At 43.4% G+C, this 57,671-nt stretch carries 59 protein-coding genes (1 of these 59 running past the window's edge); 47 read left to right on the top strand and 12 right to left on the bottom strand.

Going from position 1 to position 57,671, the window contains the following annotated elements; translation table 11 throughout:
* The 44 genes from rpsC to ftsZ form a co-directional block, all read left to right on the top strand.
* Positions 1–365: the 3' portion of a 30S ribosomal protein S3 gene (gene rpsC, locus OD355_RS07775; RefSeq protein WP_263037899.1), read on the top strand. 409 nt of this gene lie to the left of the window's left edge; only the last 365 of its 774 coding nucleotides appear in the window; its start codon lies off the left edge, out of view; the stop codon is at positions 363–365.
* Positions 366–434: 69 nt separating this feature from the next.
* Complete coding sequence (gene rplP, locus OD355_RS07770) at positions 435–857, top strand: 50S ribosomal protein L16 (RefSeq protein WP_263037898.1); 423 nt, start codon at positions 435–437, stop codon at positions 855–857.
* Between the two features lie 15 nt (positions 858–872).
* Positions 873–1,076, top strand: coding sequence for a 50S ribosomal protein L29 (rpmC, locus tag OD355_RS07765; RefSeq protein ID WP_263037897.1), 204 nt, complete (start codon positions 873–875; stop codon positions 1,074–1,076).
* A 48-nt stretch (positions 1,077–1,124) separates the two neighbouring features.
* Positions 1,125–1,382 carry a 30S ribosomal protein S17 gene (rpsQ, locus tag OD355_RS07760; protein WP_263037896.1) on the top strand — a complete coding sequence of 86 codons (258 nt, stop codon included), beginning with the start codon at positions 1,125–1,127 and terminating at the stop codon, positions 1,380–1,382.
* Positions 1,383–1,464: 82 nt separating this feature from the next.
* Positions 1,465–1,833 carry a 50S ribosomal protein L14 gene (rplN, locus tag OD355_RS07755; RefSeq protein WP_263037895.1) on the top strand — a complete coding sequence of 123 codons (369 nt, stop codon included), beginning with the start codon at positions 1,465–1,467 and terminating at the stop codon, positions 1,831–1,833.
* A 55-nt stretch (positions 1,834–1,888) separates the two neighbouring features.
* Positions 1,889–2,227: a 50S ribosomal protein L24 gene (gene rplX, locus OD355_RS07750; RefSeq protein ID WP_263037894.1), complete on the top strand. Its 339-nt coding sequence runs from the start codon at positions 1,889–1,891 to the stop codon at positions 2,225–2,227.
* Positions 2,227–2,805, top strand: coding sequence for a 50S ribosomal protein L5 (gene rplE, locus OD355_RS07745; RefSeq protein WP_263037893.1), 579 nt, complete (start codon positions 2,227–2,229; stop codon positions 2,803–2,805). Before rplX ends, rplE begins: the two co-directional genes overlap by 1 nt.
* A gap of 21 nt (positions 2,806–2,826) precedes the next feature.
* Complete coding sequence (gene rpsN, locus OD355_RS07740; RefSeq protein ID WP_263037892.1) at positions 2,827–3,096, top strand: 30S ribosomal protein S14; 270 nt, start codon at positions 2,827–2,829, stop codon at positions 3,094–3,096.
* Positions 3,097–3,164: 68 nt separating this feature from the next.
* The gene (gene rpsH / locus OD355_RS07735; protein ID WP_263037891.1) at positions 3,165–3,563 is read left to right on the top strand and encodes a 30S ribosomal protein S8; all 399 of its coding nucleotides are present in this window, start codon (positions 3,165–3,167) and stop codon (positions 3,561–3,563) included.
* A gap of 92 nt (positions 3,564–3,655) precedes the next feature.
* Positions 3,656–4,210 (top strand): 50S ribosomal protein L6, encoded by a 555-nt coding sequence (rplF, locus tag OD355_RS07730; protein ID WP_263037890.1) that lies wholly within the window; start codon positions 3,656–3,658, stop codon positions 4,208–4,210.
* A 53-nt stretch (positions 4,211–4,263) separates the two neighbouring features.
* Positions 4,264–4,614: a 50S ribosomal protein L18 gene (gene rplR / locus OD355_RS07725; protein ID WP_263037889.1), complete on the top strand. Its 351-nt coding sequence runs from the start codon at positions 4,264–4,266 to the stop codon at positions 4,612–4,614.
* Between the two features lie 45 nt (positions 4,615–4,659).
* A complete protein-coding gene (rpsE, locus tag OD355_RS07720; RefSeq protein WP_263037888.1) occupies positions 4,660–5,181 on the top strand; it encodes a 30S ribosomal protein S5 in 522 nt (173 codons plus the stop codon).
* Positions 5,182–5,257: 76 nt separating this feature from the next.
* Positions 5,258–5,443, top strand: a complete 186-nt coding sequence (gene rpmD, locus OD355_RS07715) for a 50S ribosomal protein L30 (RefSeq protein WP_263037887.1) — start codon at positions 5,258–5,260, stop codon at positions 5,441–5,443.
* Positions 5,444–5,510: 67 nt separating this feature from the next.
* Positions 5,511–5,960, top strand: a complete 450-nt coding sequence (gene rplO, locus OD355_RS07710; protein ID WP_263037886.1) for a 50S ribosomal protein L15 — start codon at positions 5,511–5,513, stop codon at positions 5,958–5,960.
* Positions 5,961–6,188: 228 nt separating this feature from the next.
* Positions 6,189–7,529 (top strand): preprotein translocase subunit SecY, encoded by a 1,341-nt coding sequence (gene secY / locus OD355_RS07705; RefSeq protein WP_263037885.1) that lies wholly within the window; start codon positions 6,189–6,191, stop codon positions 7,527–7,529.
* Between the two features lie 299 nt (positions 7,530–7,828).
* Positions 7,829–8,227: an HYC_CC_PP family protein gene (locus OD355_RS07700; RefSeq protein WP_263037884.1), complete on the top strand. Its 399-nt coding sequence runs from the start codon at positions 7,829–7,831 to the stop codon at positions 8,225–8,227.
* Positions 8,228–8,319: 92 nt separating this feature from the next.
* Positions 8,320–8,856, top strand: coding sequence for a DUF3347 domain-containing protein (locus tag OD355_RS07695; protein ID WP_263037883.1), 537 nt, complete (start codon positions 8,320–8,322; stop codon positions 8,854–8,856).
* A gap of 84 nt (positions 8,857–8,940) precedes the next feature.
* Positions 8,941–9,528, top strand: a complete 588-nt coding sequence (locus tag OD355_RS07690; RefSeq protein ID WP_263037882.1) for a DUF3347 domain-containing protein — start codon at positions 8,941–8,943, stop codon at positions 9,526–9,528.
* A 6-nt stretch (positions 9,529–9,534) separates the two neighbouring features.
* A complete protein-coding gene (locus OD355_RS07685) occupies positions 9,535–10,830 on the top strand; it encodes an efflux RND transporter permease subunit (RefSeq protein WP_263037881.1) in 1,296 nt (431 codons plus the stop codon).
* Positions 10,831–10,849: 19 nt separating this feature from the next.
* Positions 10,850–12,778: an efflux RND transporter permease subunit gene (locus OD355_RS07680; protein ID WP_263037880.1), complete on the top strand. Its 1,929-nt coding sequence runs from the start codon at positions 10,850–10,852 to the stop codon at positions 12,776–12,778.
* Between the two features lie 13 nt (positions 12,779–12,791).
* Positions 12,792–14,039, top strand: a complete 1,248-nt coding sequence (locus OD355_RS07675; RefSeq protein ID WP_263037879.1) for a TolC family protein — start codon at positions 12,792–12,794, stop codon at positions 14,037–14,039.
* Between the two features lie 2 nt (positions 14,040–14,041).
* Positions 14,042–15,289, top strand: coding sequence for an efflux RND transporter periplasmic adaptor subunit (locus tag OD355_RS07670; protein ID WP_263037878.1), 1,248 nt, complete (start codon positions 14,042–14,044; stop codon positions 15,287–15,289).
* A 6-nt stretch (positions 15,290–15,295) separates the two neighbouring features.
* Positions 15,296–16,516, top strand: coding sequence for an efflux RND transporter periplasmic adaptor subunit (locus tag OD355_RS07665; protein ID WP_263037877.1), 1,221 nt, complete (start codon positions 15,296–15,298; stop codon positions 16,514–16,516).
* 3 nt (positions 16,517–16,519) lie between these two features.
* Positions 16,520–16,966: a heme-binding domain-containing protein gene (locus tag OD355_RS07660; protein WP_263037876.1), complete on the top strand. Its 447-nt coding sequence runs from the start codon at positions 16,520–16,522 to the stop codon at positions 16,964–16,966.
* 138 nt (positions 16,967–17,104) lie between these two features.
* Entirely contained in the window at positions 17,105–18,163 is a 1,059-nt protein-coding gene (locus OD355_RS07655) for a class I fructose-bisphosphate aldolase (protein ID WP_263037875.1), read from the top strand.
* 54 nt (positions 18,164–18,217) lie between these two features.
* On the top strand, positions 18,218–18,661 hold the full coding sequence (locus OD355_RS07650) for a heme-binding domain-containing protein (RefSeq protein ID WP_263037874.1): 444 nt from the start codon (positions 18,218–18,220) through the stop codon (positions 18,659–18,661).
* Positions 18,662–18,671: 10 nt separating this feature from the next.
* Entirely contained in the window at positions 18,672–19,211 is a 540-nt protein-coding gene (locus OD355_RS07645; protein WP_263037873.1) for a DUF305 domain-containing protein, read from the top strand.
* A gap of 70 nt (positions 19,212–19,281) precedes the next feature.
* Positions 19,282–19,491 (top strand): GDCCVxC domain-containing (seleno)protein, encoded by a 210-nt coding sequence (locus OD355_RS13900; RefSeq protein ID WP_317619112.1) that lies wholly within the window; start codon positions 19,282–19,284, stop codon positions 19,489–19,491.
* 12 nt (positions 19,492–19,503) lie between these two features.
* Positions 19,504–21,642: a heavy metal translocating P-type ATPase gene (locus OD355_RS07640; RefSeq protein WP_263037872.1), complete on the top strand. Its 2,139-nt coding sequence runs from the start codon at positions 19,504–19,506 to the stop codon at positions 21,640–21,642.
* Between the two features lie 3 nt (positions 21,643–21,645).
* Entirely contained in the window at positions 21,646–24,327 is a 2,682-nt protein-coding gene (locus tag OD355_RS07635; RefSeq protein ID WP_263037871.1) for a multicopper oxidase domain-containing protein, read from the top strand.
* 358 nt (positions 24,328–24,685) lie between these two features.
* Positions 24,686–24,898, top strand: a complete 213-nt coding sequence (locus OD355_RS07630) for a hypothetical protein (protein WP_263037870.1) — start codon at positions 24,686–24,688, stop codon at positions 24,896–24,898.
* Positions 24,899–25,534: 636 nt separating this feature from the next.
* The gene (mraZ, locus tag OD355_RS07625) at positions 25,535–25,981 is read left to right on the top strand and encodes a division/cell wall cluster transcriptional repressor MraZ (protein ID WP_263037869.1); all 447 of its coding nucleotides are present in this window, start codon (positions 25,535–25,537) and stop codon (positions 25,979–25,981) included.
* A gap of 17 nt (positions 25,982–25,998) precedes the next feature.
* Positions 25,999–26,907, top strand: a complete 909-nt coding sequence (rsmH, locus tag OD355_RS07620; RefSeq protein ID WP_263037868.1) for a 16S rRNA (cytosine(1402)-N(4))-methyltransferase RsmH — start codon at positions 25,999–26,001, stop codon at positions 26,905–26,907.
* Between the two features lie 22 nt (positions 26,908–26,929).
* Positions 26,930–27,265 carry an FtsL-like putative cell division protein gene (locus tag OD355_RS07615; protein ID WP_263037867.1) on the top strand — a complete coding sequence of 112 codons (336 nt, stop codon included), beginning with the start codon at positions 26,930–26,932 and terminating at the stop codon, positions 27,263–27,265.
* A 10-nt stretch (positions 27,266–27,275) separates the two neighbouring features.
* Positions 27,276–29,399, top strand: coding sequence for a penicillin-binding protein (locus OD355_RS07610; RefSeq protein WP_263037866.1), 2,124 nt, complete (start codon positions 27,276–27,278; stop codon positions 29,397–29,399).
* A 3-nt stretch (positions 29,400–29,402) separates the two neighbouring features.
* Positions 29,403–30,866, top strand: a complete 1,464-nt coding sequence (locus OD355_RS07605; protein WP_263037865.1) for a UDP-N-acetylmuramoyl-L-alanyl-D-glutamate--2,6-diaminopimelate ligase — start codon at positions 29,403–29,405, stop codon at positions 30,864–30,866.
* Between the two features lie 19 nt (positions 30,867–30,885).
* Positions 30,886–32,184, top strand: coding sequence for a phospho-N-acetylmuramoyl-pentapeptide-transferase (gene mraY, locus OD355_RS07600; protein WP_263037864.1), 1,299 nt, complete (start codon positions 30,886–30,888; stop codon positions 32,182–32,184).
* Positions 32,184–33,533, top strand: coding sequence for a UDP-N-acetylmuramoyl-L-alanine--D-glutamate ligase (gene murD, locus OD355_RS07595; RefSeq protein ID WP_263037863.1), 1,350 nt, complete (start codon positions 32,184–32,186; stop codon positions 33,531–33,533). Before mraY ends, murD begins: the two co-directional genes overlap by 1 nt.
* 2 nt (positions 33,534–33,535) lie before the next feature.
* A complete protein-coding gene (locus OD355_RS07590) occupies positions 33,536–34,846 on the top strand; it encodes an FtsW/RodA/SpoVE family cell cycle protein (RefSeq protein WP_263037862.1) in 1,311 nt (436 codons plus the stop codon).
* 14 nt (positions 34,847–34,860) lie between these two features.
* Positions 34,861–35,967, top strand: a complete 1,107-nt coding sequence (gene murG / locus OD355_RS07585) for an undecaprenyldiphospho-muramoylpentapeptide beta-N-acetylglucosaminyltransferase (protein ID WP_263037861.1) — start codon at positions 34,861–34,863, stop codon at positions 35,965–35,967.
* A gap of 2 nt (positions 35,968–35,969) precedes the next feature.
* Positions 35,970–37,358 (top strand): UDP-N-acetylmuramate--L-alanine ligase, encoded by a 1,389-nt coding sequence (murC, locus tag OD355_RS07580; RefSeq protein WP_263037860.1) that lies wholly within the window; start codon positions 35,970–35,972, stop codon positions 37,356–37,358.
* Positions 37,359–38,339: a cell division protein FtsQ/DivIB gene (locus tag OD355_RS07575; protein ID WP_263037859.1), complete on the top strand. Its 981-nt coding sequence runs from the start codon at positions 37,359–37,361 to the stop codon at positions 38,337–38,339. It begins immediately after the preceding gene.
* An 18-nt stretch (positions 38,340–38,357) separates the two neighbouring features.
* Positions 38,358–39,794 carry a cell division protein FtsA gene (gene ftsA / locus OD355_RS07570; protein ID WP_263037858.1) on the top strand — a complete coding sequence of 479 codons (1,437 nt, stop codon included), beginning with the start codon at positions 38,358–38,360 and terminating at the stop codon, positions 39,792–39,794.
* 96 nt (positions 39,795–39,890) lie between these two features.
* Entirely contained in the window at positions 39,891–41,678 is a 1,788-nt protein-coding gene (ftsZ, locus tag OD355_RS07565) for a cell division protein FtsZ (protein ID WP_263037857.1), read from the top strand.
* A gap of 74 nt (positions 41,679–41,752) precedes the next feature.
* Here the strand turns inward: ftsZ and OD355_RS07560 are convergent, their stop codons facing one another.
* The 8 genes from OD355_RS07560 to lipB all read right to left on the bottom strand — a co-directional run bounded on the left by OD355_RS07560 (position 41,753) and on the right by lipB (position 50,281).
* On the bottom strand, positions 41,753–42,235 hold the full coding sequence (locus OD355_RS07560; protein WP_263037856.1) for a hypothetical protein: 483 nt from the start codon (positions 42,233–42,235) through the stop codon (positions 41,753–41,755).
* Positions 42,236–42,248: 13 nt separating this feature from the next.
* Entirely contained in the window at positions 42,249–42,821 is a 573-nt protein-coding gene (locus tag OD355_RS07555; protein WP_263037855.1) for a PepSY-associated TM helix domain-containing protein, read from the bottom strand.
* Complete coding sequence (locus OD355_RS07550) at positions 42,821–43,756, bottom strand: sirohydrochlorin chelatase (RefSeq protein WP_263037854.1); 936 nt, start codon at positions 43,754–43,756, stop codon at positions 42,821–42,823. Before OD355_RS07550 ends, OD355_RS07555 begins: the two co-directional genes overlap by 1 nt.
* A 3-nt stretch (positions 43,757–43,759) precedes the next feature.
* Entirely contained in the window at positions 43,760–45,733 is a 1,974-nt protein-coding gene (locus OD355_RS07545) for a TonB-dependent receptor (RefSeq protein WP_263037853.1), read from the bottom strand.
* Between the two features lie 2 nt (positions 45,734–45,735).
* Positions 45,736–46,350: an HmuY family protein gene (locus OD355_RS07540; RefSeq protein WP_263037852.1), complete on the bottom strand. Its 615-nt coding sequence runs from the start codon at positions 46,348–46,350 to the stop codon at positions 45,736–45,738.
* Positions 46,351–46,507: 157 nt separating this feature from the next.
* A complete protein-coding gene (locus tag OD355_RS07535; RefSeq protein WP_263037851.1) occupies positions 46,508–47,131 on the bottom strand; it encodes a hypothetical protein in 624 nt (207 codons plus the stop codon).
* An 18-nt stretch (positions 47,132–47,149) separates the two neighbouring features.
* Positions 47,150–49,558, bottom strand: a complete 2,409-nt coding sequence (locus tag OD355_RS07530) for a TonB-dependent receptor (protein WP_263037850.1) — start codon at positions 49,556–49,558, stop codon at positions 47,150–47,152.
* A gap of 42 nt (positions 49,559–49,600) precedes the next feature.
* Positions 49,601–50,281, bottom strand: coding sequence for a lipoyl(octanoyl) transferase LipB (lipB, locus tag OD355_RS07525; protein ID WP_263037849.1), 681 nt, complete (start codon positions 50,279–50,281; stop codon positions 49,601–49,603).
* A 313-nt stretch (positions 50,282–50,594) separates the two neighbouring features.
* On the opposite strand from lipB, the gene thrA reads away from it, so the two are divergent.
* From thrA to OD355_RS07510, 3 genes are all read left to right on the top strand, one after another.
* Positions 50,595–53,033 carry a bifunctional aspartate kinase/homoserine dehydrogenase I gene (gene thrA, locus OD355_RS07520; protein ID WP_263037848.1) on the top strand — a complete coding sequence of 813 codons (2,439 nt, stop codon included), beginning with the start codon at positions 50,595–50,597 and terminating at the stop codon, positions 53,031–53,033.
* Between the two features lie 294 nt (positions 53,034–53,327).
* Positions 53,328–54,017, top strand: a complete 690-nt coding sequence (gene trmD / locus OD355_RS07515) for a tRNA (guanosine(37)-N1)-methyltransferase TrmD (RefSeq protein ID WP_263037847.1) — start codon at positions 53,328–53,330, stop codon at positions 54,015–54,017.
* A gap of 181 nt (positions 54,018–54,198) precedes the next feature.
* A complete protein-coding gene (locus tag OD355_RS07510) occupies positions 54,199–54,513 on the top strand; it encodes an RNA recognition motif domain-containing protein (RefSeq protein ID WP_263037846.1) in 315 nt (104 codons plus the stop codon).
* A 171-nt stretch (positions 54,514–54,684) separates the two neighbouring features.
* On the opposite strand, the gene tsf is transcribed toward OD355_RS07510, so the two are convergent.
* From tsf to rplM, 4 genes are all read right to left on the bottom strand, one after another.
* Positions 54,685–55,515 (bottom strand): translation elongation factor Ts, encoded by an 831-nt coding sequence (tsf, locus tag OD355_RS07505; RefSeq protein WP_263037845.1) that lies wholly within the window; start codon positions 55,513–55,515, stop codon positions 54,685–54,687.
* A gap of 96 nt (positions 55,516–55,611) precedes the next feature.
* Positions 55,612–56,505 (bottom strand): 30S ribosomal protein S2, encoded by an 894-nt coding sequence (gene rpsB, locus OD355_RS07500; protein ID WP_263037844.1) that lies wholly within the window; start codon positions 56,503–56,505, stop codon positions 55,612–55,614.
* 117 nt (positions 56,506–56,622) lie between these two features.
* Positions 56,623–57,012: a 30S ribosomal protein S9 gene (gene rpsI / locus OD355_RS07495; RefSeq protein WP_263037843.1), complete on the bottom strand. Its 390-nt coding sequence runs from the start codon at positions 57,010–57,012 to the stop codon at positions 56,623–56,625.
* Positions 57,013–57,038: 26 nt separating this feature from the next.
* The gene (rplM, locus tag OD355_RS07490; RefSeq protein WP_263037842.1) at positions 57,039–57,482 is read right to left on the bottom strand and encodes a 50S ribosomal protein L13; all 444 of its coding nucleotides are present in this window, start codon (positions 57,480–57,482) and stop codon (positions 57,039–57,041) included.
* Between the last annotated feature and the right edge of the window lie 189 nt (positions 57,483–57,671).

Raw genomic sequence — 57,671 nt, 5'->3', positions numbered from 1 at the left:
TGGCTATTGCTTCCACACTCAGAATGGGTGCAGAAGGTATCAAGATCAAAGCCAGCGGACGTTTGGGCGGTGCAGAGATCGCACGTTCGGAGGAATTTAAGCAGGGCCGCGTGCCGTTGCACACTTTCCGTATGGATATTGACTATGCAAGCGTATTTGCACAGACTGTTTACGGTAAAATAGGATTGAAAATATGGATCTGTAAAGGTGAAGTTTTAGGCAAAAGAGACCTGAACCCTAATTTCATCAGCGGAGCCAAAGAAGGTGCACAGCACGGTGGCGGACACCACGACAGGCGCAACGACAGGGGAGACAGAAGAGGTGGAAATGACAGAAGAGGTGGCGGAAGAGACAGGAGAGGATAGTAGTAAATTTATTTTGAAACAATAATTCGAAAATAATTCATCTTAACAAATAAGATGTAAGGAGGTAAAATGTTACAGCCGAAAAGATCAAAACACAGGAAAGCCCAGAAAGGGAGAATAAGAAACGTAGCAAAAAGAGGTACAACCATCTCTTTCGGTTCCTATGCACTTAAAGCAGTTGAACCCATCTGGCTAAACAACCGCCAGATAGAAGCTGCACGCCAGGCAATGACCCGTGCCATGAAACGTGAAGGTAACGTGTGGATACGTGTATTCCCCGATAAACCTGTCACCAAAAAACCCGCCGAAGTACGTATGGGTAAAGGTAAAGGTAACCCCGAATACTGGGCAGCAGTTGTTGAACCCGGACGTATCATTTTCGAATGCGATGGCGTGCCTGTGGAAATAGCAAAAAGAGCTATGGAATTAGCCGCTCAGAAACTGCCCATCAAAACAAGATTTGTAGTTCGCAGAGATTTAGTAGCATCATAAACAAAAAATAAAAAAATGGCGAAGGCATCAGAATTTAATAAAGCTATCAAAGAATTATCAGTCGATGATCTGAAAGCACGCATTCAGGAAGACGAACAGCGTTTGAAAAAAGTAGAGTTTGCACATGCAATCTCTCCGCTGGAAAATCCGATGACTATCCGTAGCATCAGAAGAGACCTGGCTCGTTTAAAAACCGAATTAAATTCAAGAAAAGCGTAAAAATTTGCAGCGAATACCAAAAGTATTCAAAGCCCAAAATAAATAACAATGGTTCAAAGAAATTTGCGTAAAACAAGAATAGGCGTAGTAAGCAGCGACAAAATGGCTAAAACCATCACAGTGGGCGTACTAAGAAAAGTTAAACACCCTATTTACGGAAAGTTCGTAAAGAAAACAACCAAGTTCCATGCCCATGACGAGAAAGAAGAAGCGGGTGTAGGCGATGTTGTGAAAATTATGGAAACCCGTCCTTTGAGTAAAACAAAACGTTGGAGATTAGTAGAGATCGTTGAAAAAGCGAAATAAGCTGTCCCGGCGCAAGGAATAAAAGAAACAAATTGAATTCAGGCAAAACCTGGTAAGTAAACAAAGCTAAAGCTATTAAACAATGATCCAGCAAGAAAGTAGGCTATCAGTAGCAGACAACAGCGGTGCAAAAGAAGTACTTTGTATAAGAGTACTGGGCAACTCCGGTCAGGATTACGCTAAGATAGGAGATAAAATAGTTGTTACGGTAAAAAGCGCTATCCCTGCGGGTGGAGTAAAGAAAGGAACTGTGTCTAAAGCAGTGATCGTGCGCACTACCAACAAATTGCGCCGCAAAGACGGTTCATACATTCGCTTCGACGATAACGCGGTGGTGTTATTAAACAACTCTGATGAGCCAAGAGGTACACGTATCTTCGGCCCCGTAGCACGCGAACTGCGTGACAAAGGATATATGAAAATCATTTCCCTGGCGCCCGAAGTTCTTTAAAAATAAAATTATCAGACAAGCTTAGGCCAAAGCCAAAAGCGTTAAGTATAAAAATATGAGTAACAGATTTAAACCTAAATACAACATCAAAAAAGGCGATCAGGTAGTCATCATCGCCGGAGATGATAAGGATTTAAAGAAACCACGCACCGTGTTGGAAGTGATCCTCGACAAAGGACGCGTAGTGGTAGAAGGCGCAAACCTCGTGAGCAAACACACCAAGCCTTCTGCACAAAACACAAAAGGCGGCATCATTAAAACAGAAGCGTCTATAGCTATCTCCAACGTAATGTTGTGGGATGCCAAAAAAAGCGCTCCTACCAAAGTAAGCCGCTCTCGCGAAGATGGAAAATTAGTTCGTATTTCAAAAAAATCAGGGGAGGCAATTAAATAATGAGTACAGTTAAATATACCCCAAGACTGGCAGACAAATACACAAAAGATGTAGTGCCTGCCTTAGTAAAAAAGTTTGCATACAAAACACCCATGCAGGCTCCAAAGCTGGAAAAAATATGCCTTAACAGAGGCGTTAACGGCGCCGTAGCCGATAAAAAACTGGTAGATATAGCTGTGGATGAATTGACGCAGATAAGCGGGCAGAAAGCTATTGCTACTTACTCTAAGAAAGATATCTCTAACTTTAAATTGCGTAAAGGCATGCCGATAGGCGCAAGAGTAACGTTGAGGGGAACTAAAATGTATGAGTTCCTGGATCGCCTCATCGCAGTATCCCTGCCACGCGTGCGCGACTTTAAAGGCGTAAGCGATAAATCATTCGACGGAAGAGGCAACTACACACTCGGCGTTACCGAACAGATCATCTTCCCCGAAATTGATATCGATAAGGTAAACAAAATCACCGGCCTGGATATCACTTTCGTAACCAGCGCCAATACCAACGAGGAAGCGTACGAACTGCTGAAAGAACTGGGTGTGCCTTTTAAGAATGCGAAAAAAGAAGAAAATAACTAATAATAAATTTTAGTACAAATTATGGCTAAAGAATCAATAAAAGCAAGACAAAGAAAACGCGAAGCAACTGTAGCACGTTTTGCCGAAAAACGCAAAGCTTTGAAAGAAGCAGGTGAATACGAAGCGCTGGATAAACTTCCACGCAACGCGTCTCCGGTAAGGTTGAAAAACCGTTGTCAGCTTACAGGACGTCCCAGGGGCTACATCAGGTACTTCGGTATGTCAAGAGTGATCTTCCGCGATATGGCATTAGACGGAAAAATTCCGGGAGTGAAAAAGGCAAGCTGGTAAGCATCACCCTGCCTGCCATATAGCAGGCAAGTAAACAATTTTGAAAAGCATTTAATTAAAAATAAAAAATGGTAACAGATCCAATTGCAGACTTTTTGACAAGAGTACGTAATGCTCAAATGGCCGGCCACAGAATCGTAGAGATTCCTGCTTCAAATTTGAAAAAACGTATCACAGAAATCTTATACGATCAGGGATATATTCTGAAATATAAATTTGAAGAAGATAACAAGCAAGGCGTTATCAAAATCGCATTGAAGTACGATGCTGAAACCAAACAGCCTGCCATCCGCTCCCTGGAGCGCGTGAGCAGACCCGGTTTGCGCCAGTACTCCAAACCTGCAGACTTCAAAAGAGTTATCAATGGTTTAGGCGTGGCGATCATCAGCACTTCAAGAGGTGTAATGACAGACAAGCAGGCTAAAGCTGAAAATGTTGGCGGCGAAGTGCTTTGCCACATTTATTAATCGTTCTGATATTTACTTTCCAGATACATTAAGCCGGAGCATACCAGGCTGACCGGTCGGAAAGCATTCAATAAAATAAAAAATTACAAAGTATGTCTCGTATAGGAAAACAACCGATCACAATACCTGCCGGCGTTACAGTTTCAGTGGGCAATGATAATGTGGTGACTGCCAAAGGCAGCAAAGGCGAATTGAAACAGCCGATTGACCGTGAAATTAAAGTGGAAGTGAAAGAAGGTGAAATCGTTCTTACCCGCCCTACAGACCAGATCCGCCACAGGGCTATCCACGGGCTTTCCCGTGCGTTGCTGGCCAACCTGGTAAAAGGCGCTCATGAAGGATTCAAAAAAGACCTGGAATTGGTAGGTGTGGGCTTCAAGGCTGCCAGCCAGGGCAATACGCTTGACCTTTCTCTGGGCTATTCTCACAACATTATCTTTGAAATACCTAAAGAACTGAAAGTAACTACCGTAACAGAAAAAGGTAAAAACCCGCTGGTAATCCTGGAAGGCTCAGATAAACAGTTGCTCGGACAGGTGGCAGCAAAGATCCGCAGCCTGCGCAAACCTGAACCATACAAAGGAAAAGGTGTTAAATACGTTGGAGAATACATCCGTCGCAAGTCAGGTAAAGCTGCTGGTAAATAAACTATTGTGTAATATCATCTTCCGGCAGCATCGGAAGATTTAAAAATAAAAAAATGGACTTAAAGTTAAAAAAACAAAAGATTCGCTACAGGATTCGCAAGAAAGTTTCAGGTACAGCCGAAAAGCCGCGTTTGTCTGTATTTCGCAGCAATACCGATCTTTACCTGCAACTGATCAACGATCAAGACGGCGTTACCATCTCTTCTGCTTCTACAAAAGATAAAGATATCGCAGCACAAAGCGGTACCAAAACAGAGAAATCAAAACTTGCAGGAGCAGCTATTGCCCGCAAAGCAGTGGATCTCGGTATAAAAAAAGTAGTATTCGACCGTGGCGGTAATCTTTACCACGGGCGTATCAAAGCAGCAGCCGAAGGTGCAAGAGAGAACGGTTTGGAATTTTAATGCTGTCTGAAAAATTATTTGAACAAACACAGAAAACAGATATAAATGTCTAAAGTAACTGAAAATAAAGTAAAGCCAACCGGCGATTCGGAATTTAAAGAAAGAGTGGTTTCCATCAACCGTGTAGTGAAAACTACCAAAGGCGGACGTACTTTCAGCTTCTCTGCATTAGTGGTGGTAGGAAATGAAAACGGCCTCGTAGGCCAGGGCCTGGGTAAAGCAAAAGAAGTACAGGAAGCTATTACAAAAGGTATTGAAGATGCCAAAAAGAACCTGGTAAGGGTTCCTTTGCGCAATGGTACCATCCCTCACGAGCAGGCTGGTAAATCAGGTGCAGCTAAGGTATTGATCAAGCCGGCATCTACTGGTACGGGCGTTATCGCAGGAGGCAGCATGCGCGCTGTGCTGGAAAGCGCTGGCCTGACAGACGTATTGTCTAAGAGCCTGGGATCTGCCAACCCACACAACGTGGTTAAAGCTACTGTAAATGCATTAACGCTTTTAAGAGAGCCGTTGGTGGTAGCAAAAGACCGCAACATTAAATTAAACAAAGTATTTAACGGATAAATTTTCACGTTATCACGCAAAAAACTTACAGGTACAATTTACCGTGTAAAAAGTACCTCGTAAAAACGTAATCATTATGGCAAAGATTAAAATCACCAAGGTAAAAAGCTGTATCGACAGACCTCAAAAGCAAAAAGATACACTTTTGGCGCTCGGTCTTAGAAAATTAAACGCTAGCAAAGAAGTAGAAGCTACTCCACAGGTATTGGGCATGGTAGAAAAAGTAGCTCACCTGGTTGTAGTAGAAGAAGTAAAAGAATAAGTTTAAAAAATAGCCCGCAAGGGCCTGCGAGGGAAGATTTTTCCCGCTGAGTTAAAAATCAATAAAAATGAAATTACACAATTTAAAACCGGCAGAAGGTTCGGTACACAAACAAAAACGCCTTGGCCGCGGTGAGGCTTCAGGTAAAGGCGGCACATCTACAAAAGGTAATAAAGGACAGCAAAGCCGCAGAGGATACCAGATGAAACTGGGCCACGAAGGCGGACAGATGCCAATACAGAGACGCACTCCTAAACGCGGATTTAAAAACAACAACCGTACAGAATATAAAGTATTCAATCTTGCTCAGATAGAATTGCTGATAGCCAAATACGGTTTCACTGAGTTTTCAGTTGACAACCTTTATATGAATTCACTGATCAACAGAACTGATAAAGTTAAGATCCTGGGTAACGGCGAGCTGGCTACCAAACTAAACTTTAAAGTAAATGCCATTAGCGAAAAAGCTAAAGCAGCCATTGAGGGTTTGGGCGGCACCATTGAAATTTTGAAATAATTATACAGCTGAGACGTATCTCACGATACGTCTTTTTAGCTTTTAAGTTCTTTATCTTTTTCTTAATAAATATTAGGAAAGTATATTAAAATAAGTATTTTTACAAACCGTTTTACCATTGTGGTAAAGCGGTATAACTTGTAAAAATATAAATGAAATGAGTCATCCGGGGTTGTTTACATCTCTATGACGCGTTCCATGTGGCATAAAAGCAGTGATACATTACACATGAAAAAATTTATTCAGACCCTTAAGCATATTTGGGAAATAGAAGAATTGCGCAATAAAATAATACTTACTTTATTGCTTGTTTTCGTTTACAGATTTGGTACGCACATTGTTTTGCCGGGCCTTGACCCGGTGGTTTTGCAGGAGTCAGCCAAGAATGCAGCCAATACCGGTTTATTAGGTTTGTTTGATACGTTTGCCGGCGGCGCCTTTTCACAGGCTTCTTTCCTGGCATTGGGTGTAATGCCTTATATCTCTGCATCCATCTTCATGCAATTGATGACGGTATTGGTACCCCAGTTACAGAAAGTACAGAAAGAAGGGCCAAGCGGGCAGAAAAAAATATCCCAGTGGACACGCTATCTTACTGTGATCGTTACCATCTTACAGGGAAGCGCCTATGTTTCTTACCTGAAAAGCCCTGCCTATGCAGCGGCTATGATACCATCTTACGAGCCTTACTTCTTTATTTCTACCATCATTTGCCTTACCGCAGGTACTTTATTTGTAATGTGGCTGGGCGAAAAGATCCAGGACAAAGGATTGGGCAATGGCATCTCTATCCTCATTATGGTGGGTATCCTCGCACGATTACCACAATCACTTATCCAGGAGTTTGAGGCCAAAAGCACAAGAGGCGGCGGCGGCTTGTTGATATTCCTCATAGAAATTGCAGCTTTCGTATTGATCGTAATGGCAATCATTGTACTGGTGCAGGGAGTGCGTAAGTTGCAGGTAAACTATGCTAAACAGGTTGTCGGCAACAGGACCGTTGGCGGCGCCAGGCAGTTCTTACCTTTAAAGGTCAACGCTGCAGGTGTAATGCCTATTATCTTTGCACAAGCTATCATGTTCCTGCCTACACTCATCTCTTTTACCAACATTGAATCTGCCAGCAGCATCGCGCAGATGTTCAGCGACCATACCAACTTGTGGTACATGCTCATCTATTCGTTCATGGTGATAGCATTTACATTCCTGTACACGGCTTTGATCTTTAACCCCAAACAAATGGGCGAAGACCTTAAGAGGAACAATGGTTTTATTCCCGGCGTACAACCCGGTAAACCCACATCCGACTTTATTGGCACCATCATGGACAGGATCACTTTGCCGGGCGCTATCTTCCTGGCAATAGTAGGTATTCTGCCGGGCTTTGCCCAGTTGATGGGCGTAACTCAGGGCTTCAGCTATTTCTTCGGCGGTACTTCACTGCTGATCATGGTAGCAGTAGTACTGGATACTTTGCAGCAGATAGAAACCCACCTCTTAATGCGTTCTTACGACGGATTGATGGGCAGCGGGCAGCGCATACAAGGCCGATCTGGTATTGGTGTATAGAGTTATTTTAAAAACAATAATTATAAAAAGAGGTTGTCTCCCAGAGTGGGGTCTACTTCCCCTTTTTTTGAAATACAAATTTTTTTAAAGGTTGCTAATTAAAAAAACTGCCCTCTGAAAGTAATCCTTCCGCAAAAGAGGAATTAATATTAGGTTGCGAATGTCAACAAAAGTCAAGCAGAGATGCGGCTTGAAAAAGAGGTTTCACACTTACAAATCAGAATTTAACATTGGAGAAATAAAAAAATTGCACTATTGAAAATAAATGCCTTAATTTTGTTTTCGATAAGTTCGTTCTTGTGAAAAAATTTATTGCATCCATATTAGCTTTTCTCTTCCTCTCCTCCTCAACGGGGATGACGGTGCACATGCACTATTGTATGGATAAGCTCATAGAAACTGATTTGTGGCAAACCGCTATGCAGGATGCTGCGTGCAGCAATTGCGGCATGAAAACCAAAGATACACAAGGCTGCTGCAAAGATGAGCACAAGGTTTTTAAAACTGGCGACTACCAACAATCTGATGTTGCCAAAATTCCGGCTTTAGAAGCATTTGTCCTTGCGCTTCCGGCCCAGCCTCTTCATCTGCAAACAGTAATCTTGTCTACAAGGGTTAAACAACTACCGCGGAGTAATGCTCCTCCGGATGGCAGGACTGTTCCTGCTTACCTATTCAACTGCACTTTTCGTATTTAGAATTATTGTGTGGCTGCCGCTGTGCAGCTTAGCCGCTATCACTTGTTGTGATGCGGATTTTTTATTTCTCAACACAATAATTCTTTCAAAAAATGACAAAAATATTCCTGGCTATCGGGCTTTCACTCGCTGCATTTTTCAATGTAAATGCACAGCATAATCATGCTCAACACGGCGCTGCCACACCTCCTCAATCTACATCTGCTGCCAGCGCAAAGGATAAATCTCCTGATGAACAAATACAAGCGCTATACATTCATTACTTAGGCATAAAAGATGCGCTGGTAGCAGACGACCAGTCAAAAGCTGCGAGCCATGCCAACCAGTTTTCACAAACCGCTTCTCTTATTTCGTACCGTCATCTTTCGGAAGGAAATGTAAACGCCTTGCGCAAAGATGCTTCAGCCATTGCAGACGCAAGAGATATAGCTGCACAACGCAAATCTTTTTCAAACCTTTCCAACAATATGGCGGCATTGGCAGAAAAATGTAAGCTAAGCGATAAACCCGTTTATCAGCAGTATTGCCCCATGGCAAAAGCTTATTGGCTGAGCAATGAAAAGGAAATTAAAAATCCTTACTACGGCAGCAGCATGCTCACCTGCGGTTCTGTAAAGAAAACTTTCTAAATCTTTCTAAAATTTATAACGGCGCTATGCGCTGTCAGCGACAATTCAGCAAAAAAAAACCAGTAACTTATAAAACCAAAAAAAATGAAACATTTATTTACCGGCTTGATAGCCGCCTCTGTATTAATTTTATCAGCCTGCAACAACAACGCGGACAAGACTAAAGACAATGCGGAAACGCAACACGATATGGAAAATAGGAAAGACATGGAAATGGATCATAATCAAACTGCCACGCCAACCAAATTCGGTGAAGTTTTCGCACACTACCAGCATCTCACTTTTGCGCTGTCTAATGACGACCCACAGGAAGCCGCCAGCGGCGCCAAAGCAATCGGTGAAGCGCTTGCTAAAGTAGACAAAACGGGCTTTACACCAGAACAGCAGGAAACATTTGCCGATTTGGAAGCAGACATAAAAGAACACACGGAACACATTGCAGCCAATACCAAAAATATGGCTCATCAAAGAGAACACCTGGAAATGCTAAGTCACGATATTTACGACATAGCAAAGACTTTCGGCGCCGGCAAAACCATGTACAAGATATTCTGCCCAATGTACAACGATAATAAAGGTGCTTTCTGGCTAAATGATTCTAAAGAAGTTAAAAACCCATACTTCGGTAGCGAAATGCTCACCTGCGGAGAAATTCAGGAAGAAATAAAATAAACACAGATGGTTCAAAAAATAATTGAGCTGTCCCTGCGCAACAGGTACATCGTGCTGCTTGTAGCAGCCGGCCTGTTGGTGTGGGGAATATCAGCCGTGAGCAAAAATCCCATTGACGCTATCCCCGATCTAAGTGAAAATCAGGTGATCGTATACACGGAATGGATGGGGCGCGGGCCGCAAATAATAGAAGACCAGATCACCTACCCGCTTGTAAGCAACCTGCAGGGCGTGCCGCGCGTGAGCAATATCCGCGCTACTTCCATGTTCGGCATGAGCTTTATTTATATCATTTTTGAAGATGATGTGGATATTTATTGGGCAAGAACGAGAGTTTTAGAGCGGCTGAACTATGCCCAGCGCTTATTGCCCGAAGACGTTACGCCCGCACTCGGACCCGACGGCACAGGTGTAGGGCATATTTTCTGGTATCATTTCAAAGCGCCGCGTATGGACTTGGGCGAACAACGAGCGCTGCAGGACTGGTATGTAAAATTTGCTTTGCAAACAGTGCCCGGCGTGGCGGAAGTGGCTTCCTTCGGAGGTTTCGAAAAACAATATCAGATAGTGGTAGACCCGGTAAAGCTCCAGTATTACAACATTTCGCTCATGGATGTCATGAACAAAGTAAGAGCCAACAACAACGATGTGGGCGGCAGCAAATTTGAAATGACTGACATGGCCTACATCATCCGCGGGCTGGGCTACATAAAAAACAAGGAAGATGTGGAAAATATTGCTTTGAGCAGCAACAACGGCATTCCGGTAAGAGTCAGAGACATTGGCAGCGTGCAGATGGGCGGAGACCTGCGCCTGGGCATTTTTGACGTTGATGGCGAAGGAGAAGTAGTGGGCGGAATTGTGGTGATGCGCTACGGCGAAAATGCCGATAAGGTAATCAACGACGTAAAAACAAAAATGAAAGAAGTGGAAAAAGGCTTGCCGGCGGGCGTTACTTTTGAAACTTCTTACGACCGCAGCACGCTCATTGAAGCCGCCATTGACAACATCAAGTTCAAGCTAATAGAAGAGATCATTGCTGTAGCGCTTATCGTAATCATTTTTCTCTTTCACTGGCGAAGCGCTTTAAGCATTATCATACAAATCCCCATTACGATAGCTATCAGCTTCATTCTGTTGAATGCGTTTGGACTTTCTTCAAATATCATGTCCCTCACAGGCATTGCGCTGGCCATTGGGGTGATCGTGGATAACGGTATTATCATGTCGGAAAACGCTTATCGCAACCTCTCGGTTTGGCAAAACCAGAACAAATCCCCCAAAAATTCAGATGAAAAGTAATTGGTTTAACAGATTAAAATTGAAAAAAAACAAAACGGCACCCGGGTATCAAAAAATTCCTGAAGACGTTCGCATGAACATCATCGAACGATCCTGCAAACAGGTTTCACGGGGTGTGTTTTTCTCTACAATCATCATCATTACTTCTTTCCTGCCTGTGTTTCTGTTGACAGGACAGGAAGGCAAGTTGTTTCATCCCCTGGCATACACCAAAACCTTTATCATGGTGGTAGATGCCATATTGGTACTTACACTCGCACCCGTGCTCATTTCTTTTTTTATGAAAGGGAAATTCAAAGACGATAATACCAATCCCATTAATCGCGGGCTGGAAAGAGTCTATGAGCCGCTGATAAGATGGTGCATCAAATGGCGAAAAACGGTATTGGGGATTAATGTAGCTGCCTTAATCATCAGCATTCCGCTGATTATGGGATTAGGCAGGGAATTTATGCCGCCGCTCGACGAAGGTTCCCTGCTGTTTATGCCGGTAACCCTGCCCGACATTTCTAATTCCGAAGCAAAAAGGCTGCTGCAGGTACAGGATAAAATCATCAAATCCGTTCCGGAAGTAGCGCACGTATTAGGCAAGGCAGGCAGGGCAAATACCGCAACGGATAATTCGCCCATCAGCATGATTGAAACAATTATTTTATTAAAGCCACAAAGCGAATGGAGAAGCGGGCATACCAAAAATGATATCATCAATGAGCTGAATGCAAAGCTACAGATACCCGGCGTAACAAACGGCTGGACAATGCCCATCATCAACCGCATCAACATGCTGTCCACCGGCATCCGGACCGATGTGGGCGTAAAAGTGTATGGACAAAACCTGGACAGCATTTATACATTATCTCAAAAAATAAAAGATGAACTTACCGGCATAGAAGGCATAAAAGACATGTTTGTAGAACCCATCACCGGCGGAAAATATATTGATATTGAAGTGAATCGTGGAGAAATCGGAAGATACAATCTCAGCATTGATGAGGTGAACGCCGTGGTGGAAAGCGCCTTGGGTGGCATGGAGCTCACCACCACCATTGAAGGAAGGCAGCGGTTTACGGTGAATGCGCGCTACGGGCAGGATTTTAGAAATAACCTTGAAGCATTGAAAAGATTGCCGGTGCAAACAATGAATTATGGCACCATTCCGCTGAGCGCCATTGCCAACATACAACTCAGCGAAGGCCCGCCGATGATCAATTCGGAAAACGCGATGCTCAGAGGCACCGTGCTGTTCAACGTGCGCGAAAGAGACTTGGGAAGTACGGTGGAAGAAGCAAAACAGAAAATAGACAATATGATCGGCAAAATGCCGCAGGGTTATTTTGTGGAATGGAGCGGGCAATATGAAAACCTCATCAGAGGTGAACAAACAATGAAAATGATCCTGCCCATCGTACTGGTCGTTATTTTCTTATCCATGTATTTTGCGTTCCATTCCTTCCGCGAAGCCTTCTTCAACCTTATCAGCATTCCATTTGCATTAATCGGCGGCGCTTTTATGATCTACATCTGGGGCGTGAATCTCTCCGTAGCGGTAGCGGTAGGTTTTATTGCACTGTTCGGATTGGCCGTTGAGACCGGCATTGTAATGGTTATTTACCTGAACGATGCCATGCAGCAGCTTGTAGCGCTTAAAGGCAACAGCCGCGAAACCATTACCCGAGACGACTTGAGAGAATATGTAATAGCCGGCGCTGCTAAAAGATTGCGACCAAAAATTATGACCGTCTGCGTAACGCTGTTTGGCCTGGTACCCTTCCTGTGGAGCACGGGTGTAGGCAGCGATATGATGAAGCCTATTGTGCTTCCGATGGTAGGAGGCGTGTTTACATCTGCCATTCATATTTTATTAGTGACGCCCATTATTTTTTTGATGCAGAAAGAATGGGAATTAAAAAAATTGGGGAAAATAGATGTGTTTGATGCGCATCACTAAAAATAGATAACGAATGAAAAAAATCGCAATTATAGGAATTGTTCTGCTGTCGCAAATCTCTGTCCAGGCGCAAACGCTATCGCTCAATGAAGTGCTGGATTCGGTTAGTGCAAACCACCCGGTGGTAAAAATGTATACCAACGAAATCCGCTCTATGGACGAGGCCGCGAAAGGCGCAAGAAGCTGGATGCCGCCCGAAATCGGCGCAGGGCCGTTCATGACGCCCTACAATCCTGCCATGTGGCGCAAAATGGGCGATGTGAACGGCATGGGCTCAATCGCTATTTCGGTTGAACAGATGATCCCCAATAAGAAAAAGTTGGATGCCGATGAGGCATACATGCGCGCCATGTCGTCCGTTGAAAAAGAAAATCTCAATGCCAATGTAAACGAACTGCGGCAAGATGCCAAACAGTTGTATTACCAATGGATCGTTTTAAGAAAGCGGCTTTCCGTAGTAGAAGAAAGTCAAAAGCTGCTGGACTTTATGATAAAAAATGCGGAAATACGTTACAAAAACGGCCTTGAAAAAATCGGCGCTTATTACAAGGCCAAAGCCGCGCTCGGCAGCGCACTGAATATGGAACTGATGTATGAAAACGACATCCGCGAAAAACGCATCCGCCTGAACGCACTGATGAACAGAAATCCGCTGGATTATTTTGAAGTAGATACAAATTACCGGTTGAACGATTATTCGCTAATGGTGTTCGACAGCAGCCTTTTTTATCAAAACCGAAGCGACTTAAAAGCCTTAGACAGGGAAATCAACCTCCGTTATCTGAAGCAGGAAACTGAAAGACAAAGCCTGAAACCGCAGTTCGGCGGAAGGTTTGAGCACATGGTGGGCTTCGGCGGGCAGCCGATGCAATATTCGGCAATGGTTATGATGAAGCTGCCCATTGTGGGCTGGGCTTCCCGGATGAACAAAGCCAACATTGAAAGCCTGCGCTGGCAGGCAGAAGCGCTGCGATCGCAAAAAGAAATGATGGTAAACGAATACAGCGGCATGGCTTACGGTATGCGCAATGAACTGGATTTAAACAAAAAACAACTGGCGCTTTACGAGCAAAACATTATTCCTGCCTTAAGAAACAATTATAAAACCATGCAACTGGGTTATGAGCAAAATACCGAAGAACTGTTTATGCTGTTTGATGCCTGGGAAAAGCTCAACATGACCCAGATGGAATATCTCGACATTTTAGAAAAAGCGCTGCAAACGCAGGTATCGCTCGACAGATTAATTGAAAAAAAATAAAAATGAAGAATGTAAGCATTATAGCCGCTTCGTTGCTGCTCATCATTTTATTGATAGGTTGCAAAGATAGAAATGATCCTCATGCCGGTCATGAAGCCGCAGAAGAAGTCTATACCTGCCCCATGCACCCGCAAATTGTGCGCAACAAACCCGGGAGTTGCCCTATCTGCGGCATGGACCTGGTAAAAAAAGAAACCGAAGGAAAAAGAGCAGACAGCATTGATTTAGAATCTTTATTGAAGCCCACAAACGAATTTGTAATTTCCTCCATACCCATTACTACATTGAAACAATCGGGACAACCGATGGAAATAGAAGCGCTGGGTACCGTTGCCTACGATACCCGGCAGATAGGCAGCATTTCCTCAAGGGTTGCAGGAAGAATAGAAAAATTGTATGTGCGCTACCGTTATCAAAAAATAAGCAAAGGGCAAAGAATACTCGATATTTACAGTCCCGAACTGCTAACGGCGCAGCAAAATCTTCTTTTTCTGCTGAAAAACGATGCCTCCAACAAAACGATGATTGATGCCGCACGGCAAAAACTACGCCTGCTTGGCATGAGCGCACAACAATTGCAAAAAATCGAAAACACCGGTAAAGCTGATTACACCGTGAGCGTGTTCAGCAATTACAGCGGGCATCTCTACGATGCAGGAAGCAGTTCCGGCATGAACAACACTTCCGCTGCCGCCACCGGCATGGCTGCCGTGCCTCTTACGCAGCAACTATCCATCAAAGAAGGAATGTACGTGGAAAAAGGACAAAGCATTTTCAATGTGTACAACTTAGGCAAAACATGGGCATTGCTGAATATTTTCGCCGGAGAGGCAGCAATGATAAAAAAAGGACAGCCTGTAAAAATCGTTTCGGAAACTTCGCCAGACAAAAGTTTCAGCGGAGAGATTGATTTTATAGAACCTTTTTACCGCGAAAGCAGCAGAACGCTCACCGCCAGAGTGTATTTTGATAATGCAAAGCTAAAAATCCCCATCGGAAGCCAGGTAAGAGCGGTGATTACAGGGAATAGAATGCAGGCAGCCTGGTTGCCGCGTGAAGCAGTAATATCGCTTGGAATGAACAAAGTAGTTTTCAAAAAAATAAAGAATGGCTTTGCGCCGCAAAAAGTAAATACAGGCGCTGAAATAAACAATCAGATTCAAATTACCGGCGGGCTGGAATACACCGATTCCGTAGCGGTAAATGCGCAGTATCTCACCGACAGTGAAAGCTTTATCAAAATAAATTAAATCATTATGCAAAAAATACTTCTTTTCACCGCCATGCTGTTTTTTTTGTTTTCCTGCAAGAATGCAAAAAATGCAGAACAGGAAAACGAACACGCCGCGCACGACATTTATTACACATGCTCCATGCACCCGCAGGTAGTGGCAGACAAGCCCGGAAAATGCCCAATCTGCCACATGGATTTAGTGCCGGCAGAAAAAAAGAAAAATGCCGATCCAAACGCTTTGCAGCTCAACGAACAGCAGATACAACTTGCAAATATTCAAACCGACACCATCCGCAACGGCAGCATTGGCAACAGGATTGTGTTGACGGGAATTTTAAATTTTGATCAGACAAAACTCGAAACCGTAAGCTCAAGGGTGGCCGGCAGAATAGAAAAACTTTATTACAAAAACACAGGCGATTTTGTAAGTAAAGGCGCGCCGCTGTTTGAAATTTACAGTGAAGAGCTGAACAATGCCAAGCAGGAATATCTGCTGGCGCTCGACAGGAAAAATACTTTTATCGGGGAAACCGTCATTGATTTTGACCAACTGCTGGAAAGCGCGAAAAACAAATTGTTGCTGTGGGGAATGACGGAAGCCCAGATAGAGACAATGATTAAAAATCGCAAGGCATCGCCACTCACCACTTTTTACAGCCCTGCATCGGGCTACATTACTACACTTAATATTCGCGAAGGAGATTATGTGATGGAAGGCGGCGCCGTGGTAAATCTTGCAAATCTTTCCACACTTTGGGCGGAGGCACAGGCCTACAGCGCGCGAATGCCGGATGTCAGCGCCGGCACAGTAGCCAGCGTGCAAATTCCTGATTTAGGCGGCAAAATTATAAAAGGAAATATCGCCTTTGTAAACCCTGAAATTAGCGCCGATACAAGAATAAATCTTTTGCGTGTGTCTATTCCTAATCCCGGCAACGCTTTAAAACCTGGCATGCCGGTGTATGTTTTTCTGGAAAATACACAAACCAATGCCCTGTCTTTACCAATAGACGCTGTGATTCGCGACGGTGCAAACGCTACCGTTTGGGTTCAGGCCGGCGACAAAACCTACAAAAGCCGCATGGTAAAAACCGGAGTGGAAAGCGGGGACAGGATTGAAATTCTTTCAGGATTGAATGAAGGCGATATTGTGGTAGTGAATGGCGCTTATTTATTAAACAGCGAATTTATTTTCAAAACCGGCGCCGACCCCATGGCCGGGCACGACATGAGCAATATGTGATGAATGAAGAAGAAGAAGCTGATATGGATACTGATAATTCTACTGGCTGCCATTCAGTTTATCCGGCCAGAACAAAATACCAGTGTACAGCCGCTGCCGCAATCTTTTATTGATACGTTCCAGGTAACGGATAAGGTGAAAACTTTATTAACCACCTCCTGCTTTGATTGCCACAGCAACAATACCCGGTATCCGTGGTACACCCACATCCAGCCTGTAGGCTGGATTTTAGCCAGCCACATCCGGGAAGGAAAGGAGAAGCTCAATTTTAATGAAGTGGCTTCGCTTAGCCCACGCAGGCGCAACTCGAAATTCAAAAGCATCACAGAGCAAATAGAAAACGGCGAAATGCCGCTGAAATCTTACCTCCAAATGCATAAAGATGTAAAACTCAGCGAGCGGGATAAAAATATTCTGATTCATTTCTTCCAATCTAAAATGAAAGAGTAAAGAAATATAAGCAATATGATAAAAATCTTTTTAAACTGCACCGCCGCATGGTATTTGTGCAAGATTACTATGAACAGCAGATTTCATCTTTCGCTACTTTTTGATTAAAAAATTTATCAAAAATCAACACATTTTACTATGGAAAATAAAAACACAAAAGATATTTTGGGCGATAAGGCTGCTTATCTTTTAGAGCATACCTGGACTGCCATTGATAAAAAAGATATTCATCTGCCTTCTCCGCATATTATTGAAGACATCTGGATAAACAGCAACCGCAATAATCAGGTTTTGCGCAACTTCCAGGCATTATTAAATCACGGACGTTTAGGCGGCACAGGTTATTGCAGCATTTTTCCCGTAGATCAGGGCATTGAGCATAGCGCCGGGTCTGCCTTTGCGCCTAATCCCATTTATTTCGACCCGGAAAACATCATCCGGCTGGCAATAGAAGGCGGCTGCAATGGCGTGGCTTCTACGTTTGGCGTCCTTGGCATCATGAGCCGCAAGTATGCACATAAAATTCCTTTCATCGTAAAAATTAATCACAACGAATTTTTAAGCTATCCAAACACTTACGACCAAACGCTTTTCGGAACCATTAAAAATGCGTGGAACATGGGCGCTGTGGCTGTCGGCGCCACCATTTACTGGGGAAGCGAGGAAAGCCGCAGGCAATTGAAAGAAATAGCGGAAGCTTTTGAGCTGGCGCATGAACTGGGTATGGTTACCATTTTGTGGTGCTACACACGGAATAATAATTTTAAAGTAAATAGTATAGATTATCACACTTCTGCCGACTTTACCGGGCAGGCAAATCATTTAGGGGTAACCATTCAGGCGGATATTATTAAACAGAAATTGCCAACCAACAACGGCGGCTACCTGGCTACCAAACACGGAAAAACGAGCAAGCTGGTGTATGAAAAACTTACCACCCATCATCCCATTGATCTCACGCGCTACCAGGTGCTGAACTGTTACAGTGGAAGAATCGGCTTGATCAACAGCGGCGGTGAAAGCCTCGGCGACAGCGACCTGCAGGAAGCCGTTATCACCGCAGTAGTAAACAAGCGCGCGGGCGGCATGGGTCTTATTCTTGGCAGAAAGGCTTTTCAGCGCCCTTTCCAGCAAGGCGTGGAAATGCTGCAATCCATTCAAAATGTGTATCTGGATAATGAAATAACAATTGCATAATCAGATCAAAAAAATCTTATTAGGCCGCCCGCCGTACAAAAACTGTATTGAAGCATGAACAAATTAATAATCCTGTTGATTATTTTACTAGCCGCCATTCAGTTTATCCGGCCTGCACGAAACACGAGCGTGCAGGCTGTTCCACAGGCATTTATGGATACTTTTCAGGTAAACGAAAATGTAAAAAAGCTGTTGGTTACTTCCTGTTTTGATTGCCACAGCAATCATACGCGTTATCCGTGGTACACCAATATCCAGCCTGTTGGCTGGCTGATGGCAAAACACATCAGAGACGGAAAAGCGGAATTGAATTTTGATGAATTAGCGGCTTTAAGTCCAAGAAGACGCAATTCAAAATTCAGAAGCATAACAGAACAAATAGAAAAGGATGAAATGCCTTTGAAATCTTATCTTATTTTGCATAAAGATGCCCGCCTTAGTGAAGAAGATAAAAACACTTTAATCAGTTTCTTTCAATCAAAAATAAATAAAAACTAAATAAATAAAAATGGAACATTCAACGCATAAAAGCCACAATGCCCCCTCAGGGCACAATACGCAGTCTCGGATAAAATCTCACGATATGTCTATGGACCATAAAAACCACTACAAAAAATTGCTTTGGATGATGATTGCCTCTTTCATTGCAATGTACATTTTAATGTATGCAATGGTTGACAGGTTCGTCAATGTAATTCCCAACTTTAATCAATTCTATATGGCAGGTTTGATGAGTGCGCCAATGCTGATCATTGAATTGTTATTGATGGGCAAAATGTATCCTAACAAAAAGATGAACACCATTCTTATTGGTTTAGGAGCGGCTTTGCTACTCACATTTTTTTTGTTGATAAGAAATCAGGCTGCCATTGGAGATAAACAATTCCTTAAATCAATGATACCGCACCACGCAGGAGCTATATTAATGGTAGAAAAAAGCGAACTAAAAGACCCTGAAGTGCAAAAATTAGCAGAGGACATTATTGATGCACAGAACAAAGAGATTGAGTTTATGAAAGCAAAGATCAATGAATTAGAAAATAAATAATGTAGAAACGAATTTTTAATTTTCTGAAATGTTTTTATTCACCGAAAAAGTTGCTGTAAACAATTTGCAAATGGAAATAATAACAGTATCAAAAATAACCTGTCCGCATTGCGGTTTTTCCAGGCAGGAAACCACGCCGGCAGATGCCTGTAAATATTTTTATGAATGTGAAAATTGTAAAGCAATATTAAAACCCAAACAAGGCGATTGTTGTGTATTTTGCAGTTATGGCACGGTCAAATGCCCGCCCATGCAATCCGGCAATTCCTGTTGCAATTAAAAACAATTGATTATGCAAAAATATACTTGCCCCATGCACTCGCAGGTGCTCAAAGACGAACCCGGCAAATGCCCGCTTTGCGGAATGGATTTAGTATCAATAGGCGGCGCGAAACATGCCGCCGCCCACAACCGTCACAATCGCCACAACGAAGCACACAAAGGGCAAGCCGCAGAACATGCTGCCCACGGCGATGCAGGCTACAACAAGCACGAAGGCCACCACACCCACGACTTCCTGAAAAGGTTTTGGATAAGCCTCATCGTTACCGTGCCCATACTGGCATTGTCGCACATGGTGCAACGGTGGCTTGGCTTTAGCTTCACCTTTCGGGGCGACAAATATGTGTTGCTGGCTTTAGGCACATTCATTTATATCTATGGCGGCATGCCTTTCCTGAAAGGAATGATTGGAGAAATAAAAGCCAATGCCATAGGAATGATGACGCTCGTTGCCTTAGCAATCACCGTTGCCTATGTGTACAGTGCAGCAGTTGTTTTCGGGCTGCCGGGCATGGATTTTTTTTGGGAACTGGCAACCCTGATCGTCATTATGCTGCTGGGTCACTGGTTGGAAATGCGCTCGCAAATGGCAGCCTCCAGAGCCTTGCAATCATTAATAGAATTACTGCCTAATGAAGTAAATGTGGAACGCAACGGCGAAATAACAAAAATCGGCTTAGACGATTTGAAAAATGAAGATGTGGTGATCATTAAACCGGGAGAAAAAATTCCTGCCGATGGATTGGTGATTGAAGGCACTTCTTCCGTAAACGAAAGTATGCTTACCGGCGAAAGCGTGCCCGTAAAAAAAGAAGTGAACGCTAAAGTAATTGCAGGCGCTATCAATGGCGATGGCGCGTTGAGGGTAAAGGCAACAGGCGTGGGAAAAGACAGTTACCTCAATAAGGTAATCAACTTGGTAGCAGACGCGCAGGCAGCCAAATCCAATACGCAAAACCTTGCGGATAAAGTAGCCAAGTGGCTAACTTATACTGCCATTGCAGTTGGCTTAGGCACTTTCGTTTATTGGTATTTTCCGGGCGGTGATTTATCTTTTGCGTTGGAAAGAATGGTTACGGTTATGGTTACGGCCTGCCCGCACGCATTGGGCGTTGCAATTCCTTTGGTAGTGGCAATTTCCACCACGCTTTCAGCAACGAATGGTTTGCTCATCCGCAACCGCACCGCATTTGAAACCACCAGAAGATTATCTACCATTATTTTTGACAAAACCGGCACACTTACCGAAGGTTCGCACGCAGTAGAGAAAATTATTCCTGTGAAAAATTATTCCGCAGACGAAATATTGCAGTATGCCGCTGCGTTGCAGCAAAACTCTGAACACCATATTGCAAAAGGAGTTTTAAAAACACTCAAAGAAAAAAACCTGCCGCTCTGGAAGTCAGAAAACTTTACATATATGCAGGGCGTTGGCGTTGCAGGTACCGTAAATGGCAAAAACATCATTGCTGCGGGCCCCAATTATTTCACCCAAAACAATCAGCCGCTTCCTGAAATTCCAAAAGAAATTAACCAGGATGCACAAACGGTAAACTTCGTGTTGATTGATAGCCAGCTTGCAGGTATAATCACATTAGCCGATACTGTTCGCAACGGATCTCAGGAAGCAATCAATCAGTTAAAAGAAATGGGCATAAAATCATTTTTGCTTACCGGCGATAATGAAAAAATTGCTGCGACCGTTAGTAATCAATTAGGTATGGACGGTTTTTTAGCAAATGTATTGCCGCATAACAAACAGGAAAAAGTAAAAGAGTTTCAGGCAAAAGGCGAAATAGTGGCAATGACGGGCGATGGCGTAAACGATGCGCCTGCACTGGCACAGGCAGATGTGGGTATTGCCGTTGGTTCGGGAACGGATGTTGCAGCCGAAACAGCCGATATTGTTTTAGTGAACAGCGACCCGCGCGATGTGGTAAAAATGATTGATTTTGGCAAACGCACGTATAACAAAATGGTTCAAAACCTAATCTGGGCAGTGGGTTACAACGTGGTGGCAATTCCTTTAGCCGCAGGAATTTTGTATCCAAAATTTGTTCTTAGCCCGGCAATGGGCGCTGTGCTGATGAGCGTAAGCACCATCGTTGTCGCAATTAATGCAAGTCTTTTAAAACTGAATAAAAAATAACCGATGAATTATTTTCTAACAATACTTCTTGCGCTTGCTTTTGTATTCAATGCACAGGCGCAAGCTCCCTCTCTCCCGAAGGTTCGGGATGTGGAGAGGACGGAGAATAAAGTCATCTACACTTGCCCTATGCACCCCGAAGTGCAGAAGAAATCGCCGGACAAATGTCCGAAATGTGGAATGAACTTAGTGCCAAAAAAGGTTCCCGCTTCCCCGCCGGCCGATCCATCCGGGCGGGCTTCGTTACAAGTGGAAAGTGATGATATAGCCCCCTCTCCAAAAGGAGAGGGCGTTGGGGGTGAGGCTATTTCCTTTGCCGGCAAAACCGTACGCTATGATTTGTATGTAACCGATACAATCGTAAACTTTACAGGAAAAAGACGACATGCTTATGCCATCAATGGACAAATCCCTGCGCCAACTTTGTATTTCACCGAAGGCGACACGGCAGAAATTTATTTGCACAACAATCTAAAAAAAGAAGAAACTTCGCTGCATTGGCATGGCGTAATTCTGCCTAACCCGCAGGATGGCGTGCCTTATCTTACCACAAAAAGAATCGGCCCGGGCGAAACCCACTTGTACAAATTTAAAGTTGTACAGAATGGCACTTACTGGTATCATTCCCACAGCGGTTTGCAAGAGCAGGCAGGCATGTATGGCGCTTTGGTTTTTAAAAAAAGAGATAATAGGTTAATGGAAAGCCGGTACAAGTCCATTATACCTGTTGTGCTTAGCGAGTGGACAGACGAAAAACCCAATGAAGTAATGCGAAGATTACATACAGCCAACGATTGGTACGCCATTAAAAAAGGAAGTGTGCAAAGCTACGCCGAAGCCATTCAACACAAAGCATTCGGCACAAAACTTAAAAATGAATGGCTGCGTATGAAAGCGATGGATGTGAGCGATGTGTACTACGACAGGTTCCTCATTAATGGCAAACCCGAACAAACCATTGAAACGGTGAGGCTCAAGGCCGGCGATAAAATAAGATTGAGGGTTGTGAATGCCGGCGCATCCAGTTATTTTTGGTTGAATTACGGCGGCGGCAAAATCACAGTGGTTGCCAATGATGGAAATGATGTTGAGCCGGTGGAAGTAGACAGATTAATAATCGGTACTGCGGAAACTTATGATATTGAAGTAAACATTCCCGAAAATATGCGTTACGAGTTGAGGGCTACTCTCGAAGACCGTACCAAACACGCCTCGCTCTGGTTAGGCAGCGGCCACAAGATGCCGGCGCCCGATTTGCCCCGCCTGAAATATTTTGAAGGCATGAAGATGATGAACAATATGATGAAGATGAACGGCGACATGAAAGATATGGGAATGAAAATGAGCCTGCAAACGATGGATATGAACCAGGTAATGTATCCCGAATTGCAGGGCAGCCAGCCAATGAACCACGATATGGGAAGTATGAAACAATCTGCAACACCTCAAGACCATTCAATGCATAATATGGCTTCAACAGATACCGCTAAAATCCAAGGCCATTCAATGCACCAAATGCAACAATACACTTGCCCAATGCACCCCGAAGTTATTTCCGATAAACCCGGTAAATGCCCTAAATGTGGAATGGCTTTAGTACCAAAAGCCTCCTCTCCTTCGGAGAGGGCGGGGGGTGAGGCTCACGAAAAAATGGATATGTCCACTGTAAATGGTATTCGCACTTTAAATTACGACTTACTAAAATCAACCGAAAAAACAGCCTTTCCGCCCGATGCACCTGTTCATAAAATTCATTTCACATTAGAAGGAAATATGAACCGCTACCTATGGACATTGGATAATAAAACCGTTTTAGAAACCGATAAAATAATGATTAAAAAAGGCGAAATCTTACGGTTGGTATTAACCAATAATTCAATGATGCGCCACCCAATGCACCTGCACGGTCACGATTTCCGTGTACTCAATTCAAATGGCGAATATTCACCTCTAAAAAATGTAATTGACATATTGCCGATGGAAACCGACACCATAGAATTTGCAGCAAATCAGGATGGAGATTGGTTTTTCCATTGCCACATATTGTATCATATGATGGCAGGTATGGGCAGGATTTTCAGCTATCAAAATTCAGAACCAAACCCACAATTACCCAATAAAGCCGAAGCGTGGCGCTTGTTCAAAAAAGATAATAGAATGACAGCATTTAAAGCACAGGTAGGTCTTGAAAGCAACGGAAGTGATGGAGAGTTTATGTGGATGAGCCACAGGTATGCACTCAGCGGCGATTGGCATATTGGATTGAAACCAGAGCACGGCGCGGAAGGCAGCCTGATTTTTGGCAGATACTTGGGCAAAATGCAATGGGCATATCCCTACATTGGCGCACAATACAGGTACAAACCAAAAAGCCACGGCGTAGAAAAAAATCTGTTCGGTCAGGAAACAATACACACAAATTATTGGGCACCCGTCATAGGTTTTCAATATACATTACCGTGGTTAGTTGTAGCCGATGCAAGGGTAGATATGTATGGAAAAATCCGCTTCCAGCTTATGCGTGAAGACATTCCCGTTACACCACGCTTGCGCTTCAATTGGATGGTAAATACCGACAAAGAATATATGGTAGGCTTCCGGTACATAACCACCAAATGGCTCGCCCTATCCACGCATTACGATAGCGATATGGGCTTCGGCGCAGGCGTGACAATTATTTATTAACTGTAATTTTATTCGGAATCTCATTACCATTTTTTGACCACATGGTCTTTTCAATAATCCCGAATTTGACCATTTCATAATTTCTTAACAGGTTAGTAATACCCGTAAAAGAAGATTTAACCATGCTTTGTAAATTGCTTAAAGTAGCACAGTCTATTTGTTCCCCGCATAAAGATGCTTATAGAAATAAAAAAGGAAGGGCAAACGGGTATTTCTAAACGTGCACTCATGGAGCGTATTGGCGCAGGCAGCCAGACGACACATAACTGGAGGGCCTCTTACAAAAACGGCGGCCTTGAGTCTTTGCTATCCCATAACCGCAAAGGGTTTAAACCCTCAGTATTCACCCAAGCCGAACATGAAGCATTGTCTAGGGTGCTGCATGACCCCTAACAACGGGCTAACAGGCTTTGTAGCGCTCAAGCAATGGGAAAAAAAATTCAACAAAGAAGTAAAATACAATACACTATTGAAATACTGCATACTAAAGTTTGGCGCCAAAACGAAAGTAGCAAGAAAATCCCATGTCAGCAAAGATCAGGACAAGGTAGAGGATTTTAAAAAACTTTGATTGCATCGGTAGAGAAGCCACCGGGCGAAGTAAAGCAACATTATCGCTAAGTAATCTTTATTTTCAGGATGAATGCAAGTTCGGGTTGTTCACTAAAAACGGCAGGAAGCTAACAGCAAAGGCGTAAAGCCCATATGCCCTTTTCAATAAGTATTCCAAAGTACCTATCTTAAAGTACCTATCTTTATGGAGCATTTTCACCTATCGACTAGCAAAAGCTTCCTGCTGAATTTACCCTATTGCACAGCCCGGAGTTAAGCCCGGCAGAAAAAATATGACAAAAGTTCAAAAAAAACTTATCAAACAAAGTATTTATAAATCTTAGCGAAGTAAAATTGTTGATTAGTGAACAACTACTTGTTAACAATGGTTTTTGTTCAAGCTACTAATTCTGCACACAATAAAGCTTCATAAGTCTGTATTATACAGTGTCTTTGTGTATTTAGTTTGTATTTTTACTGCTGTTATCCACATTTATGCACATTATTTGCACATAGCTTTTTCATTAATTTAGCTGAATGCCTTATGTCTATTAGGATTCAGCTGTTTTGTATTTGTGGATAAAAAACGCCTGCTCAAAAAGTGGTAAAAAGTGGGAAATTGTGTTATTTTGTACTGATAAAATCAATTTCCTTCATGTCAAGCATTTTCGGCGAATATAAGGTTACTATGGATACAAAAGGCAGGATGATGATCCCGGCCGAGTTCCGCCGCCAGTTGGAGGAACAGGATGAGTCGTCTTTCGTGATCAAACGTGGCATGAACAACTGCCTCACGCTGTATTTGCAGAGCCAATGGAGTGTAATGCGCCAGAAATTAGACGGCATGAATGATTTTAATCCGAAAGTGCAGCAGTTCAAAAGGCTTTTTTTAGACGGGATTGCTATTGTAGAACCTGATAGCGCAGGCAGGCTGTTGATGCCAAAGCATTTACAGGAATATGCCGGCCTTTCAAAGGACGTGGTATTCTGGGCGCAGGGCAATAAAGTGGAGATATGGGATAAAGAAGCTAAGGACAAATATGTGGAAGCACAGATGGCAAGCATGGAAAGCCTTGCATCGGAATTGTTTAGTGGTGTGTAAATAAAAAATAACTGCAGATGTATGGAAACGATTATCATATTCCGGTACTGTTCAGGGAAACCATTGATAATCTGAATATAAGAACCGGGGGCACTTACGTAGATTGTACGTTTGGCGGTGGCGGGCACAGCCGTGGCATTTTAGAAAAGCTGGGAACACAGGGCAGGCTTGTGGCTTTCGACCAGGATGAAGATGCCAGGAAAAATATCCCGCATGATGATCGTGTCTTGTTCATTTCCCAGAATTTCCGGTATATCAGCCGTTTCCTGAAAGTGAATGACATAGATAAGGTAGATGGAATACTTGCTGACCTGGGTGTCAGCAGTTTTCAGTTCAACGAAGCCGAACGCGGTTTCTCTACCAGGTTTGACGGGCCGCTGGATATGCGTATGGATAAGCGTAATGAAACTACCGCCATGCATGTATTGATGCACAACGATGAAAAAACTTTGCAGGATATTTTTAGTAAATACGGAGAAGTGACCAACGCCAGAACATTGGCCAGGCATATAGTAGAAAAAAGAACTGCTACCGCGCTCGCAAGTATTAACGGCTTCAAGAGCCTGGTAGCGCCCATGGTTAAAGGTAATCCTAATAAATATTTTGCACAGGTATTCCAGGCTTTGCGCATTGAAGTGAATGAAGAGCTGAAAGTATTGCAGGAATTACTGTCTCAGGTGCCCGAATTGCTGAACAGCGGGGGCAGGTGCGCGATCATTACTTTTCACTCCCTCGAAGACAGGATGGTGAAAAACTTTTTTAAACAGGGCACCTTTGATGTGGTTGATAAAAACCCGTTGTTTAATTCCACATTTCAAAACCCGCTAAAGGTAATTACCAGGAAACCGGTGGCGCCGTCACAGCAAGAGATTAGTAACAACAGCCGCAGCCGCAGCGCCAGGCTAAGGGTTGCAGAAAAAATATAAGTCTGAGCTAAGTAAGGATGTAATGGAGAAAAGAAAAAAAATTATTGAGTTCAAGAAATTATTCAGGTACAACTGGATAGTGGAAAACATAGGCTTCTTTTTGTTCCTTGGCTTTCTTACCGTGATCTACATTGCCAACGGCCACCAGGCAGACAAGAGCATAAGAGAAATAAGCAGGACCAATAAAAAGCTGGTAGAGCTGGAGTATGAATATAAAACACTGAAAAGTGAACTGATGTATAAAACCAGGGAGTCAGAGCTCATAAAGGCAGCAGAGCCTATGGGCCTGAGCCTGAGCGATAAACAACCGGTACATATAAAAATGATTGAAAGGCACAGGGCTTACTCGCAGGAGTAACGGTGTAAAAATGGAAGTAAAGAACGTCATATTATCAAGGGTCTACCTGGCCTATCTCCTGATCATACTGATCTGTGTGGCTGTAGTGGGCAAAGCTTTTTACATACAGAGCGCACAGGGAGATTACTGGAAAAGCATGAGCGACAGCCTGCACCAGAAGATGCAGATGCTCGATGCCTCGCGCGGCACCATTTACAGCCAGGACGGGCAGATGCTCAGCACCAGCATACCGCAGTTTGATATTTATATAGATTTTGCTGCTGATGGTTTAAGGGAAAAGAACGGCAAACGTTTCAGGGAAAACCTGGATTCCTTGTGCCACCATCTTGCTATATTGTTCCCTCAAAAAAGGGCAAGCGACTACAGGCAGGAGCTGGAATACGGATACAACAAGGAGCTCAGGTATTATTCCTTATTAAAAAAAGTAAATTTCAGGGATTACCAGAAACTACTGAAACTTCCCCTGGTAAGAGAAGGGCGCAACAAAAGCGGATTTATACCCGAAGTAAAAAACATACGTCTGAACCCCTACGGCATGCTGGCTTTCAGGACAATAGGCCTTAACAGGGAAAACAGTTCCAATGTAGGCTTGGAACTTACCTACGATTCCATCCTTAAAGGAAAAGAAGGCAGAAGGCTGGTGCGCTTTATTGCCGGCGGTGTTGCGGTACCTGTGGAAAACGCCAACGAAATTGACCCCGAAGACGGCAAGGACATCATCACGACCATTGATATAAAAATGCAGGAAATTGTAGAGAATGCGCTGATGAAGATGATGCAGGAAAACGAAGCCCAGAAAGGCACTGCCATTGTGATGGAAGTAAAAACCGGCAAAGTAAAGGCCATTGCAAACCTCGACAGGACACCCAACGGCAATTATGCCGAAATATACAACAATGCCATTACACCTACAGAGCCGGGCTCTACTTTTAAGCTTGCCTCTATGCTGGCTGTGCTCGAAGATGGCAAGACCGATACCGGCAAATCCATTGACATGGAAGGCGGCCGCTGGCTGATAAATAAACGCACCGTATACGACAGTGAGAACCACGGGCATGTGGCCAGTGTGAAAAAAGCATTTGAGATGAGCTCTAACGTAGCAAGCGCCAAGCTGGTGTATAATGCTTACGGCGCCAACCCTGCATTGTTTATTGATCATTTAAAGAACATGGGCTTTGCAGAAAAAACAGGTATAGACCTGGTAGGCGAACGCAATCCCGTGATACATCTGCCCGGCTCATCTACATGGAGTGCAACAACATTGCCCTGGATGGCATTTGGCTACAGCCTTACCATATCACCGCTGCATACCGCCATGCTGTACAATACCGTGGCCAATAATGGTAAAATGATGCGGCCTTATCTCGTAGATGCCATTGCCAGCGATGGTGTGGTAATAGAAAAAAAGTACCCGCATGAAGTAAGAACTATTTGTTCTCCCGAAGTGGTGAATAAATTACAGGCCATGCTGGAAGGTGTGTGCAATATTGAAGGTGGCACAGGCTACAGGCTGTTGCGCGATGTGCCTTTTAAAGTGGCAGGCAAAACCGGTACTGCTTTGGTGGCTCAGGGAAAGCTGGGCTACAATGCAGGCATTTACCAATCGTCGTTTGCCGGATATTTTCCCGCTGAAAAGCCGGAATATACCTGCGTTGTAGTGATCATCAACAAACCGCGCGCGGCCAAATATTATGGTGCTGCAGTGGCCGGGCCTGTGTTTAAAGAAATTGCACAGCGGCTGTATACGATGTACGTGCGGAGGGATGGCAATGAAAAGGATCATGGTTTAGACAGTTTAAAAGCGGAATCATCCAACTATTATTTCGCGGGCGGCGTGCATGACCTGCATACCATATTCAAGACACTGGGCATCAATTACGTGGATTCTGCAACCGTACAAAAACAGTTTGCGCTGGTGCATGGTTATGAAAAGCCTGTATTGAAAAACCTGAATTACCTGAAAGGGAATAAGATGCCCAACCTTGTTGGCCTTGGGTTGAAAGATGCTTTGTACCTGTGCGAGAGCAAAGGGCTGAAAGTATTTATAGATGGAGTAGGGAAAGTTACTTCGCAATCCATAGCTATGGGAGATCCTGTGGAATCAGGGCAACAAATAAAATTATTATTGAATTAACCGTTGAAGACACTTAGAGACATATTGCACCATATACCAACCGTTAAACTGGCGGGTGATGCCGGTGTGCAGGTAAAAGATCTGCAACTCGACTCCCGTAAGGTTTCTGACGGTACTGCGTTTATAGCCATCAGAGGCGCCGTGTCTGACGGCCACGATTTTATAGGCAAGGCTGTTGAAAACGGCGCTGTTGCTGTATTCTGTGAAAAGCTGCCGCAGGTAGTGCAGGAAAATATTGTGTATGTACAGGTGAAAGATACACAGGAAGCTGCGGCTTTGGTAGCAGGGAATTTTTACCAGCATCCGTCTTCTGAAATAAAGCTGTATGGCATTACAGGTACGAATGGCAAAACTACCGTAGCTACAATCCTGTATAAACTATTCACAGGGCTGGGATATAAATGCGGGTTGGTAAGTACAGTGGAAAATAAGATAGGACAAGAAGTGATACCGGCTACACATACCACGCCGGACGCCATCAGCCTGAACGCTTTGTTGCAACGTATGCAGCAGGAAGGTTGTACGCATGTATTTATGGAGTGCAGCAGCCATGCTATACACCAGCACAGGACCACAGGGCTCAGCTTTGCAGGCGGTATTTTTACCAACATTACTCACGACCATCTGGACTACCATAAAACATTTGATGAGTACATAAAAGTAAAGAAAAAATTCTTTGACCAATTGCCTTCAGTCGCATTTGCACTCACCAACATAGATGATAAGCGTGGCAGTGTAATGCTGCAAAACACAAAGGCCACAAAGCGCACATACAGCCTCCATACTATGGCAGATTTCAAAGGAAAAATCCTGGAGAATGCATTAACAGGCCTTGTGATGCTTGTGAATAACCGTGAGGTGCATTTCAGGCTTATTGGGGAGTTCAATGCCTACAACATACTGGCTGTCTTCGGTACAGCTATATCTGCCGGTGAAGATAGCGAGGAGGTGTTGCGCATATTGAGTATGCTTACCAGTGCGGAAGGCAGGTTTGACTATATCGTAAGCAAAAGAAATATTATCGGCATTGTAGACTATGCACACACGCCGGATGCATTGCAAAATGTATTAGAAACTATTGGCCAGCTGAAAAAAACCGGCGGCCGGGTGATCGCCGTGGTGGGCTGCGGTGGAGACAGGGATAAGGCCAAGCGCCCGGTAATGGCTAAGGTAGCTGCTGAACTGAGCAGCCGCGTGATACTGACCAGTGATAATCCGCGCAGCGAAGATCCTGCAGTTATCATCAGGGAAATGGAAGCAGGACTGAATACTGCCGGCAAAAGAAAAGCTATAAGCATCGCCGACAGGAAAGAAGCGGTAAAGACAGCCGTAAGCCTCGCAAATGATGGAGACATCATACTTGTAGCAGGAAAAGGCCATGAAAAGTACCAGGAAGTAAACGGCGTGAGAAATCATTTTGATGATAGGGAAGTATTAATGGAAATGTTTGAATTGTTAGAAAAGTAAATTGAAAAAATAAACCGGCATGTTATATCATTTGTTTAATTGGTTAAAAGAAAATTACGATTTCACCGGTGCGGGTGTATTTCAATACATCTCGTTCCGGGCATCCATGGCATTGATATTTTCATTGCTGATAGCTACCATCTATGGCAGAAGGCTGATCAATTTACTCAAGCGTGCGCAGATAGGCGAAGAGGTAAGAGACCTCGGCCTGGAAGGACAGCAGGAAAAAAAGGGCACGCCTACTATGGGCGGCATCATAATTTTATTGGCCATACTGGTGCCTACCATTTTGTTTGCAGACCTTACCAATGTTTACGTGCAGCTTATGCTGCTCTGCACCGTTTGGATGGGTGTGATAGGCCTGTTGGATGATACTTTAAAAATACGGTCCAAGAAAAAGGCCATGCAAAGCGGCGGCAGGTATGAGAAGAAAGACAAGGATGGCCTGGCCGGTATGGCCAAGATCATCGGGCAGGTAGGCCTCGGCATCATCATCGGGTCAACATTGTATTTCAGCCAGGATGTAGTGATTGAAAGGCCCGTGATCAATCAGCAGGGGATTACACAAAATTCCGTTCCTGCTCAGAACGAAGTGGTGCGTGAAGTTTCTGGCAGGGAGAAAAGATATGTAAAAGCCAACCAGCCCATCACTACCATTCCTTTTGTAAAAAACCATGAGTTTAATTACAGTAAAATTATTTCGTGGATGGGCGAGGGTGCCGATAAGTTTACCTGGCTTGTTTACATCCTGATTGTCACTTTCATTATTGTGGCTGTCTCTAACGGGGCAAACTTAACGGATGGTATAGATGGCCTCGCCGGCGGAGTCAGCGGTATCATTGGCTTTGGTATGTTCATATTCATTTATGTTAGCGGTAATTATATTTTATCTGATTACCTCAACATCATGTACATACCCAACATCAGTGATCTTACTATTTTCACCGCAGCGCTCATGGGCGGCTGTGTCGGCTTTCTCTGGTACAATGCTTATCCAGCACAGGTTTTTATGGGCGATACGGGAAGCCTGGCATTGGGCGGCATCATTGCATCGTTGGCGATTATTGTAAGAAAAGAATTGCTGATCCCTATTTTTTGCGGCATCTTTTTGCTGGAAAATCTGAGTGTGATCTTACAGGTGAGTTATTTCAAATACACCAAAAAGAAATTTGGCGAAGGCAGGCGGATATTTTTAATGAGCCCGATGCATCATCATTACCAGAAGAAAGGTTACCACGAAAATAAGATATCCGTACGCTTCTGGATCGTAAGCATTATACTGGTTGTGTTTAGCATAGCTACTTTAAAAATGAGGTAATGAACAGGAATAAACATCAAAAGCTTTGTGTACTGGGTGCTGCTGAAAGCGGCATAGGCGCTGCTTTGCTGGCTGTGCAACAAGGCTTTGAAGTGTTTGTGAGCGACTATGGAAAAATTGAAGAGGCATATAAAGTAAAATTGCATAACGCAGGCATAGCCTATGAAGAAGGCGGCCATACGACAGCGAAAATCCTTGACGCAGAGGTGATTGTAAAAAGCCCGGGCATTGCGGAAAGCACACCTGTAATGAAGAAAATAAGAGAAGCCGGCATTGAAGTGATCAGTGAGATTGAGCTGGCTTACCAATACAAAGGCGATAGTAAAATAATTGCCATCACAGGCACCAACGGCAAGACTACAACAACGTCATTGATTTACCACATCTGCACAACAGCAGGCCTTGACTGTGCATTGGTGGGCAATATAGGCTACTCGTTTGCTCAACAGGTAGCAGAAGATCCGAAACCGTTGTACGTGTTGGAAATAAGTTCTTTTCAGCTGGATGATATAAAAACGTTCCGCCCGGATGTGGCAGTACTGCTCAACATTACAGAAGACCACCTGGACAGGTATGATTACCGCATGGAGAATTATATAGACAGTAAATTTAAAATTACGGCAAATCAGCATTCAGACGATGTTTTCATCTACAACCTTGATGACAACATCATTATAAAAAAATTAAAAAACATTTCAGTTTTATCACAATCAATCCCTTTTACAATGAAACAGGAAGTAAACAAAGGCGCATACATTAAAGACGGACAAATGATGTTGAAAGCACAGGAAGAACGTGTAAGCATGAACATTTATGATTTCGCATTAAAAGGGAAACATAATCAGTACAACACTATGGCAGCGGGACTGGCGGGGGCAAGCCTTAACATACGCAAAGAAAAAATTCGCGAAGCGATCAAAACTTTTGAGAACCTTGAACACCGCATGGAGCCGGTAACCACCATCAACGGTATAGAATTTATCAACGACAGTAAAGGCACAAACCTCAACAGCGTTTGGTTTGCGCTTGAAAGCATTGCCAAGCCTACCATTCTCATTATGGGCGGTATTGATAAAGGCAACGATTATTCTTTCCTCGAAGAGCTGGTGAAAGAAAAAGTAAAAGCCATTGTCTGCCTCGGGCTGGACAATTCCAGGATCGTCAATGCTTTCAATACGCTGGTGCCGGTGGTAGAAACATCTTCCATGAAAGATGCAGTGGGAGAGGCTTATCATTTAGCTGCCTCCGGAGATGTAGTGTTATTAAGCCCCGGCTGTTCCAGCTTTGATCTTTTTAAAAATTATATGGACAGGGGTAACATTTTTAAACAGGAAGTAAAAGCATTATAACAATGTCATCAACGTACAACATAGACGGCTCTGTAAAAAAATACCTTGGCAGGATAAAAGGCGACCAATACATCTGGGGTTGCGCGGCGTTGCTTGCCCTGGTGTCTATGTTGGTGGTGTACAGCGCTACCGGCTCGCTTGCTTATAAAATGAACAACGGCAATACCGAGATCTATTTATTTAAGCAGCTGGTATTTATATTACTCGGATTTGGAATGATCTACCTGTTGCATAAAGTGAACTATGCATTATTCTCGAAGATCGCATTGATACTCTATATCATCTCCATTCCCTTGCTGGCATACACTTTATTTTTCGGCGCAGAGATCAATTCCGGTGTACGGTGGATTGAGATACCCATCATTAACATGACGTTCCAGACAAGTGATTTTGCAAAGCTTGCTTTGTATATGTTCCTCTCCAGGCAGTTGAGCCGCAAACAGGAAAACGATAAGATCAAGGACCTTAAGAAAGGCTTCCTGCCTGTGTTTATTCCTATCGTGCTTACCTGCGGCCTCATTATGCCTGCAAACTTATCAAACGCTTTGCTCACGGGGCTTACATCCCTATTGCTATTGTTTATAGGCAGGGTAAGGTATAAGCATATATTTATGATGATCGGCGTAGCTATGATACCGGTTTTGCTGATAGTAGGCGTAGCTGTAACTACCTACAACCCCGACCTCGAGCATACCCACAATAAAAATATTGTAAAAATGGAAACCGTGCAGGACGAAAGTTCTGTATTCAAAAGGTTTTCTACATGGGTTAGCCGCGTACAGGATTTTCTCTTTGCCAAAGGCGATGATGTGCCTTACCAGGTGCAGCAAAGCAGGATAGCAATTGCGAACGGCGGCGTATTATTTGGCCTCGGCCCCGGTAACAGTGAGCAGCGTAACTATCTGCCACAGGCTTACAACGACTTTATCTATTCCATCATCATAGAAGAATACGGTTTATTGGGGGGTGTGTTCATCATATTTATTTACCTGGTTTTTTTATACAGGTGTATAAGTATATTCAGGAAATGCCCGGGCGCGTTCGGGGCGTTCCTTGCGCTTGGGTTAAGCTTTACGCTGGTGATACAGGCAGTATCTAATATGGCCGTAAACGTAGGATTGATACCGGTTACAGGCGTTACGCTGCCGCTGATAAGCATGGGCGGCACATCTTTTCTGTTTACCTGTGCATCTATCGGCATTATCCTGAGCGTATCCCGTTATGTGGAATTAAACGTAAGAGGCAATGTTGAAAATGAAGGCGATGCGGTGGCAGAAGCCCGGCCGTTAATAGAAAGTGAGACAATAGAATAATAAAAAACAAAAAAATGAAAAGTAAAACAGGCAAAGTGATCATAGCAGGCGGCGGCACAGGAGGGCATATCTTCCCGGCTGTGGCTATTGCCAATGCACTGAAAAATATCATGCCCGCACTGGAAATTCTTTTTATTGGCGCTAAGGGTAAAATGGAGATGGAAAAAGTGCCTGAAGCGGGCTATAACATTCAGGGCATAGACATGGCAGGCTTTAACCGCAGCCAGATGCTGAAGAATATTTCTTTGCCTTTTAAACTCATTAAAAGCTACTTCCAGGTAAAAGAAATTTTCAAAAAATTTCCGCCTGATGTGGTTATCGGTGTTGGCGGCTACTCTACATTCCCGGTGTTAAGATACGCTCAGAAAGAAGACATTCCTACGTATATCCATGAGTCAAATTCTTTTGCAGGCAAGAGTAATATTTTGTTGGGGAAGAAAGCTGTAAAAGTATTTGTAGCTACCGACGGTATGGAGAAATTCTTTCCTCCGGAAAAAATACAGATCACCGGGAACCCGGTAAGGAAGAAGATTGTAGAGAATACAGTAGGCAAAGAAGAGGCGAGAAACTACTTTAACCTGCATGCTACGAAGCCTACCGTACTGGTGGTTGGCGGCAGCCTCGGCGCAAAAAGTATCAATGATGTGATTGCTTTTCATCTTTCAGATATTTCTACGCTGGATGTGCAGCTGATCTGGCAGACGGGTAAAAATAATTCGCAGACTTACATCAGTATGGCGGCCTTTGCAAAAGATAATATTTATGTTTCAGAGTTTATATCAGAGATGGAGTACGCGTATGCTGCGGCAGACATCGTGGTAGCAAGGGCAGGCGCCATGACGGTTTCGGAGCTTTGCGTGGTAAAGAAGCCTGTGATCTTTGTGCCTTATCCTTACGCAGCAGAAGACCATCAGACGGTTAACGCTATGAACCTGGTGAATAAAAAAGCCGCAGAGATAGTGCCGGACAGCGAAGTGCGGACAAAGCTTTTCTCTGCAATAACCGATTTATTATTCAACGAAGAAAAGAAAAACACTTTTATTAAAAACATATCCGCATTGGCCACAACCAATGCCAATGAAGTAATTGCATCAGAAATAATTAAAGATATTTTTAAATAAGCATGGATCAGGAAGCGCACTTATTGAGGTTAAACAACATTGTTATCAAGTCTGTGTATTTTATTGGCATAGGCGGTATTGGTATGAGTGCGCTTGTACGGTATTTCCTTTCTAAAGCCGTGCGTGTAGCCGGTTACGATCTGAAAGAAACAGAACTAACGAAGCGCCTTACACAAGAGGGTGCGCATATTCATTATGAAGATAATGTGCAGCTGATTTCAAAAGATGCCGATGTAGTTATTTACACGCCGGCTATTCCTGTCAATCATACAGAGCTGGCTTACTACCGCGAAAATAAGTATGTGGTTGTAAAGCGCAGTGATGTGCTTGGATGGATTACAGAAAATGCTTTTAATATTTGTGTGGCAGGTTCACATGGAAAAACTACGGTCACAACCATGATCGCTTACCTGCTTCGCGAGACAGGCTATGGCTCAAATGCTTTCCTGGGCGGCATTGCAGCGAATTATGATACTAATTTCTGGAGCAGCGATCGAAATGTAAATGTTGTGGAAGCCGATGAGTACGACCGGTCCTTCCTGAAGCTTTCTCCTGATGTAGCCATTATTACAGCGATGGATCCGGATCACCTGGATATTTACGGCACAGTGCAAAACCTGGAAGATGCTTACCTGGCATTTGCGTCTAAGCTCAAGAGCGCAGGGCTTTTGCTGACCAAGTACGGTTTAAAGCATAAGCACAATTTTGGTGCAGAAAAACACCTAACCTACAGCCTGGATAATAGGGATGCAGATATTTATGCCTTTGATATAAAAGTGCATGAAGGGGCTTACCATTTCCACGTGCATATCAATGGTGTAGAAATAAAAGACCTTATTTTAAAAACGGGTGGCCTGCATAATGTGGAAAATGCTATAGCCGCCATTGCTGTAGCCGGTTATCTCAACATTGCTGAAAGCCAGATAAGACAGGCATTGCAGCTATTCAGGGGTGTAAAAAGAAGGTTTGAGTTTGTGCTGAGCCATACAGATTCGCCATACGTATTGATTGATGATTATGCGCACCATCCCGAAGAATTAAGCGCCGTAATCAAAGGTGTAAGAAGTTTGTATAATGAGCAGATGTTGCTGGTGTTTCAGCCGCATTTGTATTCAAGAACCAAAGATTTAGCAGCAGAATTTGCAGCCAGCCTTGATCAGGCAGATGAAGTGATCTTGCTTCCTGTTTACCCGGCACGCGAGCTGCCAGTGGAAGGCGTTTCCAGTGAGCTGATCGCAGAGAAAATGAAGAATAAAAATTGTAGTGTATTAACCAAAGAAGCATTTACAGAAACAGTAAGGCAAAGAAAGCCGGCGTTGATAGTTATGTGTGGTGCAGGAGATATCGGTGAGATGCGGCAAACCATTAAAACAATTTTATTGGAAAAATAAATGACAAAAAGAAAGATCATATTGATTTCGTGGCTGTTGTTGTTCTTCGCAACAATAGCGCTTTTTGTCTATGCCGGAGATGTAAAGCGCAGCAAGATCTGCAAGGGTATTAAGGTAGAGATCGTAGGACAGAAGAAATATGTTTTTGTAAATGAAGAGCAGATAAAAGGCATTATTGCGGCAAACGGAGGGCGTGTGGGCTATGTAACAGATTCCATTGACCTGAAAAAACTTGAGCAGGTGCTGTATGCCGATGTGTGGGTAAAAAAAGCTGACCTGTATTTTGATAACAACCAGGTATTACAGGTGCGTATAGCTGAGAGCGACCCGATTGCCAGGATCTTTACGGATCAGGGCAATACTTTCTACATCGACAGCAGTGCTAAAAAGCTGCCGGTAAACAGCAAGGTTTCTGCCAGGGTGCCCGTTTTTACTTCGTTTCCCGAGGCCGGCAATGTAGAGGCCGATACATTGCTTATTAAAGATATTCAGCGGTTAAGCAGTTTTATCAACAGCGATACATTCTGGACAGCCATGATTGCGCAGATAAACATTGTCAATAAAAACCAGTTTGAATTTGTGCCCGTTGTCGGCAACCATATGATAGCGATCGGCACAGCAGATAGCATAGAGAATAAATTCAACAGGTTGTATAGTTTCTATCAGCAGGTGTGGGTTGCCAAGGGTCTGGATAAGTATAAAAAAATAGACGTGCAGTACAATGGCCAGGTAGTGGCCACACTGCGAGATTCAGCTAACAGGAACGATGCTGTGTTTGGCATTCCCGTGCGTATAGATACCGTATCATTGGCAGATACCATAAGCAATAAAAATATCCCTGCCAGGCAGGCGCAACCGAAGACTGGTGCGGCAAACAAAAAAAATGCCGCAACACAAGCACAGGAGCGTAAAAAGCCTCCGCCTGCAGGTGCAGCCAAACAGGATAAACACGCAACAACCAATCGAAATACAAACAAATAACAACTAAAATATATCATTATGCATCAAGACTCAAACTTCCGGGAAAAACAGGCGGCATATGCTGCAAACTCTCCGATCATTGTGGGGCTCGATATTGGTACCACCAAGATCGCTGTAATTGCGGGAAGAAAGAATGAACACGGTAAGCTGGAAATAGTCGGTTTCGGTACAGCGCCCAGCAACGGTGTGCAACACGGGCAGGTTTTAAACATTGATCAAACAGTAAGAGCCATTAAAGTGGCAGTGGAGAATTGCCTGAAAAGCAATCCAGAACTTGATATCAATGATGTGTATGTAGGCATTGCGGGCCATCACATCAAAAGCCTGCAAACACGCGGCGACATGGTGCGCCAGAACTCGGAAATTGAAATTCAGCGCTTTGAAATTGATCAGCTGATCGATAACCAGAAGAAGACATTTATACCTGCCGGCGACGAGATCATTGATGTGATACCACAGGATTTCTATGTAGATAATTTCCAGAATATCAAAGAACCCGTAGGCCACAACGGCGTGAAAGTTGGCGCCAACTTCCACATCATTACCGGAGATAAAAATGCTATCAGGAACATCAACCGCGCGGTAAACAGAAGCGATCTGAAAACAAAAGACCTCGTATTGCAGCCGCTTGCATCTGCCTCCGCCGTGATGAGCGACCTGGACATGGAAGCCGGCGTAGCCATATTAGACATAGGTGGCGGTACCTCTGACCTGGCTGTGTTTTATGAAGGTGTATTGAAGCATACTGCAGTGATCCCTTTCGGAGGGGAAAACATTACCAATGATATCCGCGTAGGCCTGGGAGTGCTTAAGCACCAGGCAGAAGCGCTGAAAAAACAATTCGGCTCTGCCATCAGCGACGAAGCTAAGGCCAATGCCTACATTACCATCAATGGTTTAAAAGGTATGCCTTCCAAACAAATCAGCGTAAAGACGCTTGCTGAAATTATACAGGCGCGCATGAGCGAGATACTGGATTTTGTGTCTTACCATCTGAAGCAGGTAGGCCTTGACAACAGGATGCTCAATGGCGGTGTGATCCTTACAGGCGGCGGCTCTCAATTGAAAAACCTGATACAGCTTACCGAATATGTTACCGGCCTCAATGCACGCGTAGGCTTGCCCAACGAGCACCTGGCGCCCAACCATATTGAGCAGTTGAAAAGCCCGATGTATTCTACCTGTTTAGGCCTGATACTGAAAGGATGCAATGACTATGAGATGCGTGAGGATTTTATAGAAATAACAGAGAAAGATACTGAAGTAGAAGTGCCTAAAGAATTAATATCCGAAGAAGTTGTGCCGGAAACAGTCGTGGAGGAGAAGAAAGGAAAAGCTGGCATCGGCAAAAAACAGGAAGACAGGATCACTAAATTCTGGAGCCTGTTTTCAGAGAAAGTAAAGAACGGCCTGAATGAATTATTCAAAGAAGAAAGCGATACGGATCTTCGTTAAAATATAGATAAGATGCGGGTTTCGTGAGAATTAGTTTCCAAAAAAATTATATTTTCAATTTTAATACTACTTAATAACTTAATTAAATTATAGACAATGATAGATTTTGATATTCCTAAAAACCAGTCGTCAATTATCAAGGTAATTGGGGTTGGGGGCGGAGGAAGCAATGCAGTAAATTATATGCATTCTCAAAACGTGGAGGGCGTAGATTTTATTGTGTGTAATACAGATGCCAAAGCGCTTGAGCTTAGCAATATTTCCAATAAAATCCAATTAGGCCCGCACCTGACACAGGGATTGGGAGCAGGAGCCAACCCCAGCGTTGGTAAAAAAGCTACCGAGGAATCGCTCGAGGAGATAAGAAGAATACTGGAAGTAAATACCAAGATGGCTTTTGTGTGCGCCGGTATGGGCGGTGGCACAGGTACAGGCGGCGCGCCTATCATTGCTAAAATATGCCAGGAGCTGGGCATACTTACCGTAGGTATCGTTACCACACCTTTTGGTTTTGAAGGGCCTAAGCGCAGGACGCAGGCAGAAGCCGGTATCCGGGAACTGGAGCCCTATGTAGATACCTTACTCGTGATCTCCAACGATAAATTGAAGATGCTGCATACGAACCTGAAAATTCGGGAAGCCTTCGGAAAGGCTGATGATGTGCTGGCTACGGCAGCCAAGTGTATAACCGATATCATCAACAGTAAAGGCCACATTATCGTAGACTTTGCAGATGTTTCTACCGTAATGAAAAACGGCGGCGTAGCCATCCTCGGCAGTGCGCAGGCTGAAGGTGAAACCCGTGCGCAGAAAGCCATTGAAGACGCACTTAATTCTCCATTGCTCAACGATAATGATATTCGTGGTGCCAAATGGATACTGCTGAATGTGATCACCGGCACAGGTGAATATGAATGCGGCATGGATGAGTTTGAACTCATCAATGATTATGTGCGCATGAATGCCGGCGAAGATACAGATGTGATCGTGGGCATGGGCGTTGATGAAAGCTTAGGCAAAAGCCTGGCTGTAACTCTTATAGCCACTGGCTTTGAGAATAAAGACCCATTTGTAGAAACAGATAAGATCAACCAGGAAATGAAGAAGTCGGAAATGGTTTTCTTAGACCTGAAAGATGCAGAGACCACTCCTCATCAGCCGGTTGTTATCTTCCCGAAAACTGAAGAAAAGCAGCAGGAAGCCGCTCCGCAGCAAGTTCCGGATCAGCAAGCTCCAAACCCGGAAGCCCCAAAGCAGGAACCCCTGCAACCACCCGTAGCTGAACATACACAACCGCCTGTACAGGAAAACCTGGTGCTTGATCTGAAAGAGGAGCAAGAAGAAGTTGTTTCTTTTGTGGCTGCTCGCAAACCGGCAGAAGAAGTAAAACCGGAGCCTGTGCAGCAACCAAAAGCAGAAGAGAAGAAAGAAGAAAAAAAGCCTTTCTTAAGCAAGCCTTCCATGATCTATGCTACTCATCCCGAAGCGAAGCAAACCGTGCACACAAAGGCTACGGAAGACAAGGAAGCAAGCATTGAATTTGAATATCACGAAAGCGGTTCTGAAAATCATACTGCAAAAGTGAGCCATCCCGTAAACTTCCTGGATGAAGACCTTACCGATGAAGAGATGCAGAAACGCAGGGCGGCAGAACGTGTACAAAAACTCAGGAACCTTTCTTTTGATATTAATTCCAATGACCCTAACAGTGAGCTCGACAATGTGCCGGCCTATGTACGCAGGAAGCTGGAATCTATGCAGCGCGAGAGCAATACTTCTACCGCAGAAGAATATTACAGCAAAATAACAGTAGAGAAAACAGAAGACAATAAGATCAATCTTTCCAGCCTCAACAGCTTTCTTGATGGCAAAAAGCCTGACTAATAAAGATAGTTTTAGTTGTTAAAAAAAGGGCCCGATGAATTCCTATCAAAGGGCTCTTGCTTTTCATTGAAGTTTCAATTATTTTTTCCATACAAATTCCATCCCTGGTTGTGGTTGGCTTTGTAGTTAGCTGCAGGCGGTTCAAAAGCTATCCCTTTTTCTTTGGAAGCAATGGGCTCTTTAAAAATGCTGATAGAATCTCCGGCTTGCTTAAAGAATGCTACGAAATAATTTCCTGCTTTATTGTGCCCTATAAATTTGTTATTGGCGGCATCAAAAACATCTTTTTCTAAAGTATAATTTGCATTTACCATCGCCCCGGATACAGAATAAAACATACTGTCGGGGGTAATGATGTAGCTTACTTTATGCGGCTTTCCCGGCACAGGAAAAAATGTACGTTCCCACTTTCCCAAAAACTTTGCAGGTATGGCATCGTTTGTATATGAATTATTTGATGTGTTCTTTTTTTGATTTGTTTCTTCGCTGGCGCTATTGGTACAAGCTGCTAAAGACAGCATTGATACGGCAATAGCCAAAAATAATTGCTTGTGCATAAGAATATATTTTTTATAAAATAGCTTGTAAAATAACGGCCGCCAGCGGAGGGATAAGCCCTGCAAGCAAAAGCCAGATGCCGCGTTTAGAAAATCCGTATTTCCCTTTTATAATCACCATCCCTGTAATGGTAATTAATATAAGCATTACAGCAAAAATATCGGATACCCACTTCCATACATGCACGCTGTTTCTGTGCAATACATTTAATTGATAAAAAACCGGGCGTTTAGATATACGTTCATAAAATCCGCGCTTTTCTTTTAAATACACATGAAAAGTGGCGTTGTTGTAGTAGATCTTTACCTGGCCGGGTGTAGGGAAGTCATACAGTTTAAAAGATTTTTCTCCCGTAAGCCGGCTTATAGCTTCTATTTCTGCCTGTTCTAACTTTGCTGCCACACGGGTTTGCGGAAGAATGATCTCTTTCTTTATCAGTATAAAGTCAGGGTCCCAGTCGTTTACATGATTCAGCGCAATCCCAGATATACAATAGATTATTATCAGCCCGGAGAAAAAATAACCGAGATCACGATGCCAATGAAGGCTTAGCCTTCTGATCTTCGTGTACAATGTCCTCCTCATTATTGCATTACTTTATCAGCATAGGAGTTGGTAATGTCTATTGCCCACCTTTCTACGTTTGCATCGGGCAGGATAGCATCAGGTTTATACATCACACGTTGTTTATAATCTTTTACTTTTTCTACTCCTCCACCGATTATCTTTAGCTGGAAATTTTCGTCAAACGCAACAAGTACAGGTATTACAATAGCTTTCTTTTTGGCCCGGAGAATTTTATTGATTGCATTTGTGGTAGGCCCGGAAGAATAGTGTGCTATATGGCCGCACCAGGCATATTCCAAGTGATCGATGCCGGCATTGTCCTGCAGATATTTTCCTACCTTCCTAAAAAGGGCTTCCCATTCTTTTTCGTAGGTTTCATCACCATAGCCGATTAATACCACACCTTCTTCTGCAGGATTTTCAGACAATTCTTTCATCCTGCGCAGCACATTTTTTTCCAGTACTTCAGTAAAATCCAGCAAGGGTGTTATGTGCACTTTTGCTTTGGGCGTATAGCGTGCTATTTTTTCTATTTTCAGCATTTCCATAGATTTCGGGTCTTCCTTCTGGCCAAGTATAGTTGGAATATCTTCAAACGAATGCGGACTTACCGTTAAGAATATCGGCGTAACAATTACGTCTGTAAAACCTTCATCGTCAAATGCTTTCATTTGTGTGGCAATAGACGGTTCATTATACTCCATGAAAGCTGTTTTAATCCCTTCTATTTTTTTACCGTTTAATATTTGAGGTGAAATATTTTTCTCAAGATCAAGCAGTGCACTTCTCCATGTGGCAGAGCGCGATCCGTGATTCACCAGCAGTAGCCCGGTCTTTCTTTTCTCATTGCCGGAATTTTTATTGTCTTTTGAATTTCCTGGTTTACAAGCTGCCATACCTGTTATGATCAGGAAGGATGCAGCAATAATATAAAATATGTATTTTTTATGCATGGTTTATTTTTTATTTAAAAGATTATCAAATCTGTACCGGAGTGTGAGCTGGTACATCCTGCCCGGCGTCATAGGCATATAAAAATTGTAGATCTTAGGCCGGTAGTTAAAGAGGTTATCAATAGCAAAATTCAGTTCAATGGTGTTTCTGTACTGAACTAAAGTATTGAGGCGCCACATCAGCACAGCCGTGTACTCCTGCCTGTAATATTGCGCTTTTTCAGCGTCGAATCCATAGACATCCATATGTTGCTGATATTTGCCGGAGAGCGAAAATGTTGTCAAAAAATTATTTATTTTTCTGAAATATTCTGTTTTCAACACAGCGCCTCCGGGTCTTGTAGTAGAAGTTCTTTTGCCTTCGGTTTTTAACCCGTCATCGGTATAAGCGTAGCCTGCAAATATTTTCCAGTTGTTGAGAATCCTGTATGCCGATGTGATTTCAAAACCGGAAATTTTTTGCCTTTCGTCATTATGGTAGAAAATAGTGTCTCCGGCAGTATTTGGAAACAGCGCAATTTTGTTTTTTATATCATTGCGGAACACATTTACAGTCCACTCGCTTTTCTTTGGCCGGTAAGTAAGTGTAAGCATCAGGTTATTGCTGACTTCTGGTTTTAGATCCCGGGAGCCGATTATCTGAAACATTCCCAAATGATCCCAGTCTGTATGCAATTCTTTCAAGCTGGGTGAACGAAAGCCGCCGGCAAATGAAGCCCTGAGCTGCCACCGGGAAAAGATATCTGCTTTCAAGGCAAGGTTAGGGCTAAGGCGCGAACCGAAATCAGAATGATGATCAAGCCTTAAGCCGGTAAGTATTTCCACGCTGGGAAATGGTTTATAATCGTTTTGTACATAGGCGCTCAAAGTATTTGCCTGGTATTTGCTGCCTGCCTGAAACATATATGTGATCAGGCTTTCGTTGAGCAGCTCTAATCCCGAGACCAGTTGATTTTTTCTGTTTATCATGTTCTCGGAAACTATTCTTACATTATGAATGCAGCTGCTGTAAGTATCTGCTTGCTCGTTAAGTTTTCTGTAATGATTAGCTTTGCGATAATCATTGTAATTGTAAAATAAACGTAAAGCATTCAGGCTGTCGAAATGATAACTGCCTGTAAACAAACCTCCGATATTGTAGAAAAAATTATGCAGCACTTCTCCTTCTGCTCCTGCATTAAAGCGCTCCCTGATGCTGTAATTTCCTTTTAAATCCAGAACAAGCTTTTGAGTTGGAGAATAGCTGAGTTTTTGGTCGATCGTCAGAAGTTTACCACCTTCAACCTGCCAGGTGCTCAGGGCATGATCTGCTATAATTGTGTCAGGATAATACTTTCTGCCATAATTGGTATTTTGCAGTTCGTAACCTTGCTGTAAGCTTTGTTTTACAGAAGTAAGCCATGAAAATTTTCTTTGTCTGCCGCCTGCATTCATTTCCGCCTGGTAAAATTGCTTACTTTTTATGGATGCCGCCATGGAAACTTCCCAGGGCTTTTTATTATTTTTCGTAATGATGTTTATGATGCCGCCGATAGCATTTGAACCATATAGTGTAGCATAGGCGCCTTTTACAATTTCTATACGCTCAATAGTAGACGGGTTGATCATAGCATAATCAATATTGTTGCGGGTTTCACCGGATGTGCGTTGGCCATCCATCAATATCAAAACATAATTGCCGCCCAATCCCTGCATATTTATGTTGGGTACTCCTGCTTCATTGCCAAACTGGATGCCGGGCATTTCGTTCATTAAAATCTCATTTAAAGAAAGCTGGCCGCTGTTCTCAATATCTTTTCGTGAGATCACTCTGGTATAAATTGGTACATCTTTGAATTTTTTGGGTGTGGAGGTAGCAGTTATCACTACTTCCTGCAGGCTGTCATTTTCAAAAAAATCAGCCTGGGCAACTGCTGCCGTACCACAACAAAAAAAAGATGAAAAAAAGAAAAAAAATCTTTTTAATTCAGGTTTCATTTTTAAAATTTCCTGCTTCCGTCTGCCTGGTATACGTAGTTAAATGTGGGGTATACTCTTTCGCCTTTATCATTCAGGTATGTAGTGAATTGCACTTTGGCATATTTACCTTCGGCGGTTCTTACAATATATACATTCTTACGTAAGGTAAAAGTGTAGTTGGGCGGCGTTATCACCTCAAACTTCAACCAGTCAAGCGTTTTGTTCATTGGCTGATTTTCTTCTACCGGCCCTGTAGACTTTATAGCAACTATTACCTTTTCCTCTTTGTCTACCACATAACCGGATTCTGGCGCTTGGGTAACACTGTTGAAATCTTCAGTATTTAATTTTACAACACCTGCTTTTCCCTTTCCCGATGCGCCGCCATTAAGCCTTACATCATAAGAATGAAAAGCAATGTCCCAATCTGATCTTTCTTTGAAATTTGTTTCATTTATTCCCGGGATTGAATCCCCTGTTTTAAAAGAGAAGTATGTCCACCTGGAATAATCTTTTGCAACTAATTTTGCCGTTTTTGTATCTGGTTTCACATCAGGCTCAGTAGTTTCTTGTTTACAGCCTACTGATAATATAAACAAGGCAAGGGTAAATAAACCCGCATAAATCCTTTTCATTTTGCAATATTTTTTGTTAGATATTATTTCAATAGTGCAAGATTAAGAAGACTTTTTTGTCTCCATTTTCGAATTAAGGAAATTTAGAAACAAAAATATATTGCAATAAAAAATCCTGCGATCACCTCGCAGGATTTAAAATAAAGATTTAAAAAAGTTAATCGTCTGCATGAGCCCCGCCTTCTACTGTTTTAATTTTCAGCGTAGTAGTAAAATCGGGGCTGCCGCCAAAATTTTTATAGTTCACATCGTTCCATTCAATGTTGGTACTCTTCTTCAAACCATGTATAAGTATCGCATCCATATCAAATGTTTTGCCGGCCTGCAGTACTTTAAAGTCTCCGTTGAAGCCTAAGCGTGCGTCTTTGTACTCGTAACTCAATGCGCCTTCACCGCCGGCTTTTGGCAGGAAGAAGAACTGGTGAATACTGGCTTCTTCAATAAATTCCCCGTTCAGCAGTTTGTCTTTGGCATCGTAGAAATTTACTTCGAGTTTGTAAATGTCATAGCCTTTTTCCATCTTCACCTCCGGAGGAGTACTAAGCAGTGCATTGGTTTTCGGATCAATAAATTTACCGTCCCAACGCATAACTACTTTGGTAGTATCGTGCGCATGCAACTTGGTGCCGTGGTAATGGCCCTTAATGAACAACATCTCTACTTTCGTAGGATCGTCATGATTGTGTTCTTCATGCGGTTTTTGAGGGTCTTTGGTACAAGAGGTCACAGCTGCTGATAGTATAAAAGCGCCTGCGATCCATGATAGCATTTTTGTTTTCATTTTTTATTTTGTTTGGTTTTAAAATTCATAGCTCATCCTCAACTGTATATTCCTGCCTATATCATGGCTGTAATAACGGAACCTGTTGAGGTATTCTTTATATAATGTGTTGAACAGGTTGCTCACCGCCGCGTTCAGCTTGATTGCTCCTGAGCCCAATGGCATCCTTGTTCCCAGCGCAATGTTCACCAGGTGGTAGCCGGATGGCGGCGGTGCAAAATCCGATTGCGGTTCATAGCGGTTTTGTTTGGCAGTGAGTACAGATTCTATCTGGAAATAATTGTCTTTAAAACTTTTGCTGTTGCCTATGTTCCAGGTTATACCATTGCTGAGTTTGTCTGCAGGTATCATGTGCAGGTACTTCTTATTCGTCAGGTCCTTCGCTCTTACAAGCGATGCTTTGAGTTCATAAGTAAATGCTTTGCTGAACCGGTACGTAGCGCCCAGGTCTGCACCCAGGAACATTGCATGGGTTTGCCGGTATTGAAATACAGGAAATGCGCCGCGTATGCTTTGTTCATATTGCATGGAGGGTTCCAGGTAAATATAATCCCTGATCACCTGCCCGTAACCTGATATTTCAAAGGATAGATTCTGGCCGTAATGATATACGGTATTGATCCATTTATAACTTTTTTCACTGGTTAGTGCACTATCTCCACGTTCTACGCTTGCCGAGCCGTGGTGCAATCCGTAACTGTAAAGTTCATTCACCTGCGGCGGACGCCAGGCCAGCCCTGCGTTTGAGCTTATGTGCCATTCAGGCGACAGCTTAAAAAGCGCACCTAAAATGGCAGAAATATTGGAGAAGTTTTTTTCTCCGCCATAATAGCCTTCCTGTTTTATATAGTTGCCGCCCGGCTGGTCTGCCGGTATTTCTTCTCCCTGTTCATTCACATATTTATAAAATGCCCTTGACCCTCTTGAGTTGAGAAACTGGTAATCGTAACGCAAGCCGGCCTCTGCTTCCAGGTTGGTCTTTGTCAGCTTCTGTATGGCGTACACACTGCTTCCCATCTGCACGAAATTGGGTATCAATGGCGTCACGCCGGTGCCTGGTACATTCACATTCGATTTATAAAAACCATTTATGCCAAGCGTACTTTTCCAGTTTGCTGCATATCTTTTCTCCCAGCTGAGATCTGCGTTCTGTGCATTAAGCCGGAGATCAAGCGAGGGCAGCATATCCCTGCCTGCCCTGCGTAAATCATATTCACGGCGTTTGTTCTGCTGGTATGCATACAACGCATGCAACAGGCTGCCATCGGGCAGTTGGTAAGAAGCCTGTGCTTTGTAAAGCTCATGAAAAACGCGCTGCCTGGGCGCATCTATGTTATAGTAGAATGAACCTTTTTCAAAAGGCACTTCATTCCTGATCCTTGCAAAAAGACTGGTGGTATCCCCTATATGTGCTCCCTTAAAAATACCGGTTTCGGCGCTGAAAAAACTGCCAAAAACTTCTATACTGAAACGTTCTTTGCGTATGCCGGCAGCCGCCGAAAAGTTCAATTCGTGAATGCCGGTATTTTCTAAAAAATAATCTGCGGATCGGATGTTGCCTGCTTTTTTCCCCGAACCCTGAAGCCTCCATGCAAAGGAAGGAAAACGCCTGATGCCTGAACTCAGGCTCATTCCCGCCGCGTAAAGCCTGCCGTTGCTGGCGCCTGTCAGATCAGCTTCTCCGTGCAATGCCGGATCTCCGTAAGGAAGTTTTGGCGGATTTATAAGTATCACGCCACCCATGGCTTCTGCGCCGTAACGTACAGCATCTGCGCCTTTCACTACTACAATGTTCCTGGCAATGTTCGGGTCTACTTCCGGAGCATGGTCTGCTCCCCATTGCTGCCCTTCGAGCTTTACGCCATTGTTCAGGATAAGTATGCGGTTACTGTGCATGCCATTGATCACGGGTTTTGCAATGGTTGCGCCGGTTTGTATCATGGAAATGCCGGGTACGGTTTGCAGCAGGCCTGCAAGGCTGCTACCTCTTGTTTTTTCAAGTTCTTTATCAGTCAGCAGAACCGCAGTAGATGTTTTATTGTTGCCGTATGCACGGTACCCGGTTATTTCAATAGCGTGCAGTGTATCTTTTAAAGGATGCAGCTCTATCCTGAATGTAGTGCTGCTGTCTCTGATAAAAAAATGTTTGTCTGCAGGATAATATTCATCTGCCTCTGCATGCACATGAAAACTGCCGGTCCGGTATTGCTGTATGGTTATTGCACCCTGGTCGTTGGTTCTTTGTTTAAAAAAATTAGAACGCACCTCCGCATTAGCTATCAGGGTGTCATTATCTGCATCGGCAACTACAATGGTGATTGCCGGATTTGTTTTTTGAGAATAACCTAAAGCCGGTAAAGTGAATATACTCAACAGGCATACAAACAATCTGTTCCTGGATGCTATCATTTTGCAAATATGCAACAATACTGCAAATTATACAAAATAATACAACAATGTTTCAAAATATTAAGAAATAATTTTTACATTGAAAACTTTTTCAAAGTTGATTTTTAATTTTTCCTGTACTTCTTCCATAGGTATTTTCCGGCCCAGCTCTTTTTCCAAAGAAGTAACTTTTTTGTTCTGAATGCCGCAGGGAATAATAAAGTCAAAGTAATTGAGGTTGGTATTTACATTCAGTGCAAAGCCGTGCATGGTTATCCAGCGGCTGCAGCGAATACCCATGGCGCAGATCTTTCTTTCAAAACCTTTTTTATCAGGATCGAGCCATACACCCGTTTCCCCGGGGCTGCGTTGTCCTTGTAATCCATAAGCTGCCAGTGTAAGAATGATCACTTCCTCCAGGCTGCGCAGGTACCAGCCAAGGTCAGTTTTAAATTGTTCCAGGTCTATGATGGGATATCCCACAATTTGCCCCGGCCCGTGATAAGTGATGTCGCCCCCACGGTTAATATGAAAATATTCAATGCCCATTTCTTTAAGTTGATCTACCGGCATGAGCACGTGATGGTCGTCGCCGTTTTTGCCTAAAGTGAAGACAGGATTGTGTTCCACGAAAAAAAGATGGTTTTGCGGCTGCTCTCCGTTTTTTTTCTGTTCAGATTTTTCACGAAGCATCTCCTCCTGGAAATCCCATGCTTCCTTGTATGCTTTTCTGCCAAGGTCCTGGAAAATAATGTTTGTCATAAGCTGTAAAAATACAAATTAATCAGACAGGCTGGTATGTGATTCTATCTTTAAAAATTTCACCGGCAGCGAACCGTCTATACGTTTTCTAAAAAATTTATTTGTTTCTTGCATTTTTTATTATCTTGCAGCTGTATTCATGAAAAATCTTTTTCTATATACCCATTCTTTTGATATACCTGCTTTGGCAGCAGGAACTACGATCATTATTGGGACCCTGTAAAGGGTTCAGCATTACCATATCATCACTTGGGCTTTCCTAAGCCGCTATCAGAGAAAGGGGTTGTATTATTCATCAGCTAATCAATTAAAAATGCAAGTATTAAAATTCGGCGGGACTTCAGTAGCCAATGCCGAAAACATCAGGAAAGTAGTAAATATAGTTACTGCTGATCCACAAAAAAAATTGTTCGTAGTTTCTGCCTTAAGCGGCGTTACAGATAAATTAATAGAGATAGGAAATCTCGCCGCCGGCAAGGATCCATCATACACAGAGAAAATAAGCGCGCTCTCAGAGCAGCACCTGGAAGCAGTAAAAACATTATTGCCTGTTACTACGCAGAGTGCAAGTTTAAGTTTGGTCATGCAAACTTTTAATGAGCTGGAAGATATAGCTGAAGGCGTTTTCAGGCTTCAGGAAATTTCTGCTGCATCAAAAGACAAGATCATTGGCTTTGGCGAATTGCTGTCGAGCAAAATCATTTCTGCCTACATGCATTCGCTCAATATTGATCATGCCTGGATAGACTCCAGGGACTTGCTGTTAACCGATAACAATCACGGCAAGGCAAATATACTGTTTGAAGAAACCAACCAAAGGATCATTGACTACTTCAATGCTTCGGATAAAAATTTATTTATTGCCCCCGGCTTTATTGCGCGTGCTGAAACAGGCACCGTTACTACATTAGGTCGTGGCGGATCGGATTATACGGCCGCTGTTATAGCTGCAGCGCTGCATGCTGATGCCTTACAGATATGGACGGATGTTTCCGGTATGATGACGGCAGATCCCCGACTGGTAAACAACGCGAAAGTGATCCCCGTAATTTCATACAAAGAAGCGATGGAGCTTACACACTTTGGGGCTAAGGTAGTGTATCCGCCTACCATACAGCCCGCCATGGCCAGGGAGATCCCTATCTGGGTAAAAAATACTTTTGCCCCCGGCGATGCAGGCACGGTAATACAGCATGTAGCTCCACGCGAAGGAGAAGTAGTTACAGGTATCTCCAGCATATCAGACATCAGCCTGCTGAGCCTTGAAGGCAGCGGCATGGTTGGCATACCGGGGTCTTCCAAAACATTTTTCACGGCGCTGGCAGAAGCAAAAATAAATGTGGTGCTGATCACTCAAAGCTCTTCTGAACATTCCATCTGCGTGGCCGTAAACGCCGCTGATGGCACACGTGCCGCAACCGTTGTCAATAAAGCGTTTGCTTATGAAATTGATTCCCAGAAATTAGACCCGGTAAAAGAAGAGCACAACTTATCCATCGTAGCGCTGGTGGGCGATAAAATGAAAAGGCATCCGGGTATAGCAGGCAAAATGTTCAGTGCGCTGGGCAGGAATGGTATCAACATCCGCGCAATAGCACAGGGTTCTTCAGAAAAAAATATTTCTGCAGTTATCTCTACGGCTGATGTAAAAAAAGCGGTCAATACGCTTCATGAGCGTTTCTTTGAGCGGGCGCGCAAGCAGTTAAATGTATTTATCCTGGGTGTTGGCAACGTAGGCAGTAAGCTCATTGAACAGATCCGCGAGCAGCAGGATTTTCTGTTGAAAAATTTAAACCTTCAGTTGCGTATAATAGGTATTGCAAACTCGCGCCAGGCTTTACTTGCAGAGGATGATGAATTAGATTTAAGCAACTGGCAGCAGCATCTCAAAGATAGCGAAGAGATACAGCTACCGATGCTGGCAAAGAAAATAGTAAATAAAAACCTTCGAAATACAGTGGTGGTAGATGTTACAGCCGATGAGGCTATTGCGCGCTCTTACCATGTTTTCTTGTCAAGAAGTATCTCTGTAGTGGCCTGTAATAAAATTGCCTGTTCGTCTGATTATGCCTATTACCGGCGACTCAAAGAGCTCTCTGCGGATTTTAATGCATCATTTTATTTCGAAACCAATGTTGGCGCAGGTTTGCCGGTGATAGGCACACTGAATGACCTGTTGCGCAGTGGCGATGAAATTGTAAAAATAGAAGCAGTGCTGTCTGGCACGCTCAATTTTGTTTTTAATAACTATGATGGAAAAGAAACATTTGCTGAAGTGGTGAAACGCGCACAGGCAGAGGGCTATACAGAGCCAGACCCGCGCCTGGATCTGGGTGGCACAGATGTAATGCGCAAAATACTGATCCTTGCCAGGGAAGCAGGCTATGCATTGGAGATGGATGATATTGCAGCAACACAGTTCCTGCCGCAGGATTGTTTCAGCGGAAGTGTTGAAGATTTTTATGCATGCCTTGAGAAAAATGAAGCACATTTCAAAAAATTGTATGACAGTGCACATGACAAAGGTTGTAAACTGAAGTATGTAGCGGCATTTGAGCAGGGCAGAGCTATGGTTGGTTTGCAGGAAATCCCCGCTGATGCTGACTTTTATCATTTGTATGGAAAAGACAATATTGTTTTGTACTATACCAAACGCTATGCGCAGCAGCCGCTGGTGATCAAAGGCGCCGGCGCAGGAGGAGATGTTACAGCAAGCGGGGTATTTGCAGACATCATCAAAGCAGCGCCTTAGGTTAGTTCTGGAAGATATATGTACACAAAGCGCGTTAAGATTTTACTATGACACAAGGTTTGGTTAGTGCGCTAAATGTTTTCACGGCGCACATGAGGTAATGCTATTTTTAAACCAAGGAATTTACCAGGGCACAAGGCTGCTTGTGCCCCTGTGTTGCCTTGCCTGGGGTTGTAGCACTTGATCACTTGATCACTTCATAACTCCGTAACTCCGTAACTCCATCACTCCATAACCCTCATCACAACATTATAAAATCAAAATAATATCTTTGCCGGGCACAACGTTTACATTATGCACATACACATTCTTTCAGCCGTACCTGAATTATTAGAAAGCCCTTTTTCTCACAGCATCATGAAACGCGCACAGGATAAGGGTTTGCTGCATGTAGAAGTGCATAACCTCCGAAAGTGGTCGCTGAACAAATACAAACAGATTGATGATTACCAGTTTGGCGGCGGTGCAGGCATGGTAATGATGTGCGAGCCGCTGGTGAATGCCATAGAAACCTTACAGAAGGATGCGCCTTTTGATGAAATAATTTTTTTAACACCCGATGGGGACACCCTTGACCAGCCAATGGCCAACCAGTTGTCGCTTAAAAAAAACCTGCTGATCATCTGCGGCCATTACAAAGGCATAGACCAGCGCGTACGTGATCAGTTTGTGACTAAAGAAATATCTATTGGCGACTACGTTTTAAGCGGCGGTGAGCTGGCTGCTGCTGTACTGGTAGATGCTGTTGGGCGGCTGATCCCCGGCGTGCTGAACAATGAAACTTCCGCACTTACAGACAGCTTTCAGGATAAGCTGCTTGCACCCCCTGTTTATACCAGGCCGGTGGATTTCAGAGGTTGGAAAGTACCTGATGTGTTGCTTAGCGGAAACCACAGATTGATAGACGATTGGAGGCATCAACAGTCTGTTGAAAGGACTAAAAAGCTGCGCCCTGACCTGCTTTCAGGCGCAGATTTAATGTAAAGCGTTGATTCCTAAAAAATTATTGAAAAATTTCATTGAAAATCAGGTTTTTTAAATTAAATCCCTATAACTTTGCCGGTGAAACAACAGTTATCAAATTCTCTTTAACTAAACGTTCCTGCGTATTATGTTTTTGGATTTGGATCACACTGTATTATTAAAAAATTCAAAAAGTATTAAAATGAACATTTACGTTGGAAATCTTAGCTGGAGTTTAAGCAGCGATGATTTAAAAGAATTATTCTCTGAGTACGGAGAAGTAATCTCTGCAAAAGTAATTACGGACAAGTTTAACAACAACCGTAGCAAAGGATTTGCATTTGTAGAAATGGCTGACGAAGAAGCTGCAAAAAGAGCTATCGAAGGCCTTAACGGTGCTGAAGTTGGCGGTAGAAATATCGTTGTAAACGAAAAACAGGAAAACGGCGGCGGCTCAGGCTCTGGCGGTTACAAGAAGAAGAGCTATGATGGCGGACGTCGTGACGATCGTTACTAATAACAAATCTTTTTAGGCATTTTCCTGAAGAAAGTGCTGCATGGATTGCTTCGCAACTATACATAGCTGCGGAGCAATTTTTTTAATGGCATATGCTCGCTTATTGCGTTATACAAGTATACCCACAAAAAAACTCCCGGGAAGGGAGTTTTAAGAATATATGCAGAAAATTTATCCTAAAGCTACACGCTTAAAGTCAGTAACTTTCAGTTCGCCGTTTTGTTTCAGGTAGTTTTCAACCGTAATGCTGCCGTCTTTCACAAACTGTTGTGCCAGCAGAGTATTTTCTTTGAAGAATGCGCCCAGTTTGCCTTCTGCGATCTTGCTGATCATCTCGTCTGGTTTGCCGGCCATTTTAGGGTCAGCTTTCATGGTATCGATAATTACATTTTTCTCACGCTCAACAATATCGGCAGCTACACTGCTTGCGTCAACAGCCAAAGGATTCAATGCTGCGATCTGCATAGCAATATCCCTGCCTGCTTCAGGCGCTTGTTTGTCTAAACCTACCAATACGCCAATGCGGTTTGCACCGTGGATGTACGAAGCCACGTAAGGCGCTTCCACTTTTTCAAAACGTACCACATCAATTTTTTCACCGATGGCAGCAAGTTTATCATTCACCATATCAGCAACTGTAGCGCCGTTGATATTAACAGCCTTTAATTCTTCAATAGAGTTTACGTCAGCGTTTACGCCTGCGTTTGCAATGGTTTGTACAAAAGAAACGAAGTCGGCATTTTTGGAAACGAAGTCAGTTTCGCAACCTACAGTGATGATATATCCCTTTGTATGGTCGCTGTTGGTTTGCGCTATTACAACGCCTTCTTTTGCTTCACGGTCGCCACGCTTTGCGGCTACTTTCTGTCCTTGTTTTCTTAGCCAGTCAATAGCGGCTTCAAAGTCGCCGTTGGTTTCTGTCAATGCTTTGCGGCAGTCCATCATACCAGCGCCGGTAGCCTGGCGCAGTTTGTTAATGTCTTGAGCTGTAATATTTGCCATAAATTATATGTTTAAATGTTTTTTATAAAGACAAGATGCCTGCAAAATGTTTACAGGCATCTTATAAGTTATTGTCTAAATTTTCCTTTGAGAAAATTATCTTTTTGCGCCTGGAGTATGTCTGCGTTGTCCGCCGCCGCTTCCTTGCATTCTGCGTCTGGGAGCGCCGCCTTCTCTTGCGGACTCTTCTTTAGCACGGCTTTTATTCCCGCTTTCTGCTTCTGCTTCGGCCTGAATGCGTGCTGCTTTGGCTTCATTTTCATTGGTCTCTACTTCTGACTCTTCATCTTTGGAAGCCTGGCGCTCAGCCAGCCCTTCAGCTATAGCCGCAGTGATGTAGTTGGTAATGATAGCTACAGACTTGGTAGCATCGTCATTTGCAGGAATGGCATAGTCTACTTTGTTGGGATCCCCGTTGGTATCTACCATACCGAAGGTAGTGATGCCTAAGCGTTTTGCTTCTGCCAGTGCAATGTGCTCTTCGCCTATATCTACGATGAACAGTGCTGCCGGAAGACGGCTAAGCTGTGAGATTCCGCCCAGTACTTTTTCCATTTTCTCTTTATCGCGGCTCAAGGTAAGACGTTCTTTTTTAGTAAGGCTTTCTGCATTGTTATCGCTCAGTAGTTTTTCAATGCTCTGCATTTTTTTCACGCTTTTGCGCACAGTATTGAAGTTGGTAAGCATACCGCCCAGCCATCTTTCGGTAGCGAATGGCATGTTTACTTTTTTGGCACACTCAGAAACGATTTCTTTAGCCTGTTTCTTAGTTGCCACAAACATGATTTTTTTACCGCTTTTAGCAATTTGTTTCAGTGCTGCTGCAGACTCCTGCAGGTGTTCTACGGTTTTATTCAGGTCAATAATGTGGATACCTTTCTTTTCTGCAAAGATATAAGGCAGCATTTTAGGGTTCCATTTCTTTTTCAGGTGGCCGAAATGAACTCCTGCTTCGAGCAACTGCTGCTGTAAAGAAGTATTTTGTTCCATATTTTACGTAGCCCCTCGCTTTCCGTATGGAAAAGCTTCCGGGAAGTTTTATTGTTTTAAAAATTTATTAAGAGCTGTGGCTCCGTATTCCTCCAAAAGGAGGATAAGGGGCTGATATTAACGTTTGCTGAACTGGAAGCTTCTGCGTGCTTTCTTCTTACCGAATTTCTTACGTTCAACAACGCGTGAGTCGCGGGTAAGCAAGCCGGCTGCTTTCAGGGCAGGGCGGAACTCAGCATCGATCTCAAGCAATGCGCGCGCAATGCCCAGCTTGGCGGCTTCGGCCTGGCCTTTTACACCACCACCAACAGCATTGATAACGACGTCAAATTTATCAGCGGCCTGTATAGTGTTTAAGGGAAGGATCACCTCATTTTGCAGATAAGGCAATGTAAAATATTCTTTATAATCTTTGCCATTTACATTTATCGCACCATTTCCTTTGCTGATAAAAACGCGGGTAACGGCTTCTTTACGACGACCAACGGCATTTTTTTGTTTTTCCATTTTATATATTTTGTGCCAATGGCAGATTAAAATTTAAGTTCTTTAGGTTGTTGTGCACTGTGCGGGTGTTGGTCTCCTGCATACACAAATAATTTCTTGATCATTTTACGGCCCAGTTTGTTTTTGGGCAGCATGCCTTTTACGGCTTTCTCCATGATCATTTCAGGACGGCGTTTCAACAGGTTGCCTGCAGTTTCTTCTTTTTTACCGCCGGGGTAGCCGGAGAAGTTGATGTAGTTTTTATCTTCCAGTTTATTACCTGTAAAGGTTACTTTATCTGCATTTACAATGATGATGTAGTCGCCGCAGTCAACGTGTGGAGTATAGTAGGTTTTGTTTTTTCCGCGTAAAACCGCCGCGATCTGTGCTGCAATGCGTCCTACGGTTTGATTAGTACCGTCCACGATATACCACTCGCGCTTAACGGTAGCCGCATTTGCATGCTTGGTTGTGAAATGTAGTTTACTCATTTTATAAATTTTTGTTTTGTTTGGTACAAGCGCTATCCCGCCTGTAATTTAAGGCTGCAAAGTTCCGCTATATATTTTTATAAAACAAATATTTTACGCGATTTTTTAACTGGCATTTTTGTAATCATTTGATAACCAGTAAAAATATTGTTGAGTTTTTTGTTCCCTCTTCGTTATGTTAGCGAAGAA

Source organism: Haoranjiania flava (assembly GCF_025631005.1).
Lineage (GTDB): Bacteria > Bacteroidota > Bacteroidia > Chitinophagales > Chitinophagaceae > Haoranjiania > Haoranjiania flava.
Note: the sequence above shows the minus strand (reverse complement) of the source record. Positions and strands in the feature narration are given on the sequence as shown.

Excerpts from the sequence above, each read along its gene's own strand:
- OD355_RS07630 (WP_263037870.1), top strand. The coding sequence starts at position 24,686 with ATGAAGCATTGTCTAGGGTGCTGCATGACCCCTAACAACGGGCTAACA.
- OD355_RS07655 (WP_263037875.1), top strand. The coding sequence starts at position 17,105 with ATGGAAAATAAAAACACAAAAGATATTTTGGGCGATAAGGCTGCTTAT.
- secY (WP_263037885.1), top strand. The coding sequence starts at position 6,189 with ATGAAAAAATTTATTCAGACCCTTAAGCATATTTGGGAAATAGAAGAA.
- rsmH (WP_263037868.1), top strand. The coding sequence starts at position 25,999 with ATGTATGGAAACGATTATCATATTCCGGTACTGTTCAGGGAAACCATT.
- OD355_RS07510 (WP_263037846.1), top strand. The coding sequence starts at position 54,199 with ATGAACATTTACGTTGGAAATCTTAGCTGGAGTTTAAGCAGCGATGAT.
- mraY (WP_263037864.1), top strand. The coding sequence starts at position 30,886 with ATGTTATATCATTTGTTTAATTGGTTAAAAGAAAATTACGATTTCACC.
- rplX (WP_263037894.1), top strand. The coding sequence starts at position 1,889 with ATGAGTAACAGATTTAAACCTAAATACAACATCAAAAAAGGCGATCAG.
- lipB (WP_263037849.1), bottom strand. The coding sequence starts at position 50,281 with ATGACAAACATTATTTTCCAGGACCTTGGCAGAAAAGCATACAAGGAA.
- rplE (WP_263037893.1), top strand. The coding sequence starts at position 2,227 with ATGAGTACAGTTAAATATACCCCAAGACTGGCAGACAAATACACAAAA.
- ftsA (WP_263037858.1), top strand. The coding sequence starts at position 38,358 with ATGCATCAAGACTCAAACTTCCGGGAAAAACAGGCGGCATATGCTGCA.
- OD355_RS07555 (WP_263037855.1), bottom strand. The coding sequence starts at position 42,821 with ATGAGGAGGACATTGTACACGAAGATCAGAAGGCTAAGCCTTCATTGG.
- rpsQ (WP_263037896.1), top strand. The coding sequence starts at position 1,125 with ATGGTTCAAAGAAATTTGCGTAAAACAAGAATAGGCGTAGTAAGCAGC.
- rpsE (WP_263037888.1), top strand. The coding sequence starts at position 4,660 with ATGTCTAAAGTAACTGAAAATAAAGTAAAGCCAACCGGCGATTCGGAA.
- OD355_RS07695 (WP_263037883.1), top strand. The coding sequence starts at position 8,320 with ATGACAAAAATATTCCTGGCTATCGGGCTTTCACTCGCTGCATTTTTC.
- murG (WP_263037861.1), top strand. The coding sequence starts at position 34,861 with ATGAAAAGTAAAACAGGCAAAGTGATCATAGCAGGCGGCGGCACAGGA.
- trmD (WP_263037847.1), top strand. The coding sequence starts at position 53,328 with ATGCACATACACATTCTTTCAGCCGTACCTGAATTATTAGAAAGCCCT.
- ftsZ (WP_263037857.1), top strand. The coding sequence starts at position 39,891 with ATGATAGATTTTGATATTCCTAAAAACCAGTCGTCAATTATCAAGGTA.
- OD355_RS07635 (WP_263037871.1), top strand. The coding sequence starts at position 21,646 with ATGAATTATTTTCTAACAATACTTCTTGCGCTTGCTTTTGTATTCAAT.
- thrA (WP_263037848.1), top strand. The coding sequence starts at position 50,595 with ATGCAAGTATTAAAATTCGGCGGGACTTCAGTAGCCAATGCCGAAAAC.
- rpsH (WP_263037891.1), top strand. The coding sequence starts at position 3,165 with ATGGTAACAGATCCAATTGCAGACTTTTTGACAAGAGTACGTAATGCT.
- OD355_RS07685 (WP_263037881.1), top strand. The coding sequence starts at position 9,535 with ATGGTTCAAAAAATAATTGAGCTGTCCCTGCGCAACAGGTACATCGTG.
- rpmD (WP_263037887.1), top strand. The coding sequence starts at position 5,258 with ATGGCAAAGATTAAAATCACCAAGGTAAAAAGCTGTATCGACAGACCT.
- rplF (WP_263037890.1), top strand. The coding sequence starts at position 3,656 with ATGTCTCGTATAGGAAAACAACCGATCACAATACCTGCCGGCGTTACA.
- rplP (WP_263037898.1), top strand. The coding sequence starts at position 435 with ATGTTACAGCCGAAAAGATCAAAACACAGGAAAGCCCAGAAAGGGAGA.
- OD355_RS07615 (WP_263037867.1), top strand. The coding sequence starts at position 26,930 with ATGGAGAAAAGAAAAAAAATTATTGAGTTCAAGAAATTATTCAGGTAC.
- OD355_RS07645 (WP_263037873.1), top strand. The coding sequence starts at position 18,672 with ATGGAACATTCAACGCATAAAAGCCACAATGCCCCCTCAGGGCACAAT.
- OD355_RS07575 (WP_263037859.1), top strand. The coding sequence starts at position 37,359 with ATGACAAAAAGAAAGATCATATTGATTTCGTGGCTGTTGTTGTTCTTC.
- rpmC (WP_263037897.1), top strand. The coding sequence starts at position 873 with ATGGCGAAGGCATCAGAATTTAATAAAGCTATCAAAGAATTATCAGTC.
- OD355_RS07540 (WP_263037852.1), bottom strand. The coding sequence starts at position 46,350 with ATGAAAAGGATTTATGCGGGTTTATTTACCCTTGCCTTGTTTATATTA.
- rplM (WP_263037842.1), bottom strand. The coding sequence starts at position 57,482 with ATGAGTAAACTACATTTCACAACCAAGCATGCAAATGCGGCTACCGTT.
- OD355_RS07560 (WP_263037856.1), bottom strand. The coding sequence starts at position 42,235 with ATGCACAAGCAATTATTTTTGGCTATTGCCGTATCAATGCTGTCTTTA.
- OD355_RS07670 (WP_263037878.1), top strand. The coding sequence starts at position 14,042 with ATGAAGAATGTAAGCATTATAGCCGCTTCGTTGCTGCTCATCATTTTA.
- OD355_RS07690 (WP_263037882.1), top strand. The coding sequence starts at position 8,941 with ATGAAACATTTATTTACCGGCTTGATAGCCGCCTCTGTATTAATTTTA.
- rpsB (WP_263037844.1), bottom strand. The coding sequence starts at position 56,505 with ATGGAACAAAATACTTCTTTACAGCAGCAGTTGCTCGAAGCAGGAGTT.
- tsf (WP_263037845.1), bottom strand. The coding sequence starts at position 55,515 with ATGGCAAATATTACAGCTCAAGACATTAACAAACTGCGCCAGGCTACC.
- OD355_RS07665 (WP_263037877.1), top strand. The coding sequence starts at position 15,296 with ATGCAAAAAATACTTCTTTTCACCGCCATGCTGTTTTTTTTGTTTTCC.
- murD (WP_263037863.1), top strand. The coding sequence starts at position 32,184 with ATGAACAGGAATAAACATCAAAAGCTTTGTGTACTGGGTGCTGCTGAA.
- rpsN (WP_263037892.1), top strand. The coding sequence starts at position 2,827 with ATGGCTAAAGAATCAATAAAAGCAAGACAAAGAAAACGCGAAGCAACT.
- OD355_RS13900 (WP_317619112.1), top strand. The coding sequence starts at position 19,282 with ATGGAAATAATAACAGTATCAAAAATAACCTGTCCGCATTGCGGTTTT.
- OD355_RS07590 (WP_263037862.1), top strand. The coding sequence starts at position 33,536 with ATGTCATCAACGTACAACATAGACGGCTCTGTAAAAAAATACCTTGGC.
- rplO (WP_263037886.1), top strand. The coding sequence starts at position 5,511 with ATGAAATTACACAATTTAAAACCGGCAGAAGGTTCGGTACACAAACAA.
- OD355_RS07535 (WP_263037851.1), bottom strand. The coding sequence starts at position 47,131 with ATGAAAACAAAAATGCTATCATGGATCGCAGGCGCTTTTATACTATCA.
- murC (WP_263037860.1), top strand. The coding sequence starts at position 35,970 with ATGGATCAGGAAGCGCACTTATTGAGGTTAAACAACATTGTTATCAAG.
- OD355_RS07545 (WP_263037853.1), bottom strand. The coding sequence starts at position 45,733 with ATGAAACCTGAATTAAAAAGATTTTTTTTCTTTTTTTCATCTTTTTTT.
- OD355_RS07675 (WP_263037879.1), top strand. The coding sequence starts at position 12,792 with ATGAAAAAAATCGCAATTATAGGAATTGTTCTGCTGTCGCAAATCTCT.
- OD355_RS07550 (WP_263037854.1), bottom strand. The coding sequence starts at position 43,756 with ATGCATAAAAAATACATATTTTATATTATTGCTGCATCCTTCCTGATC.
- mraZ (WP_263037869.1), top strand. The coding sequence starts at position 25,535 with ATGTCAAGCATTTTCGGCGAATATAAGGTTACTATGGATACAAAAGGC.
- rplN (WP_263037895.1), top strand. The coding sequence starts at position 1,465 with ATGATCCAGCAAGAAAGTAGGCTATCAGTAGCAGACAACAGCGGTGCA.
- rpsI (WP_263037843.1), bottom strand. The coding sequence starts at position 57,012 with ATGGAAAAACAAAAAAATGCCGTTGGTCGTCGTAAAGAAGCCGTTACC.
- OD355_RS07660 (WP_263037876.1), top strand. The coding sequence starts at position 16,520 with ATGAAGAAGAAGAAGCTGATATGGATACTGATAATTCTACTGGCTGCC.
- rplR (WP_263037889.1), top strand. The coding sequence starts at position 4,264 with ATGGACTTAAAGTTAAAAAAACAAAAGATTCGCTACAGGATTCGCAAG.
- OD355_RS07610 (WP_263037866.1), top strand. The coding sequence starts at position 27,276 with ATGGAAGTAAAGAACGTCATATTATCAAGGGTCTACCTGGCCTATCTC.
- OD355_RS07650 (WP_263037874.1), top strand. The coding sequence starts at position 18,218 with ATGAACAAATTAATAATCCTGTTGATTATTTTACTAGCCGCCATTCAG.
- OD355_RS07640 (WP_263037872.1), top strand. The coding sequence starts at position 19,504 with ATGCAAAAATATACTTGCCCCATGCACTCGCAGGTGCTCAAAGACGAA.